The organism is Actinomadura pelletieri DSM 43383, from assembly GCF_003634705.1.
GTDB classification, from domain to species: domain Bacteria; phylum Actinomycetota; class Actinomycetes; order Streptosporangiales; family Streptosporangiaceae; genus Spirillospora; species Spirillospora pelletieri.
Window position 1 is genome coordinate 686,493 of sequence record NZ_RBWU01000005.1, and the last position, 56,224, is coordinate 742,716.

The following is a 56,224-nucleotide window of genomic DNA, read 5'->3' on the forward strand; positions in this document are numbered from 1 at the left end:
CGACGACCGGGGCATCGTCTGGCCCCTGTCCGTCGCCCCGTTCCAGGTCGCCGTCGTGGCCGCGCAGTCGGACGACGCCGACGTCGCCCAGGCCGCCGAGGACGTCTACACGTCGCTCACCTCCTCCGGTGTCGAGACGGTCGTCGACGACCGTCCCGAACGCGCGGGCGTGAAGTTCCGGGACGTCGAACTGACCGGGATCCCGTTCCGCGTCACCGTGGGCCGCCGCGGCCTCGCCGACGGAACGGCCGAGATCACCACGCGCGCCACCGGCGAGACGGTCAAGGTTCCGTTGGCGTCCGTCGCGTCCCACGTCCGTTCGCTGCTCACGAACTGAGCCCACCGGCCCGCGAGGGGACCGGTCGCCGGGCGCCGAAATTGGCTTGACGCGGCAGTCGGCCTTTTCGAGACTCGGCGCCATGGGACACGTCGAGGTCGGTCACGTTCGTCATGTTCTGCCGGACGGCCGCATCCTGCTGGACGACGTGTCATTCCGCGTCGGGGAAGGCGCGGTCGCCGCGCTCGTCGGCCCGAACGGGGCGGGGAAGACGACGCTTCTGCGGTTGATCGCCGGGGACCTCGCCCCGCAGGAGGGCACGGTCGCGCACAGCGGCGGGCTCGGCGTGATGCGGCAGTTCGTCGGGGGGATGCGGGACGACTCGTCCGTCCATGACCTGCTGCTTTCCGTCGCGCCGCCCCGGGTCCGCGATGCGGCGGCCGCGGTCGAGGCGGCCGAACTGGCGATGATGGAACGCGACGACGAACCGACCCAGCTCCGTTATGCCACGGCCCTGTCCGGGTGGGGCGACGCGGGCGGCTACGAGATCGAGGTCCTCTGGGACGCGTGCTGTGTCGCGGCCCTCGGGGTCTCGTACGACTCCTGTCGGTGGCGCGAGGTGCGCACGCTGTCCGGCGGCGAACAGAAACGTCTGGCGCTGGAGGCGCTGTTGCGCGGCCCCGACCAGGTCCTCCTTCTGGACGAGCCCGACAACTATCTCGACGTGCCGGGCAAGCGATGGCTTGAGGAGAAGCTGCGCGAGACGTCCAAGACGGTCCTTCTCGTGTCCCACGACCGTGAACTCCTCGACCGTTCCGCCGACCGCATCGTCACCGTCGAGGCGTCCCGCGTCTGGATCCACGGCGGCCGTTTCTCCACCTACGCCGCCGCCCGCCGCGACCGCAACGAACGCCTGGAGGAACTGCGCCGCCGCTGGGACGAGGAACACGCGAGGCTCAAGGAACTCGTCAACAACCTCAAGGTCAAGGCAAGCACGAACGACTCCTTCGCGTCCCGCTACCGAGCGGCGCAGACACGCCTGCGCAAGTTCGAGGAGGCGGGCCCCCCGGAGAACCCGCCCCGGGACCAGAACCTGAAGATGCGCCTGCGCGGCGGCCGTACCGGCAAACGCTCGGTGATCTGCGAGGGCCTCGAACTGACCGGTCTGATGAAGCCGTTCGACACCGAGATCTGGTACGGCGAACGCGTCGCCGTCCTCGGCTCCAACGGTTCGGGCAAGTCGCATTTCCTGCGGCTTCTCGCCACCATCGCCGAGACGCTTCCGCGCGGCGCGACCCCGACGGCGCCCGTCGCCCACACCGGCACGGCACGTCTCGGGGCGCGCGTCGTCCCCGGTCTCTTCGCGCAGACCCACGCGCGGCCGGACCTGGCCGGACGTACCCCGTGCGAGATCGTGATGACCGAGCACGCCCGGCTGCGCGACAACGCGATGAGCGACCTGGCCCGATACGAACTCCAGCACTGCGCGGAACAGCGCTTCGAGACCCTTTCTGGCGGTCAGCAGGCCCGTCTCCAGATCCTTCTCCTGGAACTCGGCGGCGCCACGCTCCTCCTCCTGGACGAGCCCACCGACAACCTCGACCTGGCCAGCGCGGAGGCCCTTCAGGAAGGCCTGGAGTCCTACGAGGGCACCGTCATGTCGGTGACCCACGACCGCTGGTTCGCGCGATCCTTCGACCGTTTCCTGGTGTTCGGCGCCGACGGTTCCGTCTACGAGTCCCCGGAACCGGTCTGGGACGAGGCCCGGGTGTCCCGTCCACGTTGAGGAGGGCGAGGTGTGTCTGACGGAACGGTCCGGAACGCGCGGACGGAATTCGGCGCCGGTTCACGCGCCGGTCGGTGAAACGTAAGATCCTTCTCAGCGGTCAAGAACAGAGGAGCCGACCATGCCCCCATCCGGTACCACCCCCGGCGGCTCATCCGCGCACTCCGCCCCCCGCCTGCCCGAGGACGTCCAGGCACGGTTCAGGACCGACATCCCCTCCCCCGCACGGACGTGGAACTACTGGCTCGGCGGCAAGGACAACTACGAGGTCGACCGGGCGGTCGGCGACGCCACCGCGGCACTGCATCCCGAGATCTTCGAAGAGGCCAAGGAGGGCCGCCGGTTTCTGAGCCGCACCGTGAAGTACCTGGCGACCGAGGAGAACATCCGCAACTTCCTCGACATCGGCGCCGGGCTGCCCACCGAGTCCAACACCCATCAGGTCGCCCAGCAGGTCGCTCCCGACTCACGTGTCGTGTACGTCGACAACGACCCGATGGTGCTCGTGCACGCGCGCGCCCTGATGCGCGGAACCACGCCGGAGGGGGTCACCGGCTACCTCGACGCCGACTTCCACGAGCCGCGGCGGATCCTTGAGGAGGCCGCGAACGTCCTGAACTTCAAGCGGCCCATCGCGGTGATGTTCATGGGCGTCCTGGGGTTCTGTCCGGACTACGAGACGGCCAAGCAGATCGTGGCCGACACGATGGCGGGCGTGCCGTCGGGCAGTTTCCTCGTCGTGTGGGACTCCTCCGACACGTCCGAGCAGGCCAGGCGCAGCACCGAGAAGTACGCCGAGTCCGGAGCGCAGCCGTACACCCTGCGCAGCCCCGAGCAGATCGCGGGGTACTTCGACGGTCTGGAGATGCTGGAGCCGGGCGTCGTCTCGGTCTCCCATTGGCGGCCGGACCCCTCGACGGGCGAACCCCCTCACGTCCACGGCTACGGCGGAATGGCCCGCAAACCCTGACACAGGCCCTGGTGTGGGCCCTGGTGTCGGCCCCGGTATGGGCTCAGGTATGAGCCCGACGCTCGCGTGGTGCTCCACCCTGTTTCACCGGAGACGGATAAAGTGCCCGGGTGCGGGTGGTTCACGGGGGCGGCGCGGGGCACAGGGCCGCCTATGTCGCGTTCGATCGGTTTCCGTCCAGCAAGGGCTCGGCGGTGCACATCGCGCAGATGGCCGACGAGCTGTTCGCCCGGTTCGGGGGCGGGCTGCTCGCCGTGATCGGCGGCGCCGACCTGCCCCGGTACCAACGGGAGGGGACGCGGGAGGTCGCCCGCTTCGACACGCCGGTGCCGAACCTGATCGACCGGGCCGAGGCGTTCTCCCGGTGGGTCGCGGCGCATCTCGAACCGCACCGCGACACCCTGGAGGTCTGCCACGTCCGGGATCCGTGGAGCGCTCTACCGGCCGTCGCGGACGGCCGCCGCCACCGCGTGGTGTACGAGGTCAACGGGCTCCCGTCGATCGAGATGGCGCACACCTGGCCGTGGGCGGCGCCCGGGACGCTCGCCAAGGTCCGGGAGCTGGAACGGTTCTGTCTGGAGCGCAGCGACGCGATCGTGGTGCCTTCGGCGGTGATCGGCGCGGCCGTGCGGCGGTTCGGCGTCCCGGAGGCGAAGATCCATCTGGTGCCGAACGGCGCGGAGGTCCCCGGGCCGGCGGAGCGTCCCGTGGACGCGCCCGAACGCTACATCGTGTACGTCGGCGCGTTGCAGCCCTGGCAGGGCCTGGACGTGCTGATGCGCGCGTTCGCGCGGCTCGCCGACCTGGACGGCCTGCGGCTCGTGGTGTGCGCGTCCGTCCCGGAGCGGCGGGCGAAGCCGGTGCGGCGGCTGGCCGAGCGGCTCGGGGTCGCCGACCGGGTCGACTGGCGGTTCACGCTGCCGCACTCCGAGGTGGCGGCGTGGCTCGCGCACGCGGAGGCGTCCGTGGCGCCGCTGACCGGCTGCGCCCGCAACCTCGACCAGGGCTGCGCGCCGTTGAAGGTCATCGAGTCGATGGCGGCGGGCGTGCCGGTGGTGGCGTCCGACCTTCCGGCGGTACGGGAGCTGATGGCGGACGGCGTGCACGGACGGCTCGTCCCGGCCGACCGTCCCGCCGAACTGGCCAGGGCCGTCCGGATCCTGCTGGAGTATCCGGACGAGGCCGCCGCGATGGGACGACGCGGCCGCGAACGCATTGAGCGGGGCCTGACCTGGGCGCGGTCACGGGCTCTGCTGGCCGAGGTCTACCGTACGATCGCGCCATCGGATCGACAGGTGGTTCGCGATGTTCTGGCGTAAGCAGAAGGCCGCCATCGAGCGGTTCCACCCGCTGCACCGGGCGCTGATCCTGGAGCGCGCCTGCTCGGTGTCGCTGCGGCGGGACGACTGGGAGCCGGTGATCCAAAGTCTCGCGCGGCACGGCGCCGAGGTGCGGCGGCGCCGATGGCGGTTGCCGAAGCGGGTCCCGGGCGTCCTGGTGCCGATGCTGCGGATCCTCGCCGCCGACATGCCGCCCGACGGGGTGCTGTCGGTCGCCGCGGACATGCGGGGCTCCAACGTCCCGGAGAAGAAGGGGCCGGAGCAGCACGTGCCCACCCAGCATCCGATCTCGGCGATGCGGCAGTGGTACGTGGTCGACCCGTGGCTGCGGATACGGGCCGAGCTGCGCGACGGCAGCGTCGTCGAACTCGACGTCACCGACCGGATCAGGAATCGCAAGTACCGCAAGAACGCACGCGGCAAGGTCAAGCTCAAGAGCAAGTCGAAGACGGTGCAGATCGTGCGGGTCACCAGGCGGCTGGCGAAGGACGCGGTCGTCCGGCCGCCCACCGCGCCGCCGCCCCGCTGGATCAGGGTGCGGGTCAAGCGGGGCGCCCGGATGGTGATCCGCGCCAACGGCAAGTTCCCGGGACCGCTGGAGGACCAGGCCATGATCGACCGGATCCTGCACGTGTCGACGGAGCCGTTCCGGTGGACGCCGCCGGGCACGGCGGCGAGGAGGGCCCGGTGACGGTGACCCGCTGCCAGGTGACCACCGGGTTCTTCGTGCTCGGCCGCTGCGGGCAGGCGGCGGTCGCGTCGTGCGGGCGGTGCGGCCGTCCCGTCTGCGCCGCGCACGCCGGGCCGGGCGGGCTGTGCCCCGAGTGCGCGGCGGCACAGGGCTACGGGACGCACGACCCGCACGAGCCGGCGTGGACGACCGGATACCGCCGCCACTACTACCAGAGCAGTTCCCACGCCTACACCGACGCGACCTGGTACGCCTCGTTCGACGAGTACGACCGCGGGGCGTTCGACCCGGGCGACGACTACGCGCACGGCGGCGACTGGGGGCCGGACGACGACACGGGATTCGTGGACAGCTGATGCCCCGCGTCCTGTGGATCACCGAGCACTATCCGCCGAGCCGGGGCGGCATGTCCCAGTCGTGCGACCGGATCGTCCGGGGGCTGCGCGGCGCCGGCGTCGAGGTCGACGTGGCGCATCTGACGCGCCGAGCGAGCCCGTGGGGCGTCACGCGCGAGCACGGCGGGCGGCTCGTCACGGCCCCGCTCGGCGACGACGCCGAGAACGCGCTGCGGCGCCTGTGGACGACCCTCACCGCCGAGGACCTCACCGGCTACGACCATGTCGTCGCGTTCGGCGGCGTGTACGCGCTGCTCGCGGCGCCCGTCCTGTCCGCGCTGCTGGACGCGCCGCTGGTCACGCTGCTGCGCGGCAACGACATCGACGTCGGCGCGTTCTCGATGCGGCGGCGCGGCGTGCTGACGGACGCGCTGCGCGCCTCGGCCCGCGTGTGCGTCGTCGCGCGTTCGCACATTCCGCTGGTGACCGCGCTCGCGCCGGACACGGCGGTGACGTTCGTCGCCAACAGCGTCGACACCGCGCACTGGCGGATCCTGCCGTCCGAGCGGAAACGGGGTCTGGCGTGGCGGGACGAGCACGTCCGTGCGGGGCGCCGCACGGTCGGGCTCATCGGGCAGCTCAAGGTCAAGAAGGGCGTCGGGTTCTTCCTGGACGCGTTGGCCGCGTCCGGGCACGCCGAGGCGTTCCATCTGCTGCTGGTCGGCGAGGTCGAGGAGTCCGTGCAGGAGTGGCTCGGCGCCCGCGCGGACTCGGTACCGCACTCGTTCCTGCCGTTCCTCGACCGCTACGAGCTTCCCGCCGTGTACGCGAGCTGCGACCTGGTCGCCCTGCCGTCGTTCTACGACGGGATGCCGAACGTGGCGTTGGAGGCGGCGGCACTCGGCGTGCCGCTGATCGCCTCGGACGGCGGCGGGCTCGCGGACGTGGCCGACGACGAGATCGGCTTCGTGTTCCGCGCGGGTGACGCGCACGCCTGCCGCGCGGCGATCGACCGGGCCGCGCGGGCGGCCGACGCGGACCTCGCGCGGCTCGGCGCCGCCGCGGCGGAGCGGATCCGGCGCGACTTCACCCCGGCCGCGGAGACCGCCGGGTACCTCGCCGTCCTCGACGCGGTCCGTTGATCGCCTGCTACGCGGCCGGGGACGGGCTCGGGCATCTGACGCGCCTGCGCTCCGTCCTGCACACGCTGCGCCGGGACGGTCCCGTGACCGTGGCGACGGCCTCCCCGTTCGCGGCGGATCCGCGTGTCACGGGCGGCTGGCACGTCGTGTCGTCCCTCGACGGCGTGGCCGCCGACGAGGTGATCGTCGACGCCTTCCCCGCCGGGCTGAGGGGCGAGCTGACGGGCGTTCCGGCGGGCGCGCGACCGGCGGGCCCGCGGGTCACCCATCTGGCGCGGCTGTTGCGCTGGGACGCCTACCGGCCGCTGCTTCCCGCCGACCCGCCGCGTTTCGACCGCACGTTCGTCCTCGAACCCCTGGACCCCGCGCACCACGCCTACCTGTGTTCGGTCTCCACGGAGGTCGTCCCGCTGACGCTCGCCGACCCACCGGCGGAGCCGCTCGACGTGGACGGCTGGCTCATCGTCCACAGCGGGCCCGACGCGGAGACGCTCGAACTCGTCGCCTACGCGCGGGACATGGCGGCCGTCGAGGGCGTCCGACCCCCGATGACGCTGGTGTCGCCGCGGAGGCCGGACGGTCTGCCACCGGGAGTCGCGCACCTGGACGCCTACCCGGCCTGCCCGCCGGGTCCGAACGTGGAACGCGTCGTGACCGCCGCCGGGTTCAACGCCGTCCGCCAATACGAACCGTGGCGACACATGCACCGTATGTTGCCGTTTCCGCGCAGCCTGGACGACCAGTTCGCCCGCGCGTCCCGAGCCAGACGGGAAACGGTTCCGCGCTAGGCGGGGAGCGTCACCTCGAACTCCACCTCGACGTCGTCGGCGAGCCTGAGGGCCCCGAAGAACGCCGAGTACGGCTTGATGCCCCATCGGCTCTGCGTCACGGTGGCGGAACCGCGCACCACGTCGCCCTCCAGGGCGGCCGTCACCCGGACGGGTTTCACCCGCCCCATGATCTTCAGGTCGCCCTCGATGGCGTCGGTGCCGACGTTCGTCGACGTGAACGTGATCTCCGGGTGTCGCCGGGTGTCCAGAACCTTGCCCAGGGTCTTCTCGATCTCCGCGCGGTCCTGGTCGGTCAGCGGTTTGACGCCGCCGGTGCCCGCGCGGACCTCAAGCCCGTCCGGCGGGACGACCACCTCGACCGACGAGGTGTCCAGCGGCTCGCGGGCCTGGACCGTCGCCGACCAGCGCGTGGCCTCCAGGATCAGGTCATGGCCCGCCCGCCGGCCGAGCCCGCTGCGGCCCGTCCTGACCAGCAGGCGACCGTTGTCCGGTCCCAGCTCGTACGTTCCTTCTCGTACTGCCATCTGTTCACCATGACACGCGCCCGCCCGAACGTCTCACTCCAGGCAGGTCACCTTGGGTTGTGGACGGTACTCGGTGTGGAACTTCTCCCGGCGGACCTGGCGGCCGTCCCGCAGCAGCGTCCGCCACACGTCGATCTCGAAACCGTTGCGCCCGCGGGTGGGCACGCAGTCCCACCCGCGTCCGGAACCCGTGCCGAACGGCGTGACCCCGTACCGCTCGGACGACCTGGACCTCACCTGGTAGCGGCGTTCGCCCCACAGGTTCACCGTCAGCGACGACGCGCCGTGCACCACCTCGATGCGCACGGGACGTCTCGTGTCGTTCCGCCAGGTGAAGTCGAGGCCCGGGTACGACACGGCCGCCTCTCGCCCCTCCGGATACTCCGGCATGTACATCGAGTGCGCGCGCGCCTTCCGGATGTCCAACCCCGCGCGGAAGACCGCGTTGAACAGCGTCGAAGACACCTGGCAGACGCCGCCGCCCACATCGTTCACCAGCCGCGATCCCATGATGGCGGGCGCGGGCACGTAGCCGCGGCTCTCGGTGCGCGGGCCGACGACATCGTTGAACGAGAACGTCGTGCCCGGCGCGACGACGTGCCCGTCCAGCATCTCGGCGGCGAGCGCGATGTTGCGCACCCGTGGTTCTCCGGGCTCGAACCAGGTCGTGTAAGTGCTCATCGGCTCCGCGCGCGTTCCCCGGTCGGGGACCGCCTTCACCGGTAAGGCGTCGTTCCGCGGCACCTGCTGACGGTCGGCCTGCGCCGTGGACGCGCCGGACCCCCGCGCGAGCCCCAGGTAAGCACCCAACAGAAGCCCGGTCGTCGCCAGCGCGCCCGCGACGAGCGGCCACCACTGCCGGACGCAGTCCCGCAACTCCGGCTGCCGTGCATGGAACCGTCCCTTTCCGCCACCGGCTCTCGTGTCCTGGGCCCTCGCGCCACCGGGCCTCCTCCGGCCGGGTCGTCTCCCCCCGCCGGTCCGGGTCCGCCTCACGAAACTCCACACCCCCCGCGGATCCCCCGACGGGGATCCCGCAACGAACCCTCCCCCGGGCCGGCCCGACACGCCCGCGTCTTTGCGCGAACAACACCCGGACAACAGCGAATCCAGGCACGTCAGCGGGCCCGCGCGCCCTCCCGCAGCCGCTCGGGGTCGATCTCGCGGCCCGGCCACCGGCGGAGATACTCGGCCTCCAGCTGGTTCATCCGGCGCGTGTGCTCCCCGTACGCCTGGTCGGCGGCGTGTCTGAGGGCGTCCATCCGCGTCGCGTACAGGTGCGCGAGCTCACGGAACAGGTCGTCGTCGGTGAGGTCGCCGGGGTCGACCCCCGGTTCGGTGTCATCGGTCGTCATGTGCTGCCTCCTCCTCCGCGGGCGCCTCGTCCCCTACCCGGAGGCGACCGGCGTGAACACCGCGAGGGCGCGGGGGTGCTTGCCGAACCGCACCGGCCCCGGCGAGGACGACACCTCACCGTCCCGGGCGATCCGCAGCCCGCCCGACCGGGACGCCAGCTCCAGCCCGGAGGCCCGCCACGCGCGGAACCCGGGCGTGATGTGCAGGTGCCCGACCAGGACGGCGGCGACCGCGCGGACGCGGGGAACCCGGCGCCCGGTCGCGACCATCCGTATGTCGAGCCGCGCGTCGTCGAGCCGGTCGCGCCAGGTGGGGGCGGCGCCGCGCGACCCGTACGCGCAGTTCCCGACGAACGCCAGCCACACGCGGCGGTCCCGGCCGTCCACGGTCACCTCGACCGGTTCGGAGTGCCGCAGCGTGCGGACGGCGGCGACCGCGAGCGCCGGCCACTTCCCGAGGCGCTTCTCCAGCCGTTCTCGCCGGTCGACCAGCTCGGTGTAGGCTCCGAAGCTCGCCGTGTTGAGGAAGAGCCGTTCCTCCTTGTCCGCCGCCGTACCGCTGACGGGTGTGACAAATGCCACGTCCACGTGGCCGAGTCGTCCGTCCCGGTACGCGGCGACCGCGTCGGTCACCGACTCCACGCCGAGCGCGCGGGCGAAATGGTCGAACGTCCCGCCGGGGACGACGAGCAGCGGCACATCGTGCTTCAGCGCGGCGCGCGCTCCCGCGTTCACGGTGCCGTCCCCGCCGACGACCGCGAGCACCGCGGCCCGCCGGGCGGCCTCGCCGAACACCTTGTCGACGTCCTCGTCCTGCCCGAGCCGGACGATCTTCGCCGCGGGCAGTTCCCGTCGGAGCAGCTCGACCACCGGATCCGGGCGGCCCGGCAGGATCGCCGCGGTGGCGCCTCCGACACCGCCCGATCCGGGATTGACGACCACGACCAGCCCGTCGCCGTCCTCGCTGACCAGGCCCTTCGCGTCCTCGCTCCGGGTCACGCGGGCCACCGGAGGGCGCGCGGGCCACACCATGCGCGTGCCGAGCGCCGCCAGCGCGCCGATCCCCACGCCCGCCAGCACGTCGCCCGGGTAGTGCGCGCCGGTGTAGACGCGGGAGAACGCGACCGCCGCCGCCGTCGCCGCGACCGGCACGGCCACCGGGCGCGGCGCCTCCAGCGCGACACCGGTCGCGAACGCCGCCGCCGACGCCGAATGCCCGGACGGGAACGCGTGCGACGTCGGCAGCTTCCACCGGATCCGGATCGGCGGCACCAGGTCGACGACGGGCCGCTTGCGGCGGAACGCCTGCTTGCCGAGCAGGTTCACCGCCGGGCTCGCCACCGCGATCGCGATGGAGCCGCGCAGCGCGGCCCGCCGCAGCCGGGCCCGTCCGGTGGCCCCCAGCACACCCGCGGTCGTGAACCACAGGACGCCGTGGTCGGCGAACCTCGACAGCCTCGGCAGGACGTACTCAAGCCCGCGCAGCCGTGCCGCCGCGACCCGGTCGAACGCCCACCGGTCCACCCGTCCGAGCCTGCGCAGCAGGCCACGACGCGGCTCGGGCGCCGTCCGGTGGCGGCGCGGCGGGACGGGCCAGGTCGGCGCGGCGGCACCCGCGTGGGGACGCCGTGAACGGTTGACGCGCATGCCCCGGGTATCCCCAGGGACGGCGACATGATTCCGCAAAGATCTCAAATCAGGGGTCACATGAGGGTGTACGTCACTCCGGACTCGGCGACTGCAATAGGCTTCGCGGCATGAGTCACCCGGAACGGCTCGGTTCCCCGGGTGGTGAGTCGGTCGGAACGATCGCGGAGCCTCCTCACGTGAACGAGAAGCTGGCCGACTACGCCGCCCGCCACGGGCTGAGGCAGAGCGCCGCGCGCCCCCCGCTCGGCAAGTACCTCCAGAGCGTGTGGGCACGCCGGAACTTCATCTGGGCGTTCGCGTCCGCGAAGAACATCTCGCTGTACAGCGACTCGCGGCTCGGCCAGGTGTGGCAGGTCCTCACGCCGCTGCTGAACGCGGCGGTCTATTACCTGATCTTCGGGTTGCTGCTCGGCCTCAGCCGCGGGCTGCCGGACTTCATCCCGTTCCTGGTGACCGGCGTCTTCCTGTTCGGCTTCACACAGCGGTCGGTCACCTCGGGCGCCAAGTCCGTCGGCGACAACCTGTCGCTGATCAGGGCGCTGCACTTCCCGCGGGCGACGCTGCCGCTCGCGATCGCCGTCGTCGAGCTCCAGCAGTTGCTGCTGTCGCTGGGCGTGCTGTTCGCGATCGTGTTCGCCTACGGCGAGCCGCTCAGCCTGTACCTGCTGCTGTTCGTGCCCGTGGTGATGCTCCAGCTCATGTTCAACGTGGGCATCAGCATGGTGATGGCGCGGATCGGCGCGTTCAACCGCGACGTCACGCAGCTCCTGCCGTTCGTCATGCGCACCTGGCTCTACGCGTCCGGTGTGATCTTCAGCCTGCCGTCGCTGCTGGAGAAGGGCTCCAAGCTCTCCCAGTACCCCATCCTCGGCGAGCTGCTCCAGCTCAACCCGGCGTACATCTACCTGGAACTGAGCAGGCACGTGCTGCTCAGCGACTACCGCGAGTACATCGATCGCAAGTACCCCATGGACGTGGGTCAGTTGTGGCTGACCGCCGGGATCTGGTCCGTGGTGATGCTGGTCGGCGGGTTCCTGTACTTCTACAAAGCCGAGGAGCGGTACGGCCGTGGCTGACACGAAGGTGCGCGGGAACAGCGTGGAGATCGACCCGAACCGGGAGCCGATCGTCGTCGTCGACGATCTGCACATCATCTACCGGGTGTACGGCGCGGGCGGCAAGGGCAACGCGGCGTCGGCGTTCGCGCGGGTGGTGCGTCGCCGGAACCGTCCGTCGATGACGGAGGTCCACGCGATCAAGGGCCTGTCGTTCGTCGTCTACCGGGGCGAGGCAGTCGGCATCATCGGCACCAACGGTTCCGGCAAGTCGACGCTGTTGAAGGCCATCGCCGGGCTGCTGCCCCCGCACAGCGGCGGCGTCTACACCGACGGGCAGCCGTCCCTGCTCGGCGTGAACGCGGCCCTGATGAAGGACCTCACCGGCGAGCGCAACATCGTCCTCGGCTGCCTGGCGATGGGCATGTCCCCGACGGAGACCAGGTCCCGGTACCAGCAGATCGTCGACTTCGCCGGGTTGAAAGAGGGCTTCATCCAGTATCCGATGCGGACGTACTCGTCCGGCATGGGCGCCCGGCTCCGGTTCGCGATCGCGGCGGCCAAGACCCATGACGTCCTGCTGATCGACGAGGCCCTCGCCACCGGTGACGCCAAGTTCCGGACCAAGAGCAAGCGCCGGATCGACGAGCTGCGCAAGGAGGCGGGCGCGGTGTTCCTCGTCGCCCACCAGCTCGACACGATCAAGGAGATGTGCGACCGCGTCATCTGGATCGACGAGGGCCGGATGCACATGGACGGCGACCCCGAGGAGGTCGTCGCCGCCTACGTCGAGGCGACCGGGAAGTGACCGGAGCCGTCCTGCCCTGAGGCGCCCCTGGTAAAGATGAGGGGACATCGCTCCACGTTTCTCATCGAGTCCCATGAGGAGGGCATCATGGCCGGTAGGCCGCCGCTTCCGCACGACTTTCTGCCCGAGGTCCCGTCGTTCACCGTGACGAGCGACGACGTCACCGATGGTGAGCGTCTCGCGGACGGCCAGGTGTACGACGGCGGCAACGTGTCCCCCCACCTGCGCTGGTCGGGCTTCCCCGCCGGGACGAAGAGCTTCGCGGTGACGTGCTTCGACCCGGACGCGCCGACCGGCAGCGGCTTCTGGCACTGGTCGCTGTTCGACATCCCGGCGGACGTCACGGAACTGCCCACCGGCGCCGGAACCGAGGACGCCAAGGTCGGTGTGCACGCCCGCAACGACTTCGGCACCAAGGACTTCGGCGGGGCCGCCCCGCCGCCCGGCGACCCGCACCGCTACGTGTTCACCGTCCACGCGCTGGACGTGGAGTCACTCGGTCTCGGCTCCGACACGCCTCCGGCCGCCGTGGGCTTCAACATCACCGCCCACACCCTCGCCCGCGCCACGCTCATCGGGATCCACGGGACCTGACCGTCCTCCAGCCCCCACCCACCGCCATTCAACGGACGAGCTTCGCTCGGCTACCCGATCCCGCGTACTCCCCGGTCGGAACGATCATCGGGGTGCCGGTGACCGGGTCGGGCGTGATCACGCAGGACAGGTCGAACACCTCCTTGATCAGGGCGGCGTCGACGATGTCGGCGGGCGCGCCCGCGGCGACGACCCGGCCGTCGCGCATCGCGACGATGTGGTCGGCGAACCGGCACGCCTGGTTGACGTCGTGCAGCACCGCGATGATCGTCCGGCCGTCGTCGCGCAGCCGGGCCAGCAGCGCGAGGAGCTGGTACTGGTGCGTGATGTCGAGGAACGTGGTGGGCTCATCCAGCAGCAGGTAGGAAGTCTCCTGGGCCAGCACCATCGCGATCCACACCCGCTGCCGCTGCCCGCCGGACAGGTTCTCCATGCGCCGCTCCGCCAGGTCGGTGACGCCCGCGGCGGTCATCGCGGCGGTGACGGCGCGTTCGTCGTCCGCCGACCAGGTCGACAGGAGCGTCTGGTGCGGGTAGCGGCCACGGGCGACGAGCTGCCGGACGACCATGTTCTCCGGCGCGACGACGTCCTGCGGCAGGAACGCGATCTCCCGGGCGATGGTCTTCGGGCGGTAGTCTCGCACGTCCCGTCCGTCGAAGGCGATCCGGCCGGACGACGGCGCGAGCAGCCGGGCGAACGAGCGCAGCAGCGTCGACTTGCCGCACGCGTTGGCGCCGACGATGGCGGTGAACGCGCCGTCCGGGACGTCGAGGTCCAGGTCCGCCGACACGACCCGGTCGCCGTAGCGGAGGGTGACGTCGCGGGCGGTGAGCCGTCCCTTCATCCCCGTTCGACCTCCTTGAAGAGCAGCAGGCAGAGGTAACCTCCGCCGAGCACCGTCGTCACGGCGCCGACCGGGAGCTGGACGGGCGACAGGACGGTCTGGGCGACGAGGTCGGCGGCGAGGAGCAGCGCCGCGCCGGTCAGCGCGGCGGGCAGCGGCGGCACCCCGGCGGCACCCGCGATCCGGCGGCCGATCTGCGGGGCGACGAGTCCGACGAACACGATCGGTCCGGCGGCGGCGGTGACGCCCGCGGTCAGCCCCACCCCGGCCAGCACCGCGAGGAACCGGAACCGGCCGAGGCCGAGCCCGGACGCGGCGGCGAGGTCGTCGCCGAGCGCCGCCTGCCGCATGCCCTGCGACAGCGCGGCCAGCAGCACCGCGAGCACGCCGATGACGATGAGCGGAAGCCGCAGGCCCGCCCATTCGACGCCGTTGAGGGTGCCCGCCTGCCAGCCGGTCGCGGCGATGGCGACGTCCAGGTCGGCGCGCAGCACGATCCAGGAGTTCGTCGCGGTCAACATGGCGTTCACGGCGATCCCGACGACGACGAGCCGCAGCCCGCTGACCCCGGACCGCAACGCCAGCGCGTAGACGGCGGCGGCGGTGACGAGCCCGCCCGCCAGCGCGCCGGTGGCCAGGCCCGCCGCGGTCCCGCCGAACAGGGTGATCGCGATGAGGACGCCGGTGTAGGAGCCCGCGTCGAGGCCGATGACGTCGGGGCTGCCGAGCGCGTTGCGGGTGAGGTTCTGGAACACCGAGCCCGCCGCGCCGAGCGCGGCGCCGAACACGATCGCGGCGGTGACGCGCGGCAGCCGCCACTCCCGGACGATGACCGCCGAGTCGCCGTGGCCGAGCAGCCCGCGCAGGACCTCGCCGGGCGCGTCCCAGGAGTCGCCCCGGCACAGCGCGGCCAGCGCGAGCCCGGCGATGGCGGCGACGAGGGCGCAGGAGGCGACCAGCGCCCGCCGCTCCACCAGCGCCGACACTGGGCCCGCGCGCACGACCAGCGTGTTCACAGGGCCACCGTCCCGTGCCGCCGGACGATCCAGATGAGCGCGGGTCCGCCGAGGAACGCGGTGACGACGGCGACGGGCAGCTCGCCCGTGGGGAGCAGGACGCGGGAGCCGATGTCGGCGGCGACGAGCAGCACCGCCCCGAGCACCATCGTGTACGCCATCAGCCACGCGACCGACCCGGCCGCGGGCCGCCGCGCCAGGTGCGGGACGAGCAGTCCCACGAAGATGATCGGCCCCGCCACGGCGGTGGCGGCACCGGTCAGCAGGGTGATCAACACGAGCACGGCGATCCGGACGCGCCGGACCCGGGCGCCGAGCGCGTGCGCGACGGTGTCGCCGAGCATCAGCCCGCCGAGCGGACGCGTCACGAGCACGGCCCCGGCCAGAGCGATGACGATCACCGCGAGCGGCAGCGCCAGCGGCGTCTGCTCCCGGCCCGCCAGCGACCCGACGTGCCAGTACCGGTACTCGTCGAGCGCGTCGGGGAACAGCAGACGCAGCGCGAGCGTCAGCCCGGCCAGGACGGCGGTGAGCGCGAAGCCCGCCAGCACGAGCCGCAGCGGGAACGTCCGGCCGACCGTGTACACGGCGACGGAGGCGAGCGCGGCCCCGCCGACCGCGAGCGCCATCCGGGACGGCTGCGACCCGGTCACCCCGAGCACCGTGCCGAGGGTGATCGCGAAGGCGGCGCCGGCGGTGACGCCGAGGACGCCCGGCTCGGCGAGCGGGTTGCGGGTCATGGTCTGGATCAGTGTCCCGGCCGTGGCCAGGGCCGCGCCGGCGCAACAGGCGAGGACCGTCCGAGGCCCCCGGATGTCGCGGACGATCGACTCCGCCTCCGCCCCGGCGCCCCCGGTGAACACCCGCCAGATCTCCTCCGGCGGCACGGCCTGGGCGCCGACGGACACGCTCGCGACCGCGAGCACCGCCAACGCCAGCACGGCCACCACGAGGAACGCGACCCGCCCGGTGGTGGCGTGCCCGGTCAGGTCAATCCTCAAGCCCGGCCACTCCGCGCTTCCAGTAGCCGGTGAACAGCGCGTCGGCCCGGCCCTTGCTCCAGCCGCGCAGCGGCTTGATCGCGTCGGCCTCGCCCGCGGCGAACAGGAACGTCCGGCCGCCGGGACGCGGCAGCGCGCGGACCGTGTCGGCGAGCTCGGAACGGCCGTCCCGCCGGGTGAGCCACACGATCTCGACGCCGTCGCGGACGGCGAGCGGGTAGGCGTGGTCGGCCGCGTCGTCGGTCTCGATCACCGCGTGGGCGCGGGCACCGGGCGGGGCCTCCTCCAGCCACCGCGCGAACGCGGGCAGCGCGGTGGCGTCGACCGCGAACACGTAGTGGTCGTAGTTGTGCGGGAACGCCTTGGCGCCGGGCGGCCCGGCGATCGTGACCTGCGCGCCGACCGGGACGCCGTCCGCCCAGGCGGAGGCGAGCCCACCGGGATGCAGCACGAAGTCGAGGTCGAGCTCGAGGGCCTTCTCGTCGTAGCGCCGGACCGTGTACTTGCGCGTCGGTGGCAGCGGGCGCGGCCAGTCGAGTTCCAGATCGTCACCCGGGACGGGGGTTCGGAGCGTTCCATCCGCGTCCGGGAACACGATCTTGATGTGGTCGTCGCACTGGTAGCTGTGGAATCCGGCGAGGCCGGGACCGCCGAGCGTGAGCCGCAGCATGTTCGGGGTCAGCCGCTCCCGGCGGGCGACGGTGGCCGTCCGCACCTCGATCGGGTAGCCGATGCGCGCGACGCCCGTCCCGGAGCGGTGGTGTTCGGCGACCCGCCCGCGCGGGTCGCTGCGGTCCATCTTCATGACTTCAGCAGCGGCGCGAGGGCCTGGTCGAGGGCGTCCAGCGTCTTCAGCGCGGACGGGTAGGTCGCCGCCTGCGTGTACCGGATGCCGTAGACGCGGCCGGCCTTGACCGCGGGCAGGCGCTTCCAGAGGTCGGAGTCGAGGACGTACTTCACCGCCGGGCCGACCGTGCCGTCCGGTTCGAGGGTGTAGGTGATGACGTCGGCCTCCCCCAGGCTTTCGGACAGCTTCTCGATCGACGGATACTCGGAGACGTTGGTACCGCCGCCGCGCTTCTCCTTGACCTCGCCGTAGTAGGAGACGCCGATGTCCCCGGCGACGTTGGTGCCCCACGATCGGGCGTATTCGCGCATGAACGTCCCGGACGCCACCTTGCCATAGGAGCCGACGTGCCCGAACTTCAGGCCCGCCAGGGCACCCTTGTACTTGGCCGCGATCGTCGCGGCCTTCCGCTCGTACTCGGCCTTGGCCCTGCCGTAGTCCTCGACGCTTCCCACGGCCTCGGCCTGGCGGCGGGAGAGGTCCCGCCAGTCGGCCGGTGACGCGGGGCCGAGCACGACGACGGGCGCGACGGACTCCAGCCGCTTCATGTTGATGTCGCCGAGGGCGGGCTTCGGCACCCCGATGACGATGAGGTCGGGGTCGGCCTTGGCGACGGCCTCGTAGTTGGTCTCGGCGGCCGACTCACCGGCCACCTTGTCCAGCTTCTCGTAGGTGGCGCGGTCCTCGGCGCTCATCATCGGGATACCGCGCTTCCAGGTGGAGATCCCGACCAGCGGGGCGCCGAACTCGATGAGCACCGGCACCGCGTAGCCGGTCGCGACGACCCGCTTCGGCTCGGCCGGAATCTTGATCTTTCCGTTGTCGGCGGCGAAGACCCGCGTTCCGCCGGAGCCGGACTCCGTCGAGGAGTTCCCGGATCCGCAGGCGGACGCCAGCATGAGCGCGGCGGCGCACACGGCGGCGAGTCCCCTGGTGGTGGCGCTGGTCATGGCAAAAGACATGGCTACTAAGGTAAGCCTTACTTAACCTTGGTGATATCGCTGGGAGGACACCCTGTGTCGGTGACGCGTCATCCGGTGGTGGACCCGGAGATCTGCGAGGAGTTCGGCTACGGGCTCGGTGATCCCGGGGGGATCCTCGTGCTCCGGTACCGGTCGGTCGTCGCGTTGGCGTTCGGCGAGAGCCGTCAGGACTTTCTCCATCAGTTGTACTGGTCCCCGGACGGGCCGCTCGCGACACTGCACGGCTCGTCCGTCCGGTTCGTCGGCGCCGGGGAGGGGTTCTGGGCGCGGCGCGCGGTGAGCCACGAGGTGCGGGCGGGCGACCGGCAGACCGTCTACCGGATCTGCCTGCGTGAGGAACCGCCCGCGCTGGACGGTCTCCGCGCCGGGCCGGTGCCGGTCGACGACGAGGCCGCACGGCTCATCACGCTGCTCGCCCGGCGCGGCTGCGACGAGACGACCGCGCTCACCGCCCGCCGACGCATCCTGGCCGGCATCGGCGCACCGGACGGTTCGGCGGCGCACGATACGAACACCGACGCGGGCACCGGCGGCGGCACCGGGTTCGCGCTGGCCGTCGCGCGGAGCCTCTCCCACGACCCGGCCGATCCGACGCGGCTCGACGAGTGGGCCCTCCGGCTCCGCGTCAGCGTCAAGACGTTGCAGCGTGACTTCGTCCGCGAGTTCGGCATGCCCTACACGCGTTGGCGGACCCTGTTGCGGCTGCGCGCCGCCCGGGTGCTGCTGGACTTCCACCCGGTGGGCACGGTCGCCCACGAGGTGGGATACGCGAGCCCGTCCGCGTTCATCCAGGCGTTCCGGAAGGAGTACGGGCACACGCCCGGCCACCGGTAGGGCGTCCGGTCGCGGCGCCTCCCGCGGGGCGTGTCCGCTCGTGGGGGCGGCGGACACGCCGACGGCGACTGCTACTTCTGCCAGGGGAAGCGGTCGGTGAAGGCCGGTTCGAGATCGTCCAGCCAGACCGCGTTCGGGTCGAACTTCGCGAAGAACGGCTTGCCGACCAGGTCGGAGTCACGGCACTGGATGAAGTGGAGGACGAAGGCCTTCTCGCCGTGCAGGTCGACGACGCCGTCGACACAGACCTTCCCCGGGGTGGCGGACATGGACGGGCCCCGGACGGTGCGCGACAGCCCGGAGACGTTGCGGTAGGCGTCCCGGAAGATCTCGTACGCGCGGACGAGCGGGACGGCGAAGTAGTCCTGCGGGCCGGTGTCGCGCTCGACGAACAGGTAGTACGGCACCAGGCCCATCCGGGTCTGGGTGCGCCACATGGTCTCCCAGGTCACGGCGTCGTCGTTGATCGTCCGAATGACCGGGGACTGGGTGCGGATCACCGCGCCGGTGTCGCGGATCCGGCGGCACGCCTCGGCGACCATGAGCGGTTCGAGTTCGCGCGGATGCGTGAAGTGGGCCATGAAGGCGAGGTTCTTGCCCGACTCGACGACCTGTTCGAACAGGCGCAGCATGTCGTCGGCGTCCGGGTCGGTGACGAACTTCTGCGGCCAGTACGCGAGGGACTTCGTCCCGATCCGGATGGACTCGAGCTGTTCGAGGTCGAGCAGCGGCTCGATGTAGCGGCGCAGTACCGGCTCACCCATGATCATGGCGTCACCGCCGGTGAACAGCACACTGGTGACCTCGGGATGCGTGACGAGGTAGTCGCGCAGGGCGGTGACGTCGTCTCCGGCCATCTTGAGGTCGGCCTCGCCGACGAACTGGGCCCAGCGGAAGCAGTACGTACAGTAGGCATGACAGGTCTGCCCCTGTTTAGGGAAGTACAGAACGGTCTCGTCGTACTTGTGCTGCATTCCGGGGATCTTGCCGTCGCCGAAGCTGGGAACGTTCAGCTCCATCTGCCCGGCGGGATGCGGGTTCAGCTTCATCCGCACGGCATGGGCGGCGGCCTCGATCTCCGCCTTGGGGGCCTCGCGGCGCAGGAGGTCGGACAGGTGCGCGACGTCCTCGGCCGGCAGCATGTCCTCCTGCGGGAAGACCAGCCGGTACATGGGATCGTCGGGCGCGGCCGACCAGTCGATGAGCTCGTCGACGACGTAGGCGTTCGTCCGGAACGGCAGAACCGTCGCCACCGCCCGGGTGGCGAGCCGCTGCTCGGGCGACAGCCCCGCGCGAGCGGTGAGCTCGTCCAGGTGCTTCGCCGTGAAGGCGCGGAACTTGCGACCGGTGGATCGCACCGCGGGTGCCGCGTCGTTCACCAGTGTCACGTGTTGGTTCTCCTTGCTGTCAGCGGGAGGCGCACCCTGAGGTGCGTCATCACGGACCGTGATCGATTCTCCTCAGAACACCCCCATTCAACCCGTTAAGACGGGTTCATGCCGAATTGATGCCCACCGCCCGGGAGCTACAAAGCAGGTCACGGCAATCCCGCCAAATCGCCTGGACATCATCGTTGGCGTCACATCCCCAGTACAACGACAACGGCACGTGGGCCGCTGCGTCAGGAGACTCTCCGGAGCCGGACTCCGCAAGAACCTTCGCTCCACCCGGCCACGGCCGCGGCGGACGCCGTCCGGGCAAGAATCCGCATACGGGACGGAAAAAACCTTCACCCGTCGCATGTGACCAACCACTGACGGTGACGTTCCAGTCGTGGATATACGTCACAAGGTCGTGGAGATGAGCCGGAAGGTCACCGGCACGAAGCGCGGGAAGGTCCTGATCCTGGGGTCCGCGGGGCTGCTCCTGCTCGTGCTGGTGGGCGGCGGAGTCGCGTTCCTGCTGACCGGCCGTGAGGAGCTCCAGTACAAGACGCAGTCCGCGCTGCGCGCGGCGCTGCCGGTGACGGCGGCGGCCGAGCTGCGCGAACACGGCGTGAGTCTGGCGTCGCCGCTGAAGTGCGAGGACCTGCCCGGCTGGACGAAGACGAAGATGCGCGTGTCCTGCACCGGCACGACCTCCGACAAGAAGACCGTCGAGGTTCTCGGCAGCGGCGAACAGGAGACGCGCAAGAGCTACTACACGATCCTCGTGGACGGGCGACCGGTCGTGGAGAACAAGCCGTGCCTCGGCGCGGATTGCCGGACGAAGGACGGGTAGTCGTCATGGCGGAAGGAGGAACGTCCTACGATGCGATGAGCCGCGTGATCGCCGCGCACCGCGTTCGACCTCCTTCCCTCCCCTGTTCCCCGTCACCCCTCTGGAGCGGCCATGACCGGCACCGGCGCGATCCGTCCGCTGCCGATCGCGGTCGACACCATGGGCGGCGACCACGCCCCTGAGGAGATCATCGCGGGCGCGGTGGAGGCGTCCCGCGAGCACGGCGTCGGGCTCGTCCTGGTCGGGCAGGCCGCGCGGATCCGCCAGGAGCTGGAGCGCTACGACGCCGTCGGCAAGATCCCGATCGTGCACGCGGACGAGGCCCTGGACATGGACGAGGGCGCGCTGGCGAGCTGGCGCAAGCCCCGCTCGTCCATCGCGATCGCCTGCCATCTGATCAAACAGGGGCGGGCGTCGGCGCTGGTCTCGGCGGGCAGCACCGCCGGGGTCGTGGCGACGTCGCGGTTGCGGCTGAAGGGCCAGCAGGGCGTGATGCGGCCCGCGATCGCGGTGACGTTGCCGACCCGGCCGCGTCCGACGATCCTGCTGGACGCGGGCGCCACCGCGGACGTCAAGCCCGAGGGCCTGGTCCAGTTCGCGGCGCTCGGTACCGCCTACGGGCAGATCCTGCTGGGGCTCGACCGTCCCACGGTCGGCCTCCTCAACATCGGCGCCGAGCCGGGCAAGGGGAACAAGGCGACGAAACGGGCCCATGAGCTGCTGTCCGGCGGCGGCAACCACGGCATCGAGTTCGCGGGCAACATCGAGGGCCATGACCTGCTGAGCGGCCGTGTCGACGTCGTCGTCACCGACGGCTTCACCGGCAACGTCGCGCTGAAGACCATGGAGGGCACGATCCGGACCGCGTTCGGCGAGGTCCGGGAGACGATGACCACCGGCACCGCCGCGCGGATGGGCGCCCTCCTCCAGCGCCGCCGGATGCGGGACCTGCGCGACCGCTTCGACCCCGACACCTACGGCGGCGGCGTCCTGCTCGGCCTGAACGGCACGGTCGTGATCGCGCACGGCGCCTCCCGTGCCCGCGCGATCACCTCGGCGTGCGAGCTGGCGCACCGGCTCGCCGCCGGGCGGATCGTGGAACGGATCCGCGAGCAGGTCGCGCTGACCCGCACGTCCCGGTTCGGCCGCCGAACGCACGGCGAACGCGACAGCACCGAAGAACCGCCGCCCGGAGACCTCGGGTCCGTTCAGAACGGGTCCGTTCAGAAACAGCCTTAGCCACCGCGCGAGCGCGTTACGTGGTCGAGGTGGCGACGCCGAAGGCGAGCCTCCTCGACCAGATCGCGAAGCGATGCAGCGCTCGCACAATCCCGAGCAGGGATGCGAGCCGCCAGGCGAGTGGCCCTGAGCGGGATTTCAACAAACACAGCGTCGCGCCGATAGCCTTGGGGGATGTCCGACCCGCAACTCGTACTCGCCGCCCGGGTCCAGGCCGCGCTGGCCGCCGCCTTCGGACCGTCGTACGCGGACGCCGACCCGGTCATCCGACCGTCGTCGTTCGCCGACCTTCAGGCCAATGTGGCGTTGCCGCTGGCCAAGAAGCTGGGCCGCAAGCCACGAGAGGTGGCCGAGGAGATCGTCGCGAACCTCGACACCGGCGGTGTCGTGTCGGACGTGCAGGTCAGCGGGCCCGGCTTCATCAACCTGACGCTCAGCGACGCATGGATCGCGGCGGAGGCGCAGCGGGCCCTGGAGGACGAACGGCTCGCCGTCCCCCCGGTCGACAAGCCGCAGAAGGTCGTCGTGGAGTACTCCTCGCCGAACGTGGCGAAGGAGATGCACGTCGGGCATCTGCGGACCACGATCGTCGGGGACGCCATCGCCCGCATCCTGGCGTTCCTCGGGCACGACGTCGTCCGCGACAACCATGTCGGCGACTGGGGCACCCCGTTCGGCATGCTGATCGAGCACCTGCTCGACCTCGGTGAGGACGCCGCCGCGCGGGGCGACGCGTCCGTCCGCGACCTGACCGAGTTCTACCAGGCCGCCCGGCGGAAGTTCGACGGCGACGAGGAGTTCGCCGACCGGTCGCGCCGGCGGGTCGTGGCGCTCCAGGCGGGCGACGCGGAGACGCTGCGGCTGTGGAACATCCTCGTGGACGTGTCCAAGCAGTACTTCAACGACGTCTACGGACGGCTCGGCATCACGCTCACCGACGACGACATCAAGGGCGAGAGCTTCTACAACGACCTGCTGGGCCCGACCGTCCAGGAGTTGGAGGACAAGGGCATCGCGGTGGTCAGCGAGGGGGCGCTGTGCGCGTTCCCGCCCGGGTTCACCGGCCGCGAGGGCGAGCCCCTCCCCGTGATCATCCGCAAGAGCGACGGCGGCTACAACTACTCCACGACCGACCTCGCCACGATCCGGTACCGGGTCGACACCGAGCATGTCGACCGGATGATCTACGTGGTCGGCTCGACGCAGGCGCTGCACTTCCAGATGGTGTTCGCCGTCGCCCGGATGGCAGGTTGGCTGAACGACGATATCCGGGCCGAACACGCCCAGATCGGCAGCGTCCTCGGCACCGACGGCAGGCTGCTGCGGACCCGCGCGGGCGGGACCGTCAAACTGTCCGAGCTGCTGGACGAGGCCGTCGAGCGGGCCGGGGCGGTGTTCGACGAGATCCAGCACGACGAGCCGTTCGACGACGCGACCCGCGCGGAGATCGTCCGGGACGTCGGCATGGGCGCGGTGAAGTACGCCGACCTGTCGGTGGCCCGCGACAGCGAGTACATCTTCGACTTCGACCGGATGATCTCGTTCAACGGCAAGACCGGCCCGTATCTCCAGTACGCCACGGCGCGGATCAGGTCGATCTTCCGGAAGGGCGGCCTGGACCCGCGCGACGCGACCGGTCCGATCGTCGTCGGGCACCCCGCGGAGCGGGCGCTGGCCCTCGAACTCCTCGGGTTCGGCGCGGTCCTCAAGCAGGCCGGCGACACCGCCGAACCGCACCGGCTGGCGTCCTACGTCTACGCGGTCGCGGACGCCTACACGACCTTCTACGAGAACTGCCCGGTGTTGAAGGCCCCCGACGAGGAGACGAAGGCGTCCCGGCTGGCGCTGTGCGCGGCGACGCTGCGCACGCTCGTCACCGGCCTCGATCTTCTCGGCGTCCCCACGCCCGAGCGCATGTGATCGACGTCCGGCACACTCACGAGGTGGACGGGGTCACTGGGTGGACACGGTCCCCCGGGGGGGACACGTTGTCCTGGGTGGGTGTCCGTTCGCGGGTGACGTGTTCGCGGACGGCCGGGACGATCTCCAGTGCGAACTCGGGCAACTGCTCGGGGTCGCCGCCGAACAAGAACGTGTCGACGCGGTGGCCGATCGCCAGTTCGGACAGCTCGTAGACCCACTGGCGCGGCGGGCCGTGGAGGAAGCCGCGGGTCTCTCGTCCGTCGATCGTTCCCTCGCAGATGTAGACGCGGCGGATCTCGGCGGGGTCGCGGCCCGCCTCGGCGGCGGCGGTGTCGAGGCGCCGTTGCCCGTCCGCGAGCCGGCTCGGCGGGACGAGCGACGACGGCGCGATCCAGCCGTCCGCGACGCGTCCGGCCAGGGCGAGGCCGCGGGGCCCGGTGACGCCGAGCCAGATGCCGATCGGGTGCGCCGGGGCCGGGCCCGCCTGCAACGCCGTGAACCGGTGGTGCTCGCCACGGAAATGGAGCCCGTTCTGGTCGCTCCAGTGCATCCGGATGATCTGCACGGCCTCCGCGAGGGCGCGCAGCGCCGTGGCCCCGTCGCCGGGACGTGTCCCGCCGTACGCCTCGACGCCCTCCAGGGACAGTCCCGCACCGAGGCCGAGTTCGACGCGGCCGCCGCTGAGCCGGTCCATCGTCGCGATCGCCTTGGCGAGGACGGCGGGCGGCCGCAGCGGCAGGCACGCCACCGCGGGCAGCACCCGGATCCTGGTCGTGGCGGTCAGCGCCGCGGCCAGCACCGTGACGGCGTCGGCGGTGCCGCGCCGGTACGGCTGGTCGCGGACGCCGAGGAAGTCGAGGCCGAAGCGGTCGGCGTTCCGCGCGATGTCGAGCAGCGGGGTCGACGCGTCCGGTTCGAGGGACACCCCGAACCGCAGCGTTCCGCGGCCCGTCATTGCAGATAGCCTTCGACCTCGTCGGGCGGTCTGACGTCCTCGTCGCGGGGATCCGCACCGGCCTCCAGCCGGGCCCGGCGGCGGCGCAGCAGGTCCCAGCACTGGTCGAGTGCGACCTCCAGCCGTTCCAGCCGCCGGTGCTCCTCCTCGCGGCCGAGTTCGCGGCGCTGGTAGCGCTCCCGGAGCCGCTGCTCCTCGCCGACGTACTCGCTGATGCGCTCCAGGATGTCCTTCTCGTCCATGGCCTTTCAGCGCTCGCGCCCGGCGGTGAGCCCGCTGAGGAACCCGCCGTCGGTCCGGGTCGAGTGCTGGAGCGAACCGGGCTTCGGGTCGACCATGGGCGATGCGGGCGAGGCGGGCGACGCGGTCGCCGTCCGGGCCGTCCCGGATCTGGCGGACCCCTTGGCCGTGCCGGACCTTGCCCTCGTGGTCGTTCGGGTCGAGGACGAGGTGGACTTGCGCGCCGCGGACGTCCGCGGCTTCGCCGTGGTCGTCTTCTTGGCCGTGGTCGACTTCTTCGCCGTGCCGGACGTCTTGGACCCGGCCGTCCGCCGGGACGTCGTCGCCGACTTCGTCCGGCTGGACGCGGCCGACGTCGACTTGCGCGCCGTGCCCGACTTGGCCGCCGTGCCCGACCGGGACGACGTGCCCGACTTGGACGACGTGCTCTTCTTCGCCGTCGTGCTCCGGCTTCCGGTGCTCTTGGCGGTGGTGGTGATGACCTTGGCGGCCGCGTCCATCGCCTTGGCGGCGTCGGACATGGCCTTGGTCGCGCTGGTCATCGCCTTGGTCATGGCCGTCATGGCCTTGGCCGACGAGGATGCCTTGGTCGCGACCGACTTCATCTGCGTCGCGGCCGTCTTGGCCTGGCTCGCGGCCTTGGTCACCCGGGTCGCGGCGGCCGAGGACGTCCGGCTGGACGCCGCGGACGTCTTCCGCGCCGTGGTGCTCTTGGCGGCCGGTTTCTTGGCCGCCGTGCTCTTGGACGAGCCTCTCGCCGTCTTCGACGTGCTCTTCGAACTGCTCTTCGTACGTGACGCCGTCTTGGTAGGCACTGATCTCCCCCCCGTGATGATCAGATACGGGGAGATCTATTCCACACTTTGTGACGCTCTACACACGGCGCGTCATTTCCTCTCAGACGCCCATGGGATGCCAGACGGTCTTGGTCTCCAGGAACGCCGTCATCCGGGCGGTTCCGGGCTCGGCCGTCCAGTCGGTCCCGGTGTCGCGAAAAACGCGCTTGAGGTTCCCGGCGGCGTCGCCCTCCAGGTCACGAACGTGCTCGGCGGCGGCTCCGGTGAGGTCGAGGGCGTTGACGTCCATATGGGAGGCGAGCCATGGTGCGATCTCGGCGCGGCGCCCGGTGAGGACGTTGACGACGCCGCCGGGCAGGTCGGACGTCGCCAGCACCTCGGCCAGCGTGATGGACGGCAGCGGCGCCGGTTCGGACGCGACGACCACGCACGTGTTCCCCGACACGATCACCGGGGCGACCACGGAGACGAGCCCGAGCAGCGGCGAGTCGGGCGCGAGAACGGCGACGACACCGGTGGGTTCGGGGGCGGAGAAGTTGAAGAACGGCCCCGACACCGGGTTCGCGGCGCCCGTCACCGCGGCGAGCTTGTCGGCCCACCCGGCGTACCAGACCCACCGGTCGACGGCCGCGTCGACCTCCTGCGCGGCGTCGCCCTTGGACGCACCGGCGTGGCGGAGTTCGCCGACGAACTGGTCGCGGCGGCCCTCCAGCATCTCGGCGATCCGGTACAGGATCTGACCCCGGTTGTAGGCGGTCCGTCCGGACCAGCCGGGGAACGCCTTGCGGGCGGCGGCGACGGCGTCACGGGCGTCCTTGCGGGACGCCTGCGCGGCGTTGGCCGTGAACCGCCCCTTCGCGTCGGTGACCACGTATGTCCTGCCGGACTCCGATCGGGGGAACGCGCCGCCGATGAACAGCTTGTAGGTCTTGCGAACGGCCAGCCGTTCGGGCGTCCGGTCAGACACTGAGGTAGCCCTCCAGTCCGTGGCGTCCGCCCTCGCGGCCGAACCCCGATTCCTTGTAGCCGCCGAACGGGGCCGCCGGGTCGAACTTGTTGAACGTGTTGGCCCACACGACTCCGGCGCGCAGCCGCTGCGCCGTCCACAGGATCTGGGCGCCCTTCTCGGTCCAGACTCCGGCCGACAGCCCGTACGGGGTGTTGTTGGCCTTGGTCACGGCCTCGTCGGGCGTCCGGAACGTCAGGACCGACAGGACGGGCCCGAAGATCTCCTCCCGCGCGATCCGGTGCGACTGCGCCACGTCGGTGAACACCGTCGGCGCGAACCAGAAGCCCCGCGCGGGCAGCTCGCACGGCGGCGACCAGGCGGTGGCGCCCTCGGCCTCCCCGGCGGCCGACAGCTCCCGGATCTTGGCGAGCTGCTCGGCGGAGTTGATCGCGCCGATGTCGGTGTTCTTGTCGAGCGGGTCTCCGACGCGGAGCGTCGCCATCCGGGCCTTGAGCCGTTCGAGGACCTCCTCGGCGACCGATTCCTGGACGAGCAGCCGCGACCCGGCGCAGCACACATGCCCCTGGTTGAAGAAGATCCCGTTGACGATGCCCTCGACGGCCTGGTCGAGGGCGGCGTCCTCATAGACGATGTTGGCGGCCTTGCCGCCGAGTTCCAGCGTCAGCCGTTTGCCGGTGCCCGCCAGGACACGGGCGATCTCCCGTCCCACCTCGGTGGACCCGGTGAAGGCGACCTTGTCGATCCCGTCGTGCGCGACGAGGGCGCGGCCGGTGTCGCCCGCGCCGGTGACGATGTTGACGACGCCGGGCGGCAGGTCGGCCTGCCGGCAGATGTCGGCGAACAGCAGCGCGGTCAGCGGCGTGGTCTCGGCGGGTTTCAGCACGACGGTGTTGCCGCAGGCCAGCGCGGGCGCGATCTTCCAGGCGAGCATGAGCAGCGGGAAGTTCCACGGGATCACCTGCCCCGCGACGCCCACCGGCCGCGGGTCGGGCCCGAACCCGGCATGGGCGAGCTTGTCGGCCCATCCCGCGTAGTAGAAGAACCACGCCGCCACCAGGGGGACGTCCACGTCCCGTGACTCGCGGATCGGTTTGCCGTTGTCGATCGACTCCAGCACCGCCAGCTCACGCGACCGTTCCTGGACGATCCGCGCGATGCGGTACAGGTACTTGGCGCGTTCCCGTCCCGGCATCGGGCCCCAGACCGTGTCGTAGGCGGTGCGGGCGGCCGTGACGGCACGGTCGACGTCGCTCTCGTCGGCGCGGGCGATGTCGGCGAGGACGCTCTCGTCGGCGGGGTTGATGGACTTGAACGGTTCGCCGTGTCCGTCCACGAACTCGCCGTCGATGAACAGCCCGTACGAGGCGCGGATGTCGACGACGGCGCGCGACTCGGGCGCGGGGGCGTACTCGAAGACCATGGTCAGTCCAGCGTGAAGTAGTCGGGACCGGAGTAGACGCCGGTGGACAGTTTGCGGCGCTGCATGAGCAGGTCGTTCAGCAGGCTGGACGCGCCGAGCCGGAACCACTCCGGCGTCAGCCAGTCGGGCCCGGCGGTCTCGTTCACCAGCACCAGGTACCGGACGGCGTCCTTGGTGGTGCGGATGCCGCCCGCCGGTTTGACGCCGACCTGACGTCCGGTTGCGGCCCGGTAGTCGCGGACGGCCTCCAGCATCACGAGCGTGACGGGCAGCGTCGCCGCCGGGGAGACCTTGCCCGTCGAGGTCTTGATGAAGTCGGCTCCGGCCCGCATCGCCAGCCACGACGCGCGCCGGACGTTGTCGAGCGTGGCCAGCTCGCCCGTCTCCAGAATGACCTTCAGGTGGGCCGTGCCGCACGCCTCCTTGACGGCCGTGATCTCGTCGAACACCTTCCCGAACGCGCCGGCGAGGAAGGCGCCCCGGTCGATCACCATGTCGATCTCAGCGGCGCCCGCCGCGACCGCCGCCCGCGTGTCGGCGAGCTTGGCCTCCAGCGGGGCCCGGCCGGACGGGAACGAGGTCGCGACGCTCGCCACCCCGATGCCGGTGCCCTGGAGCGCCCGGACGGCGACGTCCACCAGGTCGGAGTAGACGCACACGGCCGCGACCTTCGGCACCGTCCCGTCCGCGGGGTCGGGCCGCGCCGCCTTGGCGCACAGGGCCCGCACCTTCCCCGGCGTGTCCGCGCCTTCCAGGGTGGTCAGGTCGACCATCGAGATCGCGAGATCGATGGCCTCGGCCTTCGCCGTCGTCTTGATCGACCGGGAGGCCAGCCGCGCGGCCCGCTCCTCGGCTCCCACCCGGTCGACGCCGGGCAGCCCGCGCAGGAAGGCGCGCAACTCGGCGGCGCCGTTCAGAGTCTCCGTTGACACCTCCCCAGCATCGCCGAACCGGGCCGTAGGCACAAAGCGAGTGTTCGTTGACATCCCGCAGTGCCATACAGCTAAAGTACTAACATGATAGTTAAATGGAGGTGCCGGTGATCGAGTTCCATCTGGACTCCGGGTCGGGGGTGTCGCCGTACATGCAGATCGTCCGGCAGGTGAAGCACGCCCTGCGGCTCGACCTGCTGCACGAGGGCGACCGGTTGCCGACCGTCAAGGACGTGGTCGCACAGCTCGCCATCAACCCCAACACCGTCCTGAAGGCATACCGGGAACTGGAGCGCGAGGGTCTCGTCGAGCCCCGGCCCGGGGTCGGCACCTTCGTGACGCGCACCCTCGCGGGCGACTCGCTCGCCGCGCACGGCCCGCTGCGCAAGGACCTGGAGCGCTGGCTCGTCAAGGCGCGGATGGCCGGAATGGACGACGAGAGCATCGAGGCGCTGTTCATGACCACATTTCGGTCCGCCCGCCAGGAGGACATAGCATGACCGCCGCCCTGGAGGCCCGCGGCCTGGGCAAGAAGTACGGGAAGCGGTGGGCGCTGTCCGACTGCACGCTGGACCTTCCGGCCGGACGGGTCATCGGCCTAGTCGGGCCGAACGGCGCCGGGAAGACGACCCTGCTGAACCTCGCCGTCGGGCAGCTCGCGCCCAGCGCGGGCAGCATCCGCGTGCTGGGCGGGCGTCCCGCCGACGGACCGGGCCAACTCGCCAGGGTCGGATTCGTCGCGCAGGACACGCCCACCTACGCCGGGCTGAGCGTCGCCGACCATCTCCGGCTGGGCGCCCGGCTGAACCCGGGCTGGGACGCCGCGATCGCCCGTGAGCGCCTGGAGCGGCTCGGGCTCGACCCCGCGCGCCGGGCCGGGAAGCTGTCCGGCGGGCAGCGCGCCCAGCTCGCCCTCACGCTCGGCATCGCGAAACGGCCCGAGCTGCTGATCCTCGACGAGCCGGTCGCCGCGCTCGACCCGCTGGCCCGCCGCGAATTTCTCCAGCATCTGATGGAGGCGGCGGTCGAGCACTCCCTCAGCGTCGTCCTGTCGTCCCACCTGGTGTCCGACCTGGAACGGACGTGCGACTACCTGGTCGTGCTCGTGGACTCCCGGGTCAGGGTGGCCGGGGACGTCGACGACCTGCTCGCCACCCACCACCGCCTGACGGGCCCGCGCCGCGACCCGGCCACGCTTCCCGCCGACCAGCAGGTCGTGTCGGAGAGCCACACCGACCGGCAGAGCACCTTCATCGTCCGGACGGAGGGCGCGATCCACGACCCGGCATGGACCGTAGGTCAGGTCGGACTGGAAGACCTGGTCCTGGCCTACATGAGCGACACGCCCACCCGTTCCACGTTGGAGGCGGTTCGATGATCTGGCTGACGCTACGGCAGTTCCGCGTCCAGGCCGCGGTGGTGTTCGGCGGGCTCGCGGTCCTCTGCGCCGCTCTCGCGATCACCGGCCCCGGCATGGCGGACGAGTTCAACACCGGATTCGCCTCCTGCACCGCGCAGGGCGACTGCTCGCAATTCACCCGGCGGTTCTTCGACGACCACGAGATGGCCTTCGGCGCAGTGATCCTCATCGTCGCGTTCCTGCCCGGCCTGATCGGGATCTTCTGGGGCGCGCCATTGATCACCCGCGAGATCGAGCAGGGCACGCACCGGCTCGTCTGGAACCAGAGCATCACGCGGACGCGCTGGCTGGCCGTCAAGCTCGCCGTCGTCGGCGTGGCCGCCATGGTCGCCACGGGGATCGCGGTGTTCGCCGCGGACTGGTGGTCGGATCCCTTCGACAAGGCCGCCAGCGACGACATCTCGCGGATCACACCGCTCGTCTTCCTCTCGCGCGGCATCGTCCCGATCGGCTACGCGGCGTTCGCGTTCGCGCTCGGCGTCACCGTCGGGGTGATCGTCCGCCGCACGCTGCCGGCCATGGCGATCACGCTGGCCGTGTTCGTCGGCCTCCAGGTCGCGGTGCCGATGTGGATCCGTCCCAACATCATTCCGTCCGAGAGCAAAACCGTGGCGATCACGTCCGAGAATCACGGGGAGATGATGATAATGCGGGACGAGGGTCAGCGGGCGTTCCTCCGGGTCGAGGTGGAGCCGGAACCGGGGGCCTGGACGTTCACGAACGAGACCGTCGACTCGTCCGGCGACAAGGTCGGCCATATACCGATCGTCCTCGCCGCCGGGGCCCCGTGCACCCCGCCGCCGCCGGGCCCGAATGGCGAGCCTCCGGAGGGTCCGCCGCAGGCGTGCTTCGACGACCTCGCCAAGAAGGGCTACAAGCAGAAGGTGGCCTACCACCCCGCCGATCGTTTCTGGCCGCTCCAGTGGGCCGAGACCGGTCTGTTCGTGGTGCTGGCCCTTGGGCTGACGGGCCTCTGTTTCTACTGGACGCGCCGCCGCCTGTCCTGAACACGGCCTCCGCTGACAGCACCGTCCTGGCCCTCTCCATCGGCGGGGGCAAGGGCCAGGGGCACGGTGATCCGGAGGGTCAGGCGGTCAGGGTCAGGGCGCGTTGGAGCCGTTCGGCGGTCGCGCGCAGCCGGTGCGCCGAACCCGCGATTCGGGGGAGCCTGCCGGGCGGGCACGAGACGGCGAGGGCGCCGACGGTGGTGCCGGTGGCGTCGGTGACGGGGACGGCGGCGCAGCCGGTGCCCAGGGCGTACTCCTCGCGGTCGAACAGCAGCCCGCCGCACGGTTCGAGGGAGCGGAGCAGCCGTCCCGGTTCGGTGATGGTGTTCGGGGTCAGGTCGACCAGCGGGTGCCGGGACAGGTAGTCGCGGCGGTTCTCGTCGTCGAACTGGCTCAGCACGCACTTGCCGATGGCGGTGGCGTGCGCGGCGTCCTCGAAGCCGACCCACAGGTCCACGCGCGGGGTGCGGGGGCCGTCGGCGATGTCGATCAGGCGGATCTCGTCGTCCTGGAGCATGCTGAAGTAGGCGGCGGCGCCCATGTCGTCCCGCAGGGCCGTCAGCGCCGGACGGATGCTCGCGAACAGCCGTTGCCGCCGGCTCTGCCCGTGCAGGGACCCGATGCGCTCGCCGAGGACCCACACGCCGTCCGACAGCCGGGCCGCGTAGCCCTCGTGGGCGAGGGTGCGCAGCAGATGGTAGGTCGTGGCGAGCGGAAGATCGGCCTCGCGGGCGAGTCGTTTGGCGGGCGCTCCGTTCGGATGCGCCGCCACCGCCTCCATGAGTCGCAGAGCACGCTGCACCGAAGCGATAAGAGTGGGTCTGCGTATCTCACTCATCACGCACAGCGAACCCCTCTGGCCGAGTCGTGGCAAGGCCTTCGGTGACGGTTGAGCCCATTGCATCATTTCCGGCGCGTGTCCGGGCGGGGTTTCCGGATCCGGACTTGGGAAAAGCCGTGCTCATGACCAGGACTACTGGGCAGTACAACTGGGGAGTAACTGCGGGAAACGGGCATGTCTCCCACAAGGAGCGCGCATGAGCCAGACGGAGCGGGCACAGCAGACCCGGCGGCAGACCCACCGGCAGACACGACCGGGGCAGGGCCGCGGGCACGTCGACGAACGGACGGCGCGGAAGGTCGCCGAGGAGGCGCGCGAGACCGAATGGCGGCTGCCCAGCTTCGGCCGGCAGCTGTTCCTCGGTGACCTGCGCCTCGATCTCGTCCACCCGCATCCCCGCCCGGACGAGGAGTCGCGCCGCAAGGGCGAGGAGTTCCTCGCCGCCCTCACCGAGTTCTGCGCCTCGAAGGTCGACGGGACGGCGATCGAGCGGGAGTCGCGCATCCCGGACGAGGTCATCACCGGGCTGCGGGCCCTCGGCGCGCTCGGCATGAAGATCCCGGAGAAGTACGGCGGGCTCGGGCTGAGCCAGCTCTACTACGGCCGCGCCCTCATGGTCGTGGCGTCCGCCAGCCCCGCGATCGCCGCGCTGCTGTCGGCGCACCAGTCCATCGGCGTCCCACAGCCGGTCAAGCTGTTCGGGACGCGCGAGCAGAGGGACCTGTGGCTGCCGCGCTGCGCCACCGAGATCAGCGCGTTCCTGCTCACCGAGCCCGACGTCGGCTCGGACCCGGCCCGGCTGCGCGCCACCGCCGTCCCCGACGGCGACGACTACGTCCTGAACGGCGTCAAGCTGTGGACGACCAACGGCGTCGTCGCCGACCTCGTCGTCGTCATGGCGCGCGTCCCGAAGTCGCCCGGCCATCGCGGCGGGATCTCCGCGTTCGTCGTCGACATGTCCACGCCCGGCATCACCGTCGAGAACCGCAACGCGTTCATGGGGCTGCGCGGCATCGAGAACGGCGTCACCCGCTTCCATGACGTCCGCGTGCCGGGGTCCGCGCTGATCGGCGCGGAGGGCGCGGGCCTGAAGATCGCGCTGACCACGCTCAACACCGGACGGCTCTCGCTGCCCGCGACCTGCGCGTCCGCCGGGAAGTGGGCCGCCAAGATCGCGCGGGAGTGGTCGCGGGAGCGGGTGCAGTGGGGGCGGCCGGTCGGCGAGCACGAGGCCGTGTCGAAGAAGGTCGCGTTCATCGCGGCGACCGCGTACGCGATGGAGGCGATGCTGGACCTGTCCGGCCAGCTCGCCGACGACGAACGCAACGACATCCGCATCGAGGCGGCGCTGGCGAAGCTGTGGTCGTCGGAGATGGCGTACCGGGTCGCGGACGAGCTGGTCCAGTTGCGCGGCGGCCGCGGCTACGAGACCGCCGAGTCCCTCGCGGCGCGCGGCGAGCGCGGGGTGCCCGCCGAGCAGCTGCTGCGCGACCTGCGCATCAACCGGATCTTCGAGGGCTCCACGGAGATCATGCATCTGCTGATCGCGCGGGAGGCGGTGGACGCGCACCTGTCGGTGGCCGGTGACATCATCGACCCGGACGCGACCGTCGCGCGGAAGGCGCGGGCGGCGGCGAAGGCCGGCGGGTTCTACGCGCGCTGGCTGCCGACGCTGGTCACCGGCGCGGGCCAACGCCCGACCTCGTACGGCGAGTTCGGGCCGCTCGCCAAACACGTGCGGTACGTCGAACGCGCGTCCCGCAAGCTCGCCCGGTCGATCTTCTACGCGGCGGGACGCTGGCAGGGCGGTCTCGAACGCCGGCAGGGGTTCCTCGGCCGGATGGTCGACATCGGCGCCGAGCTGTTCGCGATGAGCGCGGTGTGCGTTCGCGCCCACGCCGACTCGTCCGAGGCGGGACCGCCGGTCAGCACCAGCACACCCCACCCCGGTGAGTCGGCCGTGCAGCTCGCCGACGCGTTCTGCCGCCAGGCGCGCGTCCGTGTCGAGGAGCTGTTCGACGGGCTGTGGCGCAACACCGACGCGATGGACGTGAAGCTCGCGCGGGCCGTCCTCGCGGGCGAGTTCGCCTGGGTGGAGGACGGCGTCCTCGACGCGTCCATCCCCGGTCCGTGGATCGCGTCGTCCGAACCGGGGCCGAGCGAACGGGAGGACGTCCACCGCACCGTCGGCTGACCGCCCGTGTCGAGCGTCCGTGTCGAGCGCCCGTGTCGAGTGTCACTGGCGGGGGTCTACGCGGCGGTAGACTGGCGCACCTTCGTGCCGGAGATCAAAGGTCCCGGAAGCCGAACGCCAACGCACCGAGCGAGCGGGAAGTATGCAGTCACCTGGTCAGAAGAAGTCCATCGCCGGAACCCTCCTCAACCTCGTCGGCAGCCGCCAGAAACGGTCCGAGCCGGCGAGGGATCCCGAGCCGGACGGCGACGTGGTCCAACCCGCCGCCGGAGAGGGGGCGCTGGAGAACCATCTGGGCGGGGACGAGGCCCGCAACTACCGCAAGTACGAGTACGACACGGTCGCGCCGCACGTCGGGCGGTCCATGCTGGAGGTCGGCTCCGGGCTCGGGCACTTCTCCGAGCAGTTCGCCGGACGCCTCGACTACCTCGTCGTCAGCGACAACGACCCGTACTGCGTCGGTGAGCTGCGCAAACGCTACGAGGGCAACGACGATGTCGAGGTCATCGACCTGGCGCTGCCCGCCGACATCGAGATCCGGCGCAAGGTCGACACCGTCGTGATGATGAACGTCCTGGAGCACATCAAGGACGACGCGCAGGCGCTGCGGGACCTCGCCGCCGTCACCGAGCCCGGCGGCCGGATCGTGATCTGGGTTCCCGGCTACATGCAGCTCTATGGCGACTTCGACCGCAAGGTCGGCCATGTCACCCGGTACACCCCGGCGACGCTGGAGGAGACCGTCCGCGCGGCGGGGCTCGTTCCCGAGGTGCTCAAGCCGATCAACTTCCTCGGCGGCATCGCCTGGTGGTTCGCGGTGCGCCGCGGCGGCGCGGGCTACCCGGACCCGAAGCTCGTCAAGATCTACGACCGGACGGTCGTGCCGCTGACCCGTGTCATCGAACGGTTCGTCCGGCCGCCGTTCGGCCAGACGGTCTTCTGCGTCGCCCGCGTACCGCGCTGACCTGCGACGACGACAGTTCACGAAGACGAGTAACGGCACACGGTCAAGCGTCGTAGGGAATTTCCGTTCGCCGGGCGGTATGTCGTCCGCCGCTTCGGGGCCTTGGTACCGCGACACTGGGTAGTGGCCGGAACGTTCCCGGGACGCCTCTCCAGGCGGCGAAGCACCGCCTGCTTCCGCGGGCCGGGATCGCGACGGCCGGCCACGTAGTTCCCGTGTGGTCCGACGGTTCGGAGGCGGGGGTCCTGGGAGGGGAGATCCCCGCCGCCGGATCAGGCGCCTACCGGGGTGCCGGCCGTGCCGGGCTCGAGCCCGGACCGGAACAGCGCCAGCCGGTGCGCCTTCGCGGCGGCCTCGCCGCGGCTCGTCACGTCGAGCTTCCCGAGGATGTTGGAGACGTGCACGCTGGCCGTCTTCACCGAGATGAACAGCGCCTCGGCGATGTCGCGGTTGCTGCGTCCCTCCGCGACCAGCCGCAGCACCTCGTACTCGCGGGGCGTCAGGCCGAGCGGCGCGGTCGTGTCGCTGCGGCGCGGTGACCGGGTGCGGCGCAGCAGGTCGGCCACCTGTTCGGCGAGCGGCACGGCACCGAGTTCACGGGCCAGCTCCGCCGCGACGCGCAGCCGGTCGGCGGCCGTGTCATGGTCGCCGCCCACCAGCGCGGCCTCCGCCGCGCGGTACAGGGCCCGCGCCCGGTGGTACGGGTTACCGAGCCCCTCCCACGCCGCCGCGGCCTCGTCCCACGCGGCCCGGTCGAGAACGTTTCGGGCGCGGCACAGCTCGGCGGCGAACGTCAGCCGGTAGGCCTGCTGGAGCGGCCCGCTGTTGTGGAGCCCGTTCGCCCGCTCCTCGATCCGCCGCAGTCGGGCGGCCCCCGGGTCGGGTGCCGCGTAGGGCGCGTCGTCGGGCGCGCCGCCGGGAGTGCCGGCGGCCAGTTCCGCGCAGGCCGACGCACCGGCGATCAGCGCGGGCCAGGCGTAGCGGGCGTCGTCCGGCAGGCCACCGTGGTCGAGGACGGGCCCGACCGCGTCCAGCGCGGCCTCGGGGCGCCCCTCGGCGAGCGCGATGTTCGCCTCGAGCCAGAGCATGGTGAAGTAGTCCTGGGTCTTCAGCCACCGCATCTTGAGGTTCAAAATCTCGCGGGCCATGACCAGCCGCGCGCGGGCCGTCTCCAGGTCGCCGCGCGCCAGCGCCACCCAGCCGGACAGGACGAGCAGCGACGTGCGCGTCGTGATCGCCGGGTCCTGCTCCATGGCGTGGTTCAGGACGGCGAGGGCCTCGTCCCACCGGCCGAGCGACACCAGCGGCTCGGCCTCGTTGATGGACATGAACGTGCCCTGCGTCCGCGCCACCCCGTACTGGCGGGCGAGTTCCTTGCCGCGCGCCGCGACGGCGACGGCCTCCTCGTGGCGTCCCGCGCCCTCCAGGAAATGCGACTTGATCACGTGGTAGCGGAGCAGCACGCGTTGGTTGCCGCTGCGTTCCACGGTCTCCTCGACCTGCAACAGGTGGGCGTCGCTGGTGTACTTGATGTCGGCGCAGAACCCGGTGATCAACGCCTCGGCCTCGGTGACGGCGTCGCCGAGCCGCCGCGCGGTGGCGAGGGACTCGGCCGCCGCCTTGAGCGCCTCGTCGATGTGGGTGGTGATGCGGACGTAGTTGCCCAGCGTGGCCAGCGTGCGTGCCCGCGCCGCGGACGGCGGGTCGGTGGGCAGCGCGTCGACCGCGGCGCGCAGGTCCTCGACGAAGCCGGGACGGGCCATCTGGTAGCGCATCCGGCCGCGCAGCTCCAGCAGCCCCGCGCGGCGCTCCGGGTCGGGCTCGGGCTCGTCCTCCAGTTCGCGGAGCGCGGCGGTGGCGAGCTTGATACCGCGGTCGAACTCCCCCGCCTGGTCCGCGGCCGCCGCCGCGTCCTGCAGGACCTTGATGTGCGTGGCTTCGATGCGCTCCCCCGCGTCGGGGACCTGGTCCCACAGTTCGAGGACCCGCGACAGCATCGCCAGGCACTCGGCGTAGGCGACGGCCTTGCGGGCCTCGGCGGCGGCGCGCCAGGACGCGACCAGCGCCCACGTGCTGTCGTGCGCCGCGTTCCAGTGGTAGCTCAGTTCGACCCACAGCCGACCCGCCGGAACGAGCCCCGGATCCTCCTCCAGGGCCTCCGCGTAACGCTTGTGGAGCCGCGTGTACTCGCCCGGCAGCAGATCCTCGTGGACGGCCTCGCGGATCAGCGCGTGCCGGAACGCGTAGCCGTCCCCGTCCACCACCAGCACGTTCGCGGCGACCGCCGGGCGCAGCACCCGGGTCAGCGCCGCGTCTCCGAGCCCGGTCACGGCCGACAGCAGCGCGTGCTCGATCCGGGTGCCGCCGCCGCTGGCGTCGCGCAGGACCTCCTGTGTCTCCTCCGGCAGCCGCTGCACCCCGGCCAGCAGCAGGTCGCGCAGCGACTCGGGCAGCTCGGACGCCAGCGTGCCGTCATCGTCGAGCAGCGCCTCGACGAACAGCGGGTTGCCCTCGCTGCGGGTGGCGATACGGTCGACCAGGCTCCTGGGCGGCGGCGCGCCGAGCAGTTCGGCGACGAGCGCGGCGACCTCCGGGCGCGACAGCCGCTCGATCCGTACCCGGCGCACCCGTTCGGCCCGCTCCAGCCCGGCGAGCAGCGGACGCAGCGGATGGGTGCGGTGCAGTTCGTCCGTCCGGTAGGTCACCACGATCAGGACCGGCGCGGTGCCGAGGTTGCGGATCAGGAAGGCCAGCAGGTCACGGGTGGAGCGGTCGGCCCAGTGGGCGTCCTCGATGACCAGTACGACCGGTTCGCGCTCGGCCAGCCGTTCCAGCAGCACGAGCATGACCTCGAACAGCCGGGCGCGCTCCTCGTCGGACGCCGCGTCGGACTCCGGCTCCCCGAACTCCGGCAGCAGCCGGGCGAGCCCGCCGGTGTCGCCGCGCGGCACGAGCCCGGCGACGCCGTCGATGCCGATGTCGCGGACCAGGCCCCGCAGGACGGTCGTGAACGGCGCGAACGGCAGACCGTCCGAGCCGAGTTCCAGGCACCCGCCGACCAGGACCTTCGCTCCGTCCACGCCCCCGGTGAACTCGCGGATCAGACGGGTCTTGCCGAGGCCCGCGTCACCGCCGACGAGCACGGCCCCGGGTGCGGTCGCGAGGGCGTCCGCCAGCTCCGCCAACTCCGCCGACCGCCCGACCAGGACAGGACTCATCGCACGCGCGCTCACGTTCCAAGCATGCCAAACAGATCAGACAATCCCACCTGATTTTCCCGCCGTGCGACGCCCCCGGCCGACCGCCCGCCCGCGGTCCGTGTGGTGGCCGTGGTCCCCCGATGGCCACGGCCACCACACAGTGAGACGTCTGAACCCCCGGAAATAGTTCGCGGTCTTTTCAGAAAGATGTCATTCGCCGGAGGGCCTCCCGGCGACGAGGTCGCTCAGCCGGTCACCGAACCGTTCGAGCGGTTGCCGGTACCTGCGTTCACGCGCCCGCGCCCGGCGCTCCTTGCGCGACCCCTCCGCGTACCGGCGCCGCGCCCACGGGGAGCCCGGCCGCGCCAGCCGGACGGCCCCGACGATGGCCAGCACCCCGATGAACAGCCCGAGAAGGCCCGTCCAGACCTTGCCCTTGAGCAGCGCGACGATGGCGACGCACAGGTTGAAGATCAGCGCGAACGCGATCGTCCACCACCCGTCCCCGGCGACCTCGTCCACGCCGAGGGGCCGCAACCCGAGCAGCAGCAGCCCGCACAGCGCGATCGTGATGAAGACCACTTCGACCGACAACCGGCCCTGCTCGCTCCAGTACACGTCCTCCAGGTGCAGCACGAGCGCGAACTCGTCCAGGACAAGGGCGGTGCCCACCCCGAACAGGGCCGCGGCTCCCGCCGCCCACGCCGACGCGTCCTCCTCGATCGCGAGGCCGCCCACCCCGCCGACGCACATGAACACCAGCCCGAACACCACGTGGTGAACGTGATGCCCGCCCGGTGTGACGTTCCCCGGCCACCACCGCACCTGGGCGCGGATCATCCGGACGCTGAACCGGATGAACAGGAACCCGGCGATGAACGCCACGAAGAAGCAGAACAGCCGTAGCCGTCCGGCGTCCGCGATCTCGCGCGAGAACCACTCCCCCACATCGCAGACCTTCCGCCTCCCGCACCACCCCACACCCAACGGTTGGTTACCGGAACACCGTTTTCGCGGGCCGGGGTTCCACGACAATGACCCCGGTGGGCGGTCTGTGAGGGAAACGGGGAAACATGCGGATCTTGACGTGGAACGTGTGGTGGCGGTTCGGGCCGTGGGAGGTGCGCCGGGAGGCGATCGCGTCGACGCTCGCGGACCTCGACTGCGACATCGTCGGACTGCAGGAGGTCTGGGGCGACGGTGCGGAGAATTTGGCCGGGTGGCTCGCCGACCGGCTCGGGATGCACTGGACCTGGGCGGCCTCGGACCGTCCCGGACGCTGGCACGCCCGGCTCGACGGCTCGACGGCCGATGTCGGGGACGCCGTCCTCAGCCGCTGGCCGATCGTCGACCGCGATGTGCTGCGGCTGCCCGCCGAGGGCGGGCGTGACGATGGCCATCAGGCGCTGTTCGCGCTGGTGGACGCCCCCGTCCACCCGGTGCCGTTCTTCACCGTCCACCTCAATTCCGCGCCGCACGAGTCGGCCGTCCGGTGCGCCCAGGTCACGGCCCTGGCTCGGTTCGTCGCGGCCCACGGGAACCACGGGCCCTTTCCTCCCGTGGTCACCGGCGACTACAACGCCCTGCCCGACTCGGACGAGATGCGGCTGCTCGGTGGGTACCGAACGGCGCCCGCCGTCCCGGGTCAGGTCCTGCTCGACGCCTGGGAGTACGCCGACCCGGCGGCGCCCGCCGCCACCTGGGACCCGGCCAACCCCTACGCGGCCCGGACCCTCGAACCCGCCGGCCGCATCGACTACGTCCATGTGGGGCCGCCGGGACCGGGCGGGATCGGCCATGTCCGCTCCGTCCGCCGGGTGGGCGACCGGCCCGTCGACGGGGTCTGGCCGTCCGACCACGCGGCCGTTCTCGCCGAACTGGCCGCCCCGTAGCGGTCACGTACGCTTGGCGCCACGATGGCGGACGAGCGGTTGACGATCGGTGAACTGGCGGGCCGGACGGGTGTCGCCGCCTCGGCGCTGCGCTACTGGGAGGAGTTCGGCCTGCTCCCGCCGCCGGAACGGGTGTCGGGGCGGCGGCGGTATCCGCCGTCGACGGTCGGGCTGGTCGGGGCGATCCTCGCGCTGCGGGACGTCGGTTTCCCGCTCGGCGACATCAGGGCGTTCCTCGGCCCGCACGCGCCCGCCGCCGACGGCTGGCGGGACCTGGCCCGGCGCAAGCTGACCGAACTGGACGAGCACATCGCCCGCGCGCAGACGGCCCGCACCGCGGTCGCCCATGCCCTGGCCTGCCCGCACGAGGACCTCTTCGACTGCCCGACGTTCGCCAAGGTGATCGCGGCGCGGGCGGCCGGGGCGTCCATCGAGGAGCTCCACGGGCACTGAAGACCCCGAACTGGACAAACGCGTAACACATAAGTTACATATTGGGCCATGGACGTGTTCGACGCCGTGGCCGATCCCGTGCGCCGGCGCATCGTGGTGCTGCTCGGCGACGGGCCGCGCACCGCCGGTGCGCTGGCCGCCGCGTTCCCCGACATCAGCCGTCCGGCGGTCAGCCGGCATCTGCGGGTGCTGCGCGAGGCGGGCCTGGTCACGGCGGAACTGGTCGGGCGGGAACGCCACTACCGGGCCGAACTCGGCGCCCTCGCGGAGATCGACCGGTGGCTGGCCACCGTCCGCGGGCAGCTGTGGGACCGGCGCCTCGACGCCCTGGAGACCGAGGTGCACCGCGCCCGGCGCGACCGGCGCGCACGTCCGGAAACCGAAGGACCAGCCGAGAACTCAAGGAGCGCGGGATGACACCGACACCGACCGGCAGGCTGCTCGCCACCGCGACCGGCGCCGACCTACAGCTGACACGCCGGTTCACGACGACGATCGAGGACGTCTGGGCGAGCATCACCGAACCGGAGCGGACGGCCCGGTGGTTCGCGCACTGGAGCGGTGAGGGCGGCGCCGGCACCATCGCGAAGCTCACGCTGACCCACGAGGAGGGGCAGCCGCAGAGCGACCTGACGATCATCGCCTGCGAGCCGCCCCGGCGGCTCGAGGTCGAGGCCGTCGACGAGTACGGCCGCTGGCATCTGGAGGCCCGTCTCGCGGAGGCCGACGGCGTGACGACGCTGACCTTCGTCCACCATCTGGACCCCGACACCGACGCCTCCACCACCGGGCCGGGTTGGGAGTACTACCTCGACCGGCTGACCGCCGTGATCTCCGGCGGGCCCGAACCGAGCTTCGATGACTACTATCCGGGGCAGGCCGCTTACTACAAGGGTCTCACCGCCGAGGAGCCGTAGAGAAGCCCGTCATCGGCCGGGTCCCACGGGCGATGTCTGAGATCTGCAAACCGTGGCGTCCGCCACAGGAAAGACGCGGAGGCCGGGCAGGAGGTTCACTCACGGCAACACGATGTGAGAGGAGCGTTCACATGCCGGAAGCCCCTGGTTCAGAGTTCTGGAAGGACCTCAAGCCGATCGAGAACTCGCTGAGGCCAGACGCCCTGCCGGAGGTGTACATCCCGAATGTCGCCACCGACGACGACCGGTATTACGTGCCGTTCACCGAGACGGTCGGGTCGCGGCCCCTGTGGATCAACGTGAAGGACAACACGTGGTCCGACATCCTGCGGTCCAAGGAGGCCGGGCTCGTCAACCGGCACTACCACCCGCACGAGGTGTTCGCCTACACCATCTCCGGCAAGTGGGGATACCTGGAGCGGCCGTGGACGGCCACCGCCGGTGACTTCGTCTACGAGTCGCCCGGTGAGGGTCACACGCTCGTCGCCTACGAGCACGAAGAGCCGATGAAGACGCTGTTCATCGTCAAGGGCCCCCTCATCTGGCTGGACGAGAACGGTGAGGCCGAAGGGTTCTTCGACGTCCACGACTACATCGACATGTGCCGCAAGCACTACGAGAAGGTCGGCCTGGGAGCCGACTACATCGACTCGCTCTTCCGTTAGACCATGACCAACCTCCTCACGCGGGCCAAGCCCGCGACCACCTCCGACCGGTACGAGAACCGGCTGCTGGTCATCCTTTTCCTGGCCTTCGGCTTCGTGTTCTTCGACCGGCAGGCCCTGGCGTTCCTCGCGCCCTACATGGACGACGACTTCGGGCTGTCCAACTCGCAGCTCGGGTTCCTGTCCGGGGTGCTGGCGCTGACCTGGGCGCTGGCCGGGATGTTCGCCGGGAGCCTGTCGGACCGGTTGGGACGGCGCAAGCCGATCCTGATCGCGGCCGTCGTGCTCTTCTCGCTGTTCTCGTCGGCGTCCGGGCTGATGACCGGGTTCGTCGGGCTGCTCGCGGCACGCGCGCTGATGGGCACCGCCGAGGGCGCGGTGCTGCCGATGGCGCAGTCGCTGATGGTCGAGGCGTCCCGGGAGTCACGGCGCGGCCTCAACATGGGGCTGCTCCAGGGCTCGTCCGCCGGGCTGCTCGGCGGGATCGTGGCGCCGGTGGTGGTCGTGTGGCTCGCCGACAGCTTCGGCTGGCGGACGGCGTTCTTCGTCACGATCGTGCCCGGTCTGATCATCGCCGGGTTGATCGCGAAGTACGTCCTGGAGCGCGCGCCGCGTCTGCGGGAGGCCCCGTCCGGGGCCCCTGGGGAGGTCACCGCGGAGGTCTCCGCGAAGTCCTCCGCGAATGACAGGGCCGCTCCGGCGGCGCCGAAGGTCCCGATCCGGGACGTGCTGCGCCTGCGCAACGTCGTCCTCTGCATGCTGATCGCGCCGTGCTACCTCACCTGGTTCGTCACGCTGATCACCTTCACGCCGAAGTACCTGACGGACGAGAAGGGCTGGGGCTCGGGGACGATGAGCGCCGTCATGACGTGCCTGGGCGTCGCCTGGGTGCTGTGGGGGTTCGCGACTCCGGGCATCTCCGACCGGATCGGGCGCCGGAAGGCGCTGATCGGTTTCACCTCGGTGGCGGTCTTCTGCCCGCTCGCCGTGGTGTACGTGGAGAGCCCGGTGCTGCTCGGCACACTGATGATCCTCACCTACACCGGGCTCGGCTGCTTCACGCTGTTCATGGCGACGATTCCGGCCGAGACCGTACCGCGCGCCGCGCTCGCCACCGCGCTCGGCGTGATCATGGGCGTGGGCGAGCTGGCCGGGGGGTTCCTCGGCCCGCTGGTCGCGGGGCGCGCGTCCGACATCTGGGGACTGGAGGCTGCCATGTTCATCGCCGCCGGAGGCGCGGCGCTCGTCGTGGCGCTGTCGTTCGGGCTTCGTGAGACGGCCCCGGCCGTCCTGCGACGGAAAGGGGTGCACGCGTGAGAGCGGCGGTCTGGCATGGGGCACGGGACGTCCGGGTCGAGGACGTTCCGTCCCGCGACCCCGGCCCCGGGGAGGTCACGATCACCGTCGCGTACTGCGGGATCTGCGGCAGCGACCTGCACGAGTACGCCGACGGGCCGCACGCGATCCCGGTCGGGACGCCGCATCCGGAGTCGGGGCGGACCGCGCCGCTGACGCTCGGGCACGAGTTCAGCGGGACGGTGACCGCGGTCGGCCCGGACGTCACCGGGTTCGCGCCCGGCGACCGGGTCGCGGTCGAGCCGCACTACCGCTGCGGCACCTGCGCGCGCTGTGTGGCCGGTGAGTACAACCTGTGCGACCACTTCGGCTTCGCGGGGCTGATGGGCGACGGCGGCCTGGCGGAACGGGCCAACGTCCCGGCCTACATGCTGCACAAGCTGCCGGACGGGGTCTCGCTCAAGCAGGCGGCCGTGTTCGAACCGGCGGCGGTCGCGCTGCACGGCCTGCGCCGTTCCGCGCTCCGGAACGGTGAGACGGTCGCGGTCGTCGGCCTCGGACCGATCGGGCTGCTCGTCGTGCAGCTCGCCGTCCGCTACGGGGCGGGCCGGGTGATCGCGTGCGACCCGTCGCCGAGCCGCCGCGACCTGGCGGAGCGGCTCGGCGCGGCCGAGACCGTGGACGCCGGTGAGCTGCCCGTCGGGGTCGCCGATCTGGCGTTCGAGGCGGTCGGCACCGAGCGGACCCTGAACGACTGTCTCGCCGCGACCCGGCGCGGCGGCCGCGTCGTGCTGCTCGGCCTCGGCGGCACGTTCGCCGTGGACGCCTTCGCCCTGGTCAACAACGAGCAGTCGATCATCGCCTCGGTCGGGTACCGCGACTGCCACCCCGAACTGATCCGGCTCGTCGACGAGGAGGGCATGGACTTCACGTCCATCGTCACCTCCGTCGTGGCCCTGCCGGACGTGGTCCGCGACGGGTTCGAGACGCTGATGAACACCATGGAGGAGATCAAGGTGCTGGTGCGGCCATGATCGAGGGATTCGAGCCGGGCCTGTTCGCGGGGCGCCGCGCGTTCGTCACCGGCGGCACGTCCGGGATCGGGGCCGCGACCGCGGCGATGTTCGCCGAGCTGGGCGCCGAGGTCATCGCGCTCGGGCTGCGCCCGGCCGACGCGAACGAACTGCCCCGGCACACGGGCGTCCGCATCGTGGAACACGACGTTCTGGACGGTGGCGGCCTGACCGAGCTGATCACGGAGGCGGACCCGCTGGACGTCCTGGTGAACTGCGCCGGGGTCAGCCACGACCGCGACGAGTACGACCTGGAGCGCTGGCGCCGCGTCCTGGACATCAACCTGACCGCGACGATGGTGGCGTGCCAGGCGGCCCGTCCGGCGCTCGCCCGCCGCGGCGGCGCCATCGTCAACGTCTCGTCGATGTTCGCCTTCTCCGGCAGCCGGGACCGTCCCGCCTACAGCGCGAGCAAGGGCGGGATCTCGCAGCTCACCCGGTCCCTGGCGGCCGAGTACGCCGCCGACGGCGTGCGCGTGAACGCGGTCGCGCCCGGGTTCGTCGTCACGCCGCTGGCGCGGGGGCTGCTGGACGACCCGCCCGCGGCGGAGGCGGTCCGGGCCCGGATCCCGGCCGGACGGTACGGGCGGCCGAGGGAGATCGCGTCCGTGGTGGCGTTCCTGTGCTCCCCCGGCGCGTCGTACGTCACCGGAGCGATCCTGCCGGTCGACGGGGGTTACCTGGCCGTATAGCGTCGAACACCGCATAGGCTCCACATGAGGGGGTTCGGCCGACCCGGGGAGGAGCTCACCATGCCGGCACCTGCACAAATGATCTCCCAGGCGAGCACGGAGGAGGTCGATCCGCGCGAGCGCATCGAGTTCTGGGAGGACTACAACCGCAGAGCGCTGGTCGGGCTGTCCTGTTCCTCCTACTCGGACCGGGGCCTGCTGGCGCGGCAGGCCAACTTCAAGCTCGGGGACGTCGAGCTGGCCGACATCAGCGGCAACGCGCACGCCATCGAACGCACCCCGAAGGTGGCCCGGTCGGCCCCGAAGGACTCGGTGTTCGCGTCGCTGCTGGTCACGGGCGAGGCGGTGTTCCTCCACGAGAACGGCTGTCTGTCCGCCACGTCCGGCGACCTGGTCGTGTACGACACGCGGCGGCCGTACCTGTTCGGGTTCTCCTCGTCCATGCGGCAACTGCTGGTCGACATCCCGCGCGACCTGTTCGCGGAGCTGTGCATGCCGGGCGGCGTCCCGGCGCCGATGCTGTTCGGGCGCGGCACGGCCCGTGAGGGCGAGCTGGTCGTGGCGCTGCGCTCGGTCCTGGAGAACCCGCGCGGGGGCGACCCGGCGGGCGCGGGCGACACCGTCCTCGACCTGATCAGGATGCTGGCCACCGAGCGGTCCGGCGGGCGCGCCGCGCCCGCCGCGTACCAGACCCAGCGCATCGTCGCCGAGGACTACATCGAACGGCACCTGCACGACACCTGTCTCACCCCGAGCCAGGTCGCGGGCGTGATGGGGGTGTCGGTCCGGCATCTCGGACGGATCTTCGAGTCGGCGGGCACCACGCCGTCCCGGTACATCCTGGAACGGCGCCTCCAGCGCGCCCATGACGATCTGACCGCGCCGGGCGCGGCGGACACGACCATCGCCGACATCGCCTACCGGTGGGGGTTCTCCAGCCAGGCGCACTTCGCCCGCCACTTCCGCGCCCGGTTCGGCCGCACCCCCACCGAGACGCGGGCCGCTACAGCCGCTCGATGATCGTGGCGTTGGCCTGGCCGCCGCCCTCGCACATGGTCTGGAGCCCGTAGCGTCCGCCGGTGCGCTCCAGCTCGTGGAGCAGCTTGGTCATCAGGACGCCGCCGGTGGCGCCGAGCGGATGGCCGAGCGCGATGGCGCCGCCGTTCGGGTTGGTCTTCTCCAGCGACGCGCCGGTGTCGTGGGCCCAGGCCAGCGGGACGGGCGCGAACGCCTCGTTGACCTCGAAGACGTCGATGTCGCCGATCTTCAGCCCGGCACGGTCCAGGGCCTTCTCCGTCGCGGGAATGGGCCCGGTCAGCATGTAGACGGGGTCGGATCCGCACATCGCGAGGGTGTGGACGCGGGCGCGCGGGGTGAGGCCGTGCCGCCTGACGGCCTCCTCGGACGCGAGCAGCAGCGCGGACGCGCCGATCGAGATCTGGGACGCCGCGGCGGCGGTGATCCGGCCGCCGTCGCGCAGCGGCTTGAGGCCCGCCATCTTCTCCAGGGTCGTGTCGGGGCGGGGCCCCTCGTCCCGGGTCAGCCCGGCGATCGGCGCGATCTCCCGGTCGAAGTAGCCCGCCTCGATGGCCTTGGCGGCGCGCCGGTGGCTCTCCAGGGCGTACCGTTCCAGGTCCTCACGGCTGTGGCCCCATTTCTCGGCCATCAGCTCGGCGCCGCGGAACTGGGAGATCTCCTGCCTGCCGTACCGTTCCGTCCAGCCCTCGCCGAACGGGAACGGCATCCCCTTCTCCAGGGCCATGGTGACGGACGACCCCATGGGGACGATGGCCATCTGCTCGACCCCGGCCGCGACGACGAGGTCCTGGGTGCCCGACAGCACGCCCTGCGCGGCGAAGTGGACCGCCTGCTGGGACGACCCGCACTGCCGGTCGATGGTCACGCCGGGCACGGACTCGGGCAGCCCGGCCGACAGCCACGCGGTGCGCGCGATGTCGAGGGACTGCGGGCCGACCTGCATCACACAGCCCATGATCACGTCTTCGACGGCGGCGGGGTCGACTCCGGTGCGGTTGACGAGTTCCTTCAGCACGTGGGCCCCGAGGTCGGCGGGGTGGACGTCCTTCAGTGCGCCCTTCCTGGTGCCGACCGGGGTCCGGACCGCGCCGACGATGTACGCCTCGGCCACTGCGCCTCCAAGTTCTTCGGTTCCGTCCCGCGACCGAGCGAGATTCGGTGAGTGTCTCGAGATTACATCGCGCGCAGGCAGGTCGCCCCGTCCGCCTCGTCGCCGAGGGACGCCTCGGCGAGCCCGCGCAGGACGTCGGTGAGCTCGGGATGCTCGTCCGGCGACCATCCCTCCAAGTGGTGGGCCAGGCCCTCGCGGCGGGCCGTGAACAGGCGCTCGGCGGCGGCCCGCCCGGGGCCGGTGATGGTGAGGGCGCCGTTCACGCGCCGGACGTACCCGGCGTCGACGAGCCGGTCGACGAACGGGCGGCCCTGCTCGATCGGCACTCCGGCGCGTTCGGCGAGGGCCTTGCCGGTGACCGTCCCGTCCTTGGCGATCCGGCACAGCGCCCAGACGCTGCCCGGCGGCAGCGCGACACCGGCCAGCGTGCTCAGCCGCGCGTACAGCTCCCGGGCCTTCGGGTCCTTCCGCATGAGTTCGCTCAGCGCGCGCTCGATCTCGTGCCTGGACGAACGGACGGTCGGTGCGGCACCGAAACCCTCGCCGTAGTCACGCGTCTGCGAGGTCGCCCGTAGCGGGACCTCACGCAGGAACCACGTCAGGACGAACGCGACGAGCGCCACCGGGACGGCCCAGAAGAACACGGCGTCGATCGACTGCGCGTAGGCGTGCAGGACCTCGTCCTTCACCTGGGCCGGGTACCTGTCGAGCAAGCCCGGATCCCCCTGGACGGCCGCCGGGTTGAACCCGGGCGGCAGTACCCGCGCCAGATCCTCGATGCGGTCGGCGAGCTGGTTGCTGAAGATCGAACCGAACACCGCGACGCCGAACGATCCGCCGATCTGCCGGAAGAACGTCACACCGGACGTGGCCGCGCCCAGATCGCCGTACGGCACGGCGTTCTGCACGGCGATCACCAGGACCTGCAACACCAGGCCCAACCCGAAGCCGAGCAGCGCGAACCGCTGGCTCATCGTCACGGTGGAGGCGTTCTCGTCCAGCCGCGAGCACAGGTACATGCCCAGCGCGATCAGCGGCGTCCCGACCACCGGGAAGACCTTGTAACGGCCGGTGCGGCTGATCAGCTGGCCGGAGCCGATCGAGGCGACCAGCATGCCGAGCATCATCGGCAGCAGGTAAACGCCGGACAGCGTCGGCGACACGCCGTGCACGACCTGAAGGAAGATCGGCAGGAAGGTCAGCGCGCCGAACATCGCGAATCCGACCGCGAAGCTGATCGCCGCGCCCAACGCGAAAACCTGGTTCGCCAGCAGCCGCGGCGGCATGATCGGCTCGGCCGCGCGGCGTTCGACGAGCAGCCACACCACGATCAGGGCGACCGACCCCACGGCGAGCCCGATGATCGGCGCCGACAGCCAGTCGTAGGTCGTCCCGCCCCAGGTCGTCATCAGGACGAGGCCGACGGCCCAGCCGACGATCAGCAGGGTGCCGAGATAGTCGATGCGGTGCCGTTCCCGCTCGCCCGTCGTGCGCAGCACCGCCGCGATGACCAGCAGAGCGACGACGCCGATCGGCAGGTTGATGTAGAACACCCAGCGCCACGACAGGTTGTCGACGAACCAGCCGCCGAGCAGCGGGCCGCACACGCTCGCCACGCCGAAGACCGCGCCGAAAAGCCCCTGGTAACGGCCGCGTTCGCGGGGCGACACCACGTCCCCGACGATCGCGACGACCAGCACCATCAGCCCGCCGCCGCCGAGGCCCTGGACGGCCCGGAAGCCGATCAACTCGGTCATGTCCCGCGCGATGCCACACAGCGCCGAACCGACCAGAAAGATCACGATGGACGTCTGGAACAGCCGTTTGCGCCCGTACTGGTCGCCGAGCTTGCCCCACAGCGGTGTCGAGGCCGTGGCGGCGAGCAGGTACGCCGTGACGACCCACGACAGATGGTTCAGGCCGCCGAGGTCGCTGACGATCGTCGGCAGCGCCGTGGACACGATCGTCTGGTCCAGCGCCGCCAGCAGCAACGCCAGCATCAGCGCCCCGAGCACGACATAGAGGTCCCTGCCCTTGGGCATGGTCCGCTCGTCCGCCGCCGTCGCCGTCCCTGCCGTCATGCCCCGCCCGTACCCGATCACCCGGCGGGCACGCCCGTACCGTCCTCGTGACGACCGACGGGACGAGCCGCGGGCTAGTGGTGGGACGGCTAGCCGAGGACGTCGTGGGCGACCTTCGCGGCGCCCAGGCCCGCGGCGGTCCCCGCGATGCCGACGGCGCCCGCGGTGACCCAGATCGGAAGCCGGGACCGCGTCCGCAGGGCGCTGAACGCGTCGAGGGCGTCCACGGCGAGGCCGATGCGCGCCCACTGACGGCGCGCGGCCGCGTCGCCGCCGAGCAGGTATCCGGCGCCGAGGGCGATCTCCCGGGCGGCGTACAGCCGGACCATGAGGTCACGGCCGGGGTCGGTGCCACGGCTGATTCCGGTCACCCGCATGGCCGGCCCGGGGGCCGCGAACACCGCGAGGCCGAGCCCGATCCGCGCGCGGGCCAGGGTCGTCATCACGCCGTCAAGCCCGTCCCGGCCGTCTGTTTCCATCACATCTGCCACGCAGGGGAGGGTATCCGTGCGCCTCCCTCTCGCGCAGATCCGGGTGACCCGGGCCGTGGACGTCTATCGTTTCCAGAAGGCGGCACTCCCCCCGGACGGAAGGTGACCATGGAAGGCATCCTCGCCCTCATCGTCGTGTCACTCCTCGCCGCGTTCTGCATACGCTGGGCCGCGGTGCGGCTCCGCCTGCCGATGCCCACCCGTGTCGCGGTGATCACGGTGTTCGTTCTGGTGGTCCTGACGATGTACGGCAACCATCTGCGCGGCTGACGTGGCCGCCGACCAAAAAGTCTGTAGAGAATTCCGAACTTACGCCCTCGACGGTGAGTCATAACTGACGAAACCGGATCCACGCCCCGTTCGACGCCCGATGGCGCCTCCGAGCGGTACCCCGTCCGGCGGAGCCGGTTCGAGTCGAGGGAGCCCGACCGCGATGCAGGAGAACGGCGGCGTGATCGCCCCGCACCTGAGGCGACTGCTGGAGTTCGTCGAACCCGACCGCGACGACGTCTGTCTGGACGTCGCGCGCGGACGCGGCCCGATGCCCGCGGCACTCGGCCCGCAGGTACGCCATATGACCGCCGTCGACGCGATGCCCGTCCCCGTGACCGCGCCCGTGCCCGCGGGCGTCCCCGCGTCGGGAACGTCGCGGCGGCGCATGTCGACGGTCGAGTTCGGGACTGGACCGGTCCGCATCGCGGACGGCGACGCGCTCCCGGCCTCCGCGGCGGCCACGACACGCGAGGACCGCATCCCGCATCCGGTGGGCCCCGACGGTGTCCGCATCCGCGCTGACGCCACCGCGCTGCCCTACAGGGACAACACCTTTTCCCTCGTCACCGCCCGGTTCTCGCTCTACAACCTGGGCGACCCCGACCATGTGCTACGCGAGTTGCTGCGGGTGTGCCGTCCCGGCGGCCGGGTCGTCATCGCCGATCTGGTCCGCGGCAACCTCGTCGGGCCCGACCGGGACCGCATCGAACGGCTCCGTGACCCCGACCATCCCGGCACCCCGACCATCGCCCGGCTCACCGAGATGATCACCTCGGCGGGTGGGAGCATCCGCCGCCTCGACGTGTTCACCGTGGAACGCCCGGTGGAGCCGTGGCTCGCGGGGGCGTGCGACGACGAGACCGCCGAACGCATCCGCGTCGCCCTCGTCGACGAGGTGGACGGCGGGCCCCGGACGGGCGCGAAGCCCCGCGTCATCGGCGGCGAACTGTGGTTCACCCAGACCTGGGCGCACGTCGCCGCCGAACCGATCTCCTGACCGGTCGGTGCGCCGCAGCGGGTCCGTCGCGATCGGTGACGGCTCGTCCACCACCCACGCGCGCATGGCGGTCAGGGCGCCAGCGGAAGCTCGAACCAGACGGCCTTGCCGTCGGACGTGGGCCGGGCGCCCCAGCGGCTCGCGAGCTGGTCGACGAGGTAGAGGCCGCGCCCGCCCTCGTCGGTCTCCCCGGCGCTGCGGATGCGCGGCAGCCGCATGTCGGAGTCGAACACCTCGACCCAGATCGCGTCGGCGCCGCGGCGGAGCCGGAGCCGGAACTCCTTGGTCGGCGGCTCGCGGCGGCCGAGTTCGGCACCGAGGTTCCAGTCGTCCTCGTCGAAGGCGCCGCCGTCGAACGATCCGCCGTCGAAGGAGTCGGCGCCGAACGAACCCCGGTCGTAGGGGGCGGCGTCGAGGGTGCCGTTGCCGAAGTCGGTGTTGAACTGGACGGGCGGCGGCGCGCTCAGCGGTTCCCCGCCGCGTCCCGGCGTCCCGGCGGCGACCGGGACGACCATCTCGTGCCGTGGCGCGGGCGTCGCCGTCGCGTGCAGCACGACGTTCGTGACGACCTCGGAGACGAGCAGGCACGCGAGTTCGGACTGCTCGTCCAGCATCCCCCAGGACGCGAACGCGTCGGCGGCCATCCGCCGGGCCTCCGACACCATGATCGGTTCGGCGGTGAAGGTGCGTTCCTCGACGGCGAGCTCGTCCCCGGCGGTGCGGATCACGACGATCGCGACATCGTCGTCGATGTCACCGGGCACGGCCTCGTAGGCGGCGTTGGCGATCGCCTCGACCCCGCCGCGGGCGACCTTCGCGACGGCGGCGCGGACCAGCTCCCGGGACTCCTCGCGGGTGTAGTGGTCGCCGTCGTCCTTGGGCCTGCGGTCGATGAGGCCGTCGGTGTACAGGACGAGGGTGGAGCCGGGTTTCAGCTCCGTCGACTCCTCGTTGAAGAGGATCTCGCCGCCGAGCCCCGGGCCGCGCAGGCCGAGCATGCCGCCCTCGCTCTCGAACGGCAGCTCGTCGACCTGACCGTCGACGACCAGCAGCGGCGGGTCGTGCCCGGCGTTGGCGAACTCCAGCACCCGTGACCACGCGTCGTACACGAAGTAGGTACAGGACACCAGCGGCGGACGGACGAGGTCGTCGCTGTTCCAGCCGGACCGCATCCGTTCGGGCCGCGTCATCGTGCGGACCCACTCGTCCAGCTTGCGGAGGATGTCGGCGGGCGGTTTGTCGTCCTGCGCGAAGGCGCGCAGCGCGGCGCGGAGCTGGCCCATCACGGCGGCGGCGCGGGCGCCGCGGCCCTCGACGTCGCCGATGACGAGCCCGACACGGCCCGCCGACAGCGGGATCACGTCGTACCAGTCGCCGCCGACCTGGGTCTGGATGCCGTGCCCGTGCGACTCCAGCGGGCGGGCCGGCTCGTACCGCCACGCGATCTGGAGGCCGTCCAGACGGGGCGGCCGGTCGCCGGGCAGCAGATGCTTCTGGAAGGCGAGCGCGGTGTCGCGCTCCTCCTCGAACAGCAGCGCGTTGTCGACGGCGAGCGCGACGCGGCTGGCGATGGCGCCGAGCAGGTCGCGGTCGAAGCCGTCGTAGTGCGGGTCGGGCCGCTTGGACAGGTTCGACAGGGCGAGGCTCATCACGCCGAGCAGCTCACCGCGCACCAGCAGCGGCGCGGAGATCACCGAGGTGACGCCCATGGAGTCGCCGAGCCGCTGGGTCGACTCGTTCGGCGCGGCGAACCGGTGTTGGATCATGTCCTCGACGAGGACGGCGTCGCGCCGGTTCATCGCCTTCTCGCTGGGATGCCCCGGCGGGTAGGACACGGGCTCGCCGACCTCGGCCCAGGTGCCGGGCGGCGGTTCCCAGCCGCCCGCGTGCCGCGACACCCGCCGGTAGAGCCGGTCGCCGCTGTACAGGTCGATGAAGCAGTGGTCGGCGAACTGCGGGACGAGCGTGTCGGCCACCCGCCGCAGCGTGCTCTCCAGCTCCAGGGACCCGGCGAGCCGCTCCCCGATGCGCTCCATCAGGCCGTAGCGGTCCTGTTCGCGCTGGTTGGAGCGGAGCGCCTCGCGGGCGAAGATGACGACGCCGTCGACCGCGCCGGACGGGTGGCGCAACGGCACGGCGTGGGCGCGGGTGTAGACGGTGGTGCCGTCCACGCGCAGGTTGCAGAACGTGCCCTCCCACACGCCGCCCTTGAGGACGTGCCGGGCGAGTTCGGTGGCCTGCTCGTGGTCCTCCTCGGCGATGCCGAGGGAGAGGATGGAGTGGCCGATGATCTCGTCGCCGCCGAACCCGAAGAGCTGGCGGGCGAAGGCGTTGCCGTAGATGACGTTGCTGAAGCGGTCGCAGACGATGACCGCCATCTCCATCTGGTTGAGGACGGTCTCGGGTGGCAGATGCGCCTCGTCGGGCGCTTCCCCCCAGTGGTTCATGTCCCCATCCCGATACCCTGACCAAGCCGTCCGGCGACCGCGTCGTCCGGGCGCGGCCACCCACCGCCGCCCCGCCCGACGGTCACCCGGTGTCGCGGCACGGGCGCCGCGCGAACCTCTCCCGTCGTATTGAACGACGAACCCGCCACGGGGGTGCGCTCGAACGGCCCGCCACTGTGGAGATCTTCGGTATAGACCGTCGAGACCGCACCCCGTACATGACCCCGTACGCAGGCAGCCCGGACGAACACTCCCCGTGCATGGGCACCTCGGACAAAGGCACCCGGACCCGTACGCACCCCCGTAGCACGCACGCCGATCGTGTCAGCGCCTGCTGACGAAAACGTGTTCGGCGATGTCGCGCGGCAGTTCCGTCGCGGGACTGTCGGCATCGTCGTCACTGATCACCTGCACCCCGTCATCGGTCGCCCGAAGCGTCACCTCTCGTCCCGGTTGTATCCCTATTTGCTTGAGTCTAAGCATCAGGTCGCTGTCGCTCTGCACCTGCTCGCTGATCCGTCGGATCACCGCTCCCGCGCCACCGGGGGTGGCCACGACGGTCATCACCGACAGCGGACCCGAATCGGCGTAGGCGCCGCGTCCGCCCAGCTCGTCCAGGCCGGGAATCGGGTTTCCGTGCGGGCAGGTCGTCGGATTGTCCAGCAGCGCGACGAGGCGGCGTTCCACGTCCTCGGACATGACGTGCTCCCACCGGCACGCCTCGATGTGGACGTCTTCCCAGGGCAGCCCGATCACGTTGACCAGGAGACACTCGGCGAGCCTGTGCTTGCGCATGACGCGCGTGGCCAGACCGCGACCGTTCTCGGTCAATTCCAGATGCCGATCGCCCTCGACCCGTAGGAGACCGTCGCGCTCCATCCGCGCGACCGTCTGGCTCACCGTCGGGCCGCTCTGGGAGAGCCGCTCCGCGATGCGCGCGCGGAGGGGAACGATCCCCTCCTCTTCAAGCTCGAAAACCGTCCGGAGGTACATCTCCGTGGTATCGATCAGGCCGTGTGAGGTCACAGCTCCCTCCACTCTTATGGGCAGGAGTCTACTTGCTCGGACCTCGCGTCGCCGGGCCCAGCGAATATCCCCCTGAAGCTGGGTAGGGACAACGAACGATGAGCGCGAAAACTTCCCAAAGCGCCGAGTTTTTCCTGCCCGACACCCTCGAAAAACGAGGCGACCTGGACGAGCTGCGCCACGCGGCGGCCGGATGCCGGGGCTGTGGCTTGTACGAGAACGCCACCCAGACCATCTTCGGCGAGGGCTCTCCAGGCGGACGAGTCATGTTCGTCGGCGAGCAGCCCGGCGACCAGGAGGACCGTAAGGGACATCCGTTCGTCGGCCCGGCCGGACGGATCCTCGACCGGGCACTGGAGGAGGCGGGCATCGAGCGCGGCGACGTGTACGTCACCAACGCCGTCAAGCACTTCAAGTTCAAGCGGCGGGAAGGCGGGAAGCGGCGCATCCACGAATCGCCGAGCGCGGGCGAGATCCGCGCGTGCCGTCCCTGGCTGGCGGCGGAGCTGCGGCTGCTCGACCCGGACGTGGTGGTGACGCTGGGCGCCACGGCGGGCAAGGCGCTGCTCGGGCCGTCATTCCGCGTGACCAAGGAGCGTGGACGGCT

The 56,224-nt window shown here is 71.3% G+C and carries 56 protein-coding genes (2 of these 56 only partly in view); 32 read left to right on the plus strand and 24 right to left on the minus strand.

Annotated features, from left to right (window positions below; translation table 11 throughout):
• The 8 genes from BZB76_RS24845 to BZB76_RS24880 form a co-directional block, all read left to right on the plus strand.
• A protein-coding gene (locus tag BZB76_RS24845) for a proline--tRNA ligase (protein ID WP_121436776.1) crosses the window boundary here: on the plus strand, positions 1–337 show its 3' end. It extends 1,358 nt beyond the left edge of the window; the window shows 337 of its 1,695 coding nt (coding positions 1,359–1,695); its start codon lies off the left edge, out of view; it ends in the stop codon at positions 335–337.
• A gap of 82 nt (positions 338–419) precedes the next feature.
• Complete coding sequence (locus BZB76_RS24850; RefSeq protein ID WP_121436777.1) at positions 420–2,063, plus strand: ABC-F family ATP-binding cassette domain-containing protein; 1,644 nt, start codon at positions 420–422, stop codon at positions 2,061–2,063.
• A gap of 121 nt (positions 2,064–2,184) precedes the next feature.
• Positions 2,185–3,033 (plus strand): SAM-dependent methyltransferase, encoded by an 849-nt coding sequence (locus BZB76_RS24855; protein WP_121436778.1) that lies wholly within the window; start codon positions 2,185–2,187, stop codon positions 3,031–3,033.
• A 110-nt stretch (positions 3,034–3,143) separates the two neighbouring features.
• Complete coding sequence (locus BZB76_RS24860) at positions 3,144–4,352, plus strand: glycosyltransferase (RefSeq protein WP_246007170.1); 1,209 nt, start codon at positions 3,144–3,146, stop codon at positions 4,350–4,352.
• Positions 4,339–5,064, plus strand: coding sequence for a hypothetical protein (locus BZB76_RS24865; RefSeq protein ID WP_121436779.1), 726 nt, complete (start codon positions 4,339–4,341; stop codon positions 5,062–5,064). Before BZB76_RS24860 ends, BZB76_RS24865 begins: the two co-directional genes overlap by 14 nt.
• On the plus strand, positions 5,025–5,420 hold the full coding sequence (locus BZB76_RS24870) for a hypothetical protein (RefSeq protein WP_246007171.1): 396 nt from the start codon (positions 5,025–5,027) through the stop codon (positions 5,418–5,420). Before BZB76_RS24865 ends, BZB76_RS24870 begins: the two co-directional genes overlap by 40 nt.
• Positions 5,420–6,541 carry a glycosyltransferase family 4 protein gene (locus BZB76_RS24875; RefSeq protein ID WP_121436780.1) on the plus strand — a complete coding sequence of 374 codons (1,122 nt, stop codon included), beginning with the start codon at positions 5,420–5,422 and terminating at the stop codon, positions 6,539–6,541. Before BZB76_RS24870 ends, BZB76_RS24875 begins: the two co-directional genes overlap by 1 nt.
• The gene (locus tag BZB76_RS24880; RefSeq protein WP_121436781.1) at positions 6,538–7,329 is read left to right on the plus strand and encodes a hypothetical protein; all 792 of its coding nucleotides are present in this window, start codon (positions 6,538–6,540) and stop codon (positions 7,327–7,329) included. The genes BZB76_RS24875 and BZB76_RS24880 overlap by 4 nt, the downstream gene beginning before the upstream one ends.
• On the opposite strand, the gene BZB76_RS24885 is transcribed toward BZB76_RS24880, so the two are convergent.
• The 4 genes from BZB76_RS24885 to BZB76_RS24900 form a co-directional block, all read right to left on the minus strand.
• On the minus strand, positions 7,326–7,856 hold the full coding sequence (locus BZB76_RS24885; protein ID WP_121436782.1) for a YceI family protein: 531 nt from the start codon (positions 7,854–7,856) through the stop codon (positions 7,326–7,328). The genes BZB76_RS24880 and BZB76_RS24885 overlap by 4 nt on opposite strands.
• Before the next feature lie 33 nt (positions 7,857–7,889).
• Positions 7,890–8,732: a VanW family protein gene (locus tag BZB76_RS24890; protein ID WP_121436783.1), complete on the minus strand. Its 843-nt coding sequence runs from the start codon at positions 8,730–8,732 to the stop codon at positions 7,890–7,892.
• 242 nt (positions 8,733–8,974) lie between these two features.
• Positions 8,975–9,211, minus strand: a complete 237-nt coding sequence (locus BZB76_RS24895; RefSeq protein ID WP_121436784.1) for a DUF6158 family protein — start codon at positions 9,209–9,211, stop codon at positions 8,975–8,977.
• Positions 9,212–9,244: 33 nt separating this feature from the next.
• Positions 9,245–10,858 carry a bifunctional phosphatase PAP2/diacylglycerol kinase family protein gene (locus BZB76_RS24900; RefSeq protein WP_121436785.1) on the minus strand — a complete coding sequence of 538 codons (1,614 nt, stop codon included), beginning with the start codon at positions 10,856–10,858 and terminating at the stop codon, positions 9,245–9,247.
• Between the two features lie 179 nt (positions 10,859–11,037).
• Here BZB76_RS24900 and BZB76_RS24905 point away from each other — a divergent pair, with 179 nt between their 5' ends.
• The 3 genes from BZB76_RS24905 (at position 11,038) to BZB76_RS24915 (ending at position 13,318) form a co-directional block, all read left to right on the plus strand.
• Positions 11,038–11,937: an ABC transporter permease gene (locus BZB76_RS24905; protein WP_246007172.1), complete on the plus strand. Its 900-nt coding sequence runs from the start codon at positions 11,038–11,040 to the stop codon at positions 11,935–11,937.
• Positions 11,930–12,724 (plus strand): ABC transporter ATP-binding protein, encoded by a 795-nt coding sequence (locus BZB76_RS24910; RefSeq protein ID WP_246007173.1) that lies wholly within the window; start codon positions 11,930–11,932, stop codon positions 12,722–12,724. Before BZB76_RS24905 ends, BZB76_RS24910 begins: the two co-directional genes overlap by 8 nt.
• An 87-nt stretch (positions 12,725–12,811) precedes the next feature.
• On the plus strand, positions 12,812–13,318 hold the full coding sequence (locus BZB76_RS24915; protein WP_121436937.1) for a YbhB/YbcL family Raf kinase inhibitor-like protein: 507 nt from the start codon (positions 12,812–12,814) through the stop codon (positions 13,316–13,318).
• A 28-nt stretch (positions 13,319–13,346) separates the two neighbouring features.
• On the opposite strand, the gene BZB76_RS24920 is transcribed toward BZB76_RS24915, so the two are convergent.
• Genes BZB76_RS24920 through BZB76_RS24940 form a run of 5 tightly spaced genes read right to left on the minus strand, consistent with a single transcriptional unit; the run spans position 13,347 to position 17,988 of the window.
• Positions 13,347–14,162, minus strand: coding sequence for an ABC transporter ATP-binding protein (locus BZB76_RS24920; protein WP_121436787.1), 816 nt, complete (start codon positions 14,160–14,162; stop codon positions 13,347–13,349).
• Positions 14,159–15,178, minus strand: coding sequence for a FecCD family ABC transporter permease (locus BZB76_RS24925; RefSeq protein WP_121436788.1), 1,020 nt, complete (start codon positions 15,176–15,178; stop codon positions 14,159–14,161). Before BZB76_RS24925 ends, BZB76_RS24920 begins: the two co-directional genes overlap by 4 nt.
• Positions 15,175–16,179 carry a FecCD family ABC transporter permease gene (locus BZB76_RS24930; RefSeq protein ID WP_246007174.1) on the minus strand — a complete coding sequence of 335 codons (1,005 nt, stop codon included), beginning with the start codon at positions 16,177–16,179 and terminating at the stop codon, positions 15,175–15,177. Before BZB76_RS24930 ends, BZB76_RS24925 begins: the two co-directional genes overlap by 4 nt.
• A complete protein-coding gene (locus BZB76_RS24935) occupies positions 16,169–16,978 on the minus strand; it encodes a siderophore-interacting protein (protein ID WP_246007175.1) in 810 nt (269 codons plus the stop codon). Before BZB76_RS24935 ends, BZB76_RS24930 begins: the two co-directional genes overlap by 11 nt.
• Positions 16,979–16,980: 2 nt before the next feature.
• Positions 16,981–17,988: an ABC transporter substrate-binding protein gene (locus BZB76_RS24940; RefSeq protein ID WP_246007176.1), complete on the minus strand. Its 1,008-nt coding sequence runs from the start codon at positions 17,986–17,988 to the stop codon at positions 16,981–16,983.
• Positions 17,989–18,048: 60 nt separating this feature from the next.
• Between BZB76_RS24940 and BZB76_RS24945 the strand changes: the two genes are divergently transcribed.
• A complete protein-coding gene (locus BZB76_RS24945; protein WP_211343162.1) occupies positions 18,049–18,843 on the plus strand; it encodes a helix-turn-helix transcriptional regulator in 795 nt (264 codons plus the stop codon).
• A 71-nt stretch (positions 18,844–18,914) separates the two neighbouring features.
• Here BZB76_RS24945 and BZB76_RS24950 read toward each other — a convergent pair whose 3' ends face one another.
• A complete protein-coding gene (locus BZB76_RS24950) occupies positions 18,915–20,231 on the minus strand; it encodes a KamA family radical SAM protein (protein ID WP_121436791.1) in 1,317 nt (438 codons plus the stop codon).
• Positions 20,232–20,616: 385 nt separating this feature from the next.
• On the opposite strand from BZB76_RS24950, the gene BZB76_RS24955 reads away from it, so the two are divergent.
• The 3 genes from BZB76_RS24955 to argS all read left to right on the plus strand — a co-directional run bounded on the left by BZB76_RS24955 (position 20,617) and on the right by argS (position 24,222).
• Positions 20,617–21,063: a hypothetical protein gene (locus BZB76_RS24955; protein ID WP_246007177.1), complete on the plus strand. Its 447-nt coding sequence runs from the start codon at positions 20,617–20,619 to the stop codon at positions 21,061–21,063.
• Between the two features lie 111 nt (positions 21,064–21,174).
• Positions 21,175–22,302, plus strand: coding sequence for a phosphate acyltransferase PlsX (plsX, locus tag BZB76_RS24960; protein ID WP_121436792.1), 1,128 nt, complete (start codon positions 21,175–21,177; stop codon positions 22,300–22,302).
• A 174-nt stretch (positions 22,303–22,476) separates the two neighbouring features.
• On the plus strand, positions 22,477–24,222 hold the full coding sequence (gene argS / locus BZB76_RS24965; RefSeq protein ID WP_121436793.1) for an arginine--tRNA ligase: 1,746 nt from the start codon (positions 22,477–22,479) through the stop codon (positions 24,220–24,222).
• Positions 24,223–24,238: 16 nt separating this feature from the next.
• On the opposite strand, the gene BZB76_RS24970 is transcribed toward argS, so the two are convergent.
• The 6 genes from BZB76_RS24970 to deoC form a co-directional block, all read right to left on the minus strand.
• Positions 24,239–25,180, minus strand: coding sequence for an LLM class flavin-dependent oxidoreductase (locus tag BZB76_RS24970; protein WP_121436794.1), 942 nt, complete (start codon positions 25,178–25,180; stop codon positions 24,239–24,241).
• Positions 25,177–25,422 carry a DUF2630 family protein gene (locus BZB76_RS24975; RefSeq protein ID WP_121436795.1) on the minus strand — a complete coding sequence of 82 codons (246 nt, stop codon included), beginning with the start codon at positions 25,420–25,422 and terminating at the stop codon, positions 25,177–25,179. Before BZB76_RS24975 ends, BZB76_RS24970 begins: the two co-directional genes overlap by 4 nt.
• Positions 25,423–25,428: 6 nt before the next feature.
• Positions 25,429–26,235 carry a hypothetical protein gene (locus BZB76_RS24980; RefSeq protein ID WP_121436796.1) on the minus strand — a complete coding sequence of 269 codons (807 nt, stop codon included), beginning with the start codon at positions 26,233–26,235 and terminating at the stop codon, positions 25,429–25,431.
• Positions 26,236–26,317: 82 nt separating this feature from the next.
• Complete coding sequence (locus BZB76_RS24985; RefSeq protein ID WP_121436797.1) at positions 26,318–27,184, minus strand: aldehyde dehydrogenase family protein; 867 nt, start codon at positions 27,182–27,184, stop codon at positions 26,318–26,320.
• Positions 27,177–28,607: an aldehyde dehydrogenase family protein gene (locus BZB76_RS24990; protein ID WP_121436798.1), complete on the minus strand. Its 1,431-nt coding sequence runs from the start codon at positions 28,605–28,607 to the stop codon at positions 27,177–27,179. The genes BZB76_RS24985 and BZB76_RS24990 overlap by 8 nt, the downstream gene beginning before the upstream one ends.
• A 2-nt stretch (positions 28,608–28,609) precedes the next feature.
• Positions 28,610–29,539, minus strand: a complete 930-nt coding sequence (deoC, locus tag BZB76_RS24995; protein WP_246007178.1) for a deoxyribose-phosphate aldolase — start codon at positions 29,537–29,539, stop codon at positions 28,610–28,612.
• Positions 29,540–29,634: 95 nt separating this feature from the next.
• Between deoC and BZB76_RS25000 the strand changes: the two genes are divergently transcribed.
• Genes BZB76_RS25000 through BZB76_RS25010 form a run of 3 tightly spaced genes read left to right on the plus strand, consistent with a single transcriptional unit; the run spans position 29,635 to position 31,966 of the window.
• A complete protein-coding gene (locus tag BZB76_RS25000; RefSeq protein WP_211343163.1) occupies positions 29,635–30,039 on the plus strand; it encodes a GntR family transcriptional regulator in 405 nt (134 codons plus the stop codon).
• Entirely contained in the window at positions 30,036–30,917 is an 882-nt protein-coding gene (locus BZB76_RS25005) for an ABC transporter ATP-binding protein (protein WP_121436800.1), read from the plus strand. Before BZB76_RS25000 ends, BZB76_RS25005 begins: the two co-directional genes overlap by 4 nt.
• On the plus strand, positions 30,914–31,966 hold the full coding sequence (locus tag BZB76_RS25010) for an ABC transporter permease subunit (RefSeq protein ID WP_121436801.1): 1,053 nt from the start codon (positions 30,914–30,916) through the stop codon (positions 31,964–31,966). The genes BZB76_RS25005 and BZB76_RS25010 overlap by 4 nt, the downstream gene beginning before the upstream one ends.
• 79 nt (positions 31,967–32,045) lie before the next feature.
• Here BZB76_RS25010 and BZB76_RS25015 read toward each other — a convergent pair whose 3' ends face one another.
• On the minus strand, positions 32,046–32,768 hold the full coding sequence (locus tag BZB76_RS25015; protein ID WP_246007179.1) for an IclR family transcriptional regulator: 723 nt from the start codon (positions 32,766–32,768) through the stop codon (positions 32,046–32,048).
• A gap of 235 nt (positions 32,769–33,003) precedes the next feature.
• Here BZB76_RS25015 and BZB76_RS25020 point away from each other — a divergent pair, with 235 nt between their 5' ends.
• Together BZB76_RS25020 and BZB76_RS25025 are read left to right on the plus strand one after the other, a co-directional pair.
• The gene (locus BZB76_RS25020; protein WP_121436803.1) at positions 33,004–35,001 is read left to right on the plus strand and encodes an acyl-CoA dehydrogenase family protein; all 1,998 of its coding nucleotides are present in this window, start codon (positions 33,004–33,006) and stop codon (positions 34,999–35,001) included.
• A gap of 142 nt (positions 35,002–35,143) precedes the next feature.
• Positions 35,144–35,965 carry a class I SAM-dependent methyltransferase gene (locus BZB76_RS25025; RefSeq protein ID WP_121436804.1) on the plus strand — a complete coding sequence of 274 codons (822 nt, stop codon included), beginning with the start codon at positions 35,144–35,146 and terminating at the stop codon, positions 35,963–35,965.
• Between the two features lie 272 nt (positions 35,966–36,237).
• On the opposite strand, the gene BZB76_RS36445 is transcribed toward BZB76_RS25025, so the two are convergent.
• Positions 36,238–39,198, minus strand: a complete 2,961-nt coding sequence (locus BZB76_RS36445) for a helix-turn-helix transcriptional regulator (protein WP_281273905.1) — start codon at positions 39,196–39,198, stop codon at positions 36,238–36,240.
• Positions 39,199–39,375: 177 nt separating this feature from the next.
• Positions 39,376–40,113, minus strand: coding sequence for a hypothetical protein (locus BZB76_RS25035; protein WP_121436806.1), 738 nt, complete (start codon positions 40,111–40,113; stop codon positions 39,376–39,378).
• Positions 40,114–40,238: 125 nt separating this feature from the next.
• Here BZB76_RS25035 and BZB76_RS25040 point away from each other — a divergent pair, with 125 nt between their 5' ends.
• From BZB76_RS25040 to BZB76_RS25080, 9 genes are all read left to right on the plus strand, one after another.
• Positions 40,239–41,057 (plus strand): endonuclease/exonuclease/phosphatase family protein, encoded by an 819-nt coding sequence (locus tag BZB76_RS25040; protein WP_121436807.1) that lies wholly within the window; start codon positions 40,239–40,241, stop codon positions 41,055–41,057.
• A 24-nt stretch (positions 41,058–41,081) separates the two neighbouring features.
• Positions 41,082–41,510 carry a MerR family transcriptional regulator gene (locus BZB76_RS25045; RefSeq protein WP_121436808.1) on the plus strand — a complete coding sequence of 143 codons (429 nt, stop codon included), beginning with the start codon at positions 41,082–41,084 and terminating at the stop codon, positions 41,508–41,510.
• 48 nt (positions 41,511–41,558) lie between these two features.
• The gene (locus BZB76_RS25050) at positions 41,559–41,927 is read left to right on the plus strand and encodes an ArsR/SmtB family transcription factor (RefSeq protein WP_121436809.1); all 369 of its coding nucleotides are present in this window, start codon (positions 41,559–41,561) and stop codon (positions 41,925–41,927) included.
• Positions 41,924–42,427: an SRPBCC family protein gene (locus BZB76_RS25055; protein ID WP_121436810.1), complete on the plus strand. Its 504-nt coding sequence runs from the start codon at positions 41,924–41,926 to the stop codon at positions 42,425–42,427. Before BZB76_RS25050 ends, BZB76_RS25055 begins: the two co-directional genes overlap by 4 nt.
• Positions 42,428–42,558: 131 nt before the next feature.
• Positions 42,559–43,092 (plus strand): 2,4'-dihydroxyacetophenone dioxygenase family protein, encoded by a 534-nt coding sequence (locus BZB76_RS25060; RefSeq protein ID WP_121436811.1) that lies wholly within the window; start codon positions 42,559–42,561, stop codon positions 43,090–43,092.
• 3 nt (positions 43,093–43,095) lie between these two features.
• Positions 43,096–44,409 (plus strand): MFS transporter, encoded by a 1,314-nt coding sequence (locus BZB76_RS25065; protein ID WP_121436812.1) that lies wholly within the window; start codon positions 43,096–43,098, stop codon positions 44,407–44,409.
• Positions 44,406–45,422, plus strand: coding sequence for a 2,3-butanediol dehydrogenase (locus tag BZB76_RS25070; RefSeq protein WP_121436813.1), 1,017 nt, complete (start codon positions 44,406–44,408; stop codon positions 45,420–45,422). Before BZB76_RS25065 ends, BZB76_RS25070 begins: the two co-directional genes overlap by 4 nt.
• Positions 45,419–46,153, plus strand: coding sequence for an SDR family NAD(P)-dependent oxidoreductase (locus BZB76_RS25075; protein WP_121436814.1), 735 nt, complete (start codon positions 45,419–45,421; stop codon positions 46,151–46,153). The genes BZB76_RS25070 and BZB76_RS25075 overlap by 4 nt, the downstream gene beginning before the upstream one ends.
• Positions 46,154–46,213: 60 nt before the next feature.
• On the plus strand, positions 46,214–47,173 hold the full coding sequence (locus tag BZB76_RS25080) for a helix-turn-helix domain-containing protein (protein WP_121436942.1): 960 nt from the start codon (positions 46,214–46,216) through the stop codon (positions 47,171–47,173).
• On the opposite strand, the gene BZB76_RS25085 is transcribed toward BZB76_RS25080, so the two are convergent.
• The 3 genes from BZB76_RS25085 to BZB76_RS25095 all read right to left on the minus strand — a co-directional run bounded on the left by BZB76_RS25085 (position 47,157) and on the right by BZB76_RS25095 (position 50,874).
• A complete protein-coding gene (locus tag BZB76_RS25085; RefSeq protein ID WP_121436815.1) occupies positions 47,157–48,302 on the minus strand; it encodes an acetyl-CoA C-acetyltransferase in 1,146 nt (381 codons plus the stop codon). The genes BZB76_RS25080 and BZB76_RS25085 overlap by 17 nt on opposite strands.
• Before the next feature lie 62 nt (positions 48,303–48,364).
• Positions 48,365–50,383, minus strand: coding sequence for a DHA2 family efflux MFS transporter permease subunit (locus BZB76_RS25090; RefSeq protein ID WP_121436943.1), 2,019 nt, complete (start codon positions 50,381–50,383; stop codon positions 48,365–48,367).
• Positions 50,384–50,472: 89 nt separating this feature from the next.
• Positions 50,473–50,874 (minus strand): hypothetical protein, encoded by a 402-nt coding sequence (locus BZB76_RS25095; protein ID WP_246007180.1) that lies wholly within the window; start codon positions 50,872–50,874, stop codon positions 50,473–50,475.
• A gap of 108 nt (positions 50,875–50,982) precedes the next feature.
• Between BZB76_RS25095 and BZB76_RS34930 the strand changes: the two genes are divergently transcribed.
• Both BZB76_RS34930 and BZB76_RS25100 read left to right on the plus strand, forming a co-directional pair.
• On the plus strand, positions 50,983–51,144 hold the full coding sequence (locus tag BZB76_RS34930; protein ID WP_170180733.1) for a hypothetical protein: 162 nt from the start codon (positions 50,983–50,985) through the stop codon (positions 51,142–51,144).
• Between the two features lie 163 nt (positions 51,145–51,307).
• Positions 51,308–52,144 (plus strand): class I SAM-dependent methyltransferase, encoded by an 837-nt coding sequence (locus BZB76_RS25100; RefSeq protein ID WP_121436817.1) that lies wholly within the window; start codon positions 51,308–51,310, stop codon positions 52,142–52,144.
• 71 nt (positions 52,145–52,215) lie between these two features.
• Here the strand turns inward: BZB76_RS25100 and BZB76_RS25105 are convergent, their stop codons facing one another.
• Together BZB76_RS25105 and BZB76_RS25110 are read right to left on the minus strand one after the other, a co-directional pair.
• A complete protein-coding gene (locus BZB76_RS25105; RefSeq protein WP_121436818.1) occupies positions 52,216–54,591 on the minus strand; it encodes a SpoIIE family protein phosphatase in 2,376 nt (791 codons plus the stop codon).
• A 324-nt stretch (positions 54,592–54,915) separates the two neighbouring features.
• Complete coding sequence (locus BZB76_RS25110) at positions 54,916–55,617, minus strand: iron-dependent transcriptional repressor DtxR (protein ID WP_121436819.1); 702 nt, start codon at positions 55,615–55,617, stop codon at positions 54,916–54,918.
• 98 nt (positions 55,618–55,715) lie between these two features.
• On the opposite strand from BZB76_RS25110, the gene BZB76_RS25115 reads away from it, so the two are divergent.
• Positions 55,716–56,224, plus strand: the 5' portion of a protein-coding gene (locus BZB76_RS25115) for a UdgX family uracil-DNA binding protein (RefSeq protein WP_121436820.1). 145 nt of this gene lie beyond the right edge of the window; the window shows 509 of its 654 coding nt (coding positions 1–509); the start codon lies at positions 55,716–55,718; the stop codon falls past the right edge of the window.

Excerpts from the sequence above, each read along its gene's own strand:
- BZB76_RS24850 (WP_121436777.1), top strand. The coding sequence starts at position 420 with ATGGGACACGTCGAGGTCGGTCACGTTCGTCATGTTCTGCCGGACGGC.
- BZB76_RS24855 (WP_121436778.1), top strand. The coding sequence starts at position 2,185 with ATGCCCCCATCCGGTACCACCCCCGGCGGCTCATCCGCGCACTCCGCC.
- BZB76_RS24865 (WP_121436779.1), top strand. The coding sequence starts at position 4,339 with ATGTTCTGGCGTAAGCAGAAGGCCGCCATCGAGCGGTTCCACCCGCTG.
- BZB76_RS24875 (WP_121436780.1), top strand. The coding sequence starts at position 5,420 with ATGCCCCGCGTCCTGTGGATCACCGAGCACTATCCGCCGAGCCGGGGC.
- BZB76_RS24885 (WP_121436782.1), bottom strand. The coding sequence starts at position 7,856 with ATGGCAGTACGAGAAGGAACGTACGAGCTGGGACCGGACAACGGTCGC.
- BZB76_RS24895 (WP_121436784.1), bottom strand. The coding sequence starts at position 9,211 with ATGACGACCGATGACACCGAACCGGGGGTCGACCCCGGCGACCTCACC.
- BZB76_RS24900 (WP_121436785.1), bottom strand. The coding sequence starts at position 10,858 with ATGCGCGTCAACCGTTCACGGCGTCCCCACGCGGGTGCCGCCGCGCCG.
- BZB76_RS24915 (WP_121436937.1), top strand. The coding sequence starts at position 12,812 with ATGGCCGGTAGGCCGCCGCTTCCGCACGACTTTCTGCCCGAGGTCCCG.
- BZB76_RS24920 (WP_121436787.1), bottom strand. The coding sequence starts at position 14,162 with ATGAAGGGACGGCTCACCGCCCGCGACGTCACCCTCCGCTACGGCGAC.
- BZB76_RS24935 (WP_246007175.1), bottom strand. The coding sequence starts at position 16,978 with ATGGACCGCAGCGACCCGCGCGGGCGGGTCGCCGAACACCACCGCTCC.
- BZB76_RS24940 (WP_246007176.1), bottom strand. The coding sequence starts at position 17,988 with ATGTCTTTTGCCATGACCAGCGCCACCACCAGGGGACTCGCCGCCGTG.
- plsX (WP_121436792.1), top strand. The coding sequence starts at position 21,175 with ATGACCGGCACCGGCGCGATCCGTCCGCTGCCGATCGCGGTCGACACC.
- argS (WP_121436793.1), top strand. The coding sequence starts at position 22,477 with ATGTCCGACCCGCAACTCGTACTCGCCGCCCGGGTCCAGGCCGCGCTG.
- BZB76_RS24970 (WP_121436794.1), bottom strand. The coding sequence starts at position 25,180 with ATGACGGGCCGCGGAACGCTGCGGTTCGGGGTGTCCCTCGAACCGGAC.
- BZB76_RS24975 (WP_121436795.1), bottom strand. The coding sequence starts at position 25,422 with ATGGACGAGAAGGACATCCTGGAGCGCATCAGCGAGTACGTCGGCGAG.
- BZB76_RS24990 (WP_121436798.1), bottom strand. The coding sequence starts at position 28,607 with ATGGTCTTCGAGTACGCCCCCGCGCCCGAGTCGCGCGCCGTCGTCGAC.
- BZB76_RS25000 (WP_211343163.1), top strand. The coding sequence starts at position 29,635 with ATGGAGGTGCCGGTGATCGAGTTCCATCTGGACTCCGGGTCGGGGGTG.
- BZB76_RS25005 (WP_121436800.1), top strand. The coding sequence starts at position 30,036 with ATGACCGCCGCCCTGGAGGCCCGCGGCCTGGGCAAGAAGTACGGGAAG.
- BZB76_RS25010 (WP_121436801.1), top strand. The coding sequence starts at position 30,914 with ATGATCTGGCTGACGCTACGGCAGTTCCGCGTCCAGGCCGCGGTGGTG.
- BZB76_RS25020 (WP_121436803.1), top strand. The coding sequence starts at position 33,004 with ATGAGCCAGACGGAGCGGGCACAGCAGACCCGGCGGCAGACCCACCGG.
- BZB76_RS25025 (WP_121436804.1), top strand. The coding sequence starts at position 35,144 with ATGCAGTCACCTGGTCAGAAGAAGTCCATCGCCGGAACCCTCCTCAAC.
- BZB76_RS25040 (WP_121436807.1), top strand. The coding sequence starts at position 40,239 with ATGCGGATCTTGACGTGGAACGTGTGGTGGCGGTTCGGGCCGTGGGAG.
- BZB76_RS25045 (WP_121436808.1), top strand. The coding sequence starts at position 41,082 with ATGGCGGACGAGCGGTTGACGATCGGTGAACTGGCGGGCCGGACGGGT.
- BZB76_RS25050 (WP_121436809.1), top strand. The coding sequence starts at position 41,559 with ATGGACGTGTTCGACGCCGTGGCCGATCCCGTGCGCCGGCGCATCGTG.
- BZB76_RS25055 (WP_121436810.1), top strand. The coding sequence starts at position 41,924 with ATGACACCGACACCGACCGGCAGGCTGCTCGCCACCGCGACCGGCGCC.
- BZB76_RS25060 (WP_121436811.1), top strand. The coding sequence starts at position 42,559 with ATGCCGGAAGCCCCTGGTTCAGAGTTCTGGAAGGACCTCAAGCCGATC.
- BZB76_RS25065 (WP_121436812.1), top strand. The coding sequence starts at position 43,096 with ATGACCAACCTCCTCACGCGGGCCAAGCCCGCGACCACCTCCGACCGG.
- BZB76_RS25075 (WP_121436814.1), top strand. The coding sequence starts at position 45,419 with ATGATCGAGGGATTCGAGCCGGGCCTGTTCGCGGGGCGCCGCGCGTTC.
- BZB76_RS25080 (WP_121436942.1), top strand. The coding sequence starts at position 46,214 with ATGCCGGCACCTGCACAAATGATCTCCCAGGCGAGCACGGAGGAGGTC.
- BZB76_RS25090 (WP_121436943.1), bottom strand. The coding sequence starts at position 50,383 with ATGACGGCAGGGACGGCGACGGCGGCGGACGAGCGGACCATGCCCAAG.
- BZB76_RS34930 (WP_170180733.1), top strand. The coding sequence starts at position 50,983 with ATGGAAGGCATCCTCGCCCTCATCGTCGTGTCACTCCTCGCCGCGTTC.
- BZB76_RS25100 (WP_121436817.1), top strand. The coding sequence starts at position 51,308 with ATGCAGGAGAACGGCGGCGTGATCGCCCCGCACCTGAGGCGACTGCTG.
- BZB76_RS25105 (WP_121436818.1), bottom strand. The coding sequence starts at position 54,591 with ATGAACCACTGGGGGGAAGCGCCCGACGAGGCGCATCTGCCACCCGAG.